The 56039-nt window shown below is 69.8% G+C and carries 49 protein-coding genes (2 of these 49 running past the window's edge); 21 read left to right on the plus strand and 28 right to left on the minus strand.

Going from position 1 to position 56039, the window contains the following annotated elements; all coding sequences use genetic code 11:
- Nucleotides 1-1615 carry the 3' portion of an ATP-binding cassette domain-containing protein gene (locus ACAM42_RS29575; RefSeq protein WP_062482495.1) on the plus strand. Its footprint begins 290 nt before the window's first position, so 1615 of the gene's 1905 nt are visible here — the last part of the coding sequence; its start codon lies off the left edge, out of view; the stop codon is at nt 1613-1615.
- Nucleotides 1616-1721: 106 nt separating this feature from the next.
- Entirely contained in the window at nt 1722-3452 is a 1731-nt protein-coding gene (locus ACAM42_RS29580) for a phospholipase D family protein (RefSeq protein ID WP_369630278.1), read from the plus strand.
- Between the two features lie 19 nt (nt 3453-3471).
- Here the strand turns inward: ACAM42_RS29580 and ACAM42_RS29585 are convergent, their stop codons facing one another.
- The 4 genes from ACAM42_RS29585 to ACAM42_RS29600 form a co-directional block, all read right to left on the minus strand.
- The gene (locus tag ACAM42_RS29585) at nt 3472-4401 is read right to left on the minus strand and encodes a copper chaperone PCu(A)C (RefSeq protein WP_369630279.1); all 930 of its coding nucleotides are present in this window, start codon (nt 4399-4401) and stop codon (nt 3472-3474) included.
- A 32-nt stretch (nt 4402-4433) separates the two neighbouring features.
- The gene (locus tag ACAM42_RS29590) at nt 4434-6773 is read right to left on the minus strand and encodes a TonB-dependent receptor (protein WP_369630280.1); all 2340 of its coding nucleotides are present in this window, start codon (nt 6771-6773) and stop codon (nt 4434-4436) included.
- 86 nt (nt 6774-6859) lie between these two features.
- Nucleotides 6860-7231, minus strand: coding sequence for a DUF2946 family protein (locus ACAM42_RS29595; RefSeq protein WP_369630281.1), 372 nt, complete (start codon nt 7229-7231; stop codon nt 6860-6862).
- Between the two features lie 11 nt (nt 7232-7242).
- Nucleotides 7243-8508, minus strand: coding sequence for a TraB/GumN family protein (locus ACAM42_RS29600; protein WP_369630282.1), 1266 nt, complete (start codon nt 8506-8508; stop codon nt 7243-7245).
- 65 nt (nt 8509-8573) lie between these two features.
- Here ACAM42_RS29600 and ACAM42_RS29605 point away from each other — a divergent pair, with 65 nt between their 5' ends.
- Both ACAM42_RS29605 and ACAM42_RS29610 read left to right on the plus strand, forming a co-directional pair.
- On the plus strand, nt 8574-8987 hold the full coding sequence (locus ACAM42_RS29605; protein WP_159274653.1) for a VOC family protein: 414 nt from the start codon (nt 8574-8576) through the stop codon (nt 8985-8987).
- A 74-nt stretch (nt 8988-9061) separates the two neighbouring features.
- Nucleotides 9062-10189 (plus strand): toxin-antitoxin system YwqK family antitoxin, encoded by a 1128-nt coding sequence (locus tag ACAM42_RS29610; RefSeq protein WP_369630283.1) that lies wholly within the window; start codon nt 9062-9064, stop codon nt 10187-10189.
- Nucleotides 10190-10210: 21 nt separating this feature from the next.
- On the opposite strand, the gene ACAM42_RS29615 is transcribed toward ACAM42_RS29610, so the two are convergent.
- Genes ACAM42_RS29615 through ACAM42_RS29625 form a run of 3 tightly spaced genes read right to left on the minus strand, consistent with a single transcriptional unit; the run spans nt 10211 to nt 13183 of the window.
- Entirely contained in the window at nt 10211-11185 is a 975-nt protein-coding gene (locus tag ACAM42_RS29615; RefSeq protein WP_159274654.1) for a tripartite tricarboxylate transporter substrate binding protein, read from the minus strand.
- Between the two features lie 4 nt (nt 11186-11189).
- On the minus strand, nt 11190-11426 hold the full coding sequence (locus ACAM42_RS29620; protein ID WP_369630284.1) for a hypothetical protein: 237 nt from the start codon (nt 11424-11426) through the stop codon (nt 11190-11192).
- Nucleotides 11423-13183: an FAD-dependent monooxygenase gene (locus ACAM42_RS29625; RefSeq protein WP_369630285.1), complete on the minus strand. Its 1761-nt coding sequence runs from the start codon at nt 13181-13183 to the stop codon at nt 11423-11425. Before ACAM42_RS29625 ends, ACAM42_RS29620 begins: the two co-directional genes overlap by 4 nt.
- An 84-nt stretch (nt 13184-13267) precedes the next feature.
- Here ACAM42_RS29625 and ACAM42_RS29630 point away from each other — a divergent pair, with 84 nt between their 5' ends.
- Nucleotides 13268-14065 (plus strand): LuxR C-terminal-related transcriptional regulator, encoded by a 798-nt coding sequence (locus ACAM42_RS29630; RefSeq protein ID WP_369630286.1) that lies wholly within the window; start codon nt 13268-13270, stop codon nt 14063-14065.
- Here the strand turns inward: ACAM42_RS29630 and ACAM42_RS29635 are convergent.
- The 3 genes from ACAM42_RS29635 to ACAM42_RS29645 all read right to left on the minus strand — a co-directional run bounded on the left by ACAM42_RS29635 (nt 14052) and on the right by ACAM42_RS29645 (nt 17658).
- Nucleotides 14052-15179, minus strand: a complete 1128-nt coding sequence (locus ACAM42_RS29635) for a zinc-dependent alcohol dehydrogenase family protein (RefSeq protein WP_070063846.1) — start codon at nt 15177-15179, stop codon at nt 14052-14054. The two genes, ACAM42_RS29630 and ACAM42_RS29635, sit on opposite strands and share 14 nt — an antisense overlap.
- Before the next feature lie 27 nt (nt 15180-15206).
- Entirely contained in the window at nt 15207-16439 is a 1233-nt protein-coding gene (locus ACAM42_RS29640; RefSeq protein ID WP_369630287.1) for an ABC transporter substrate-binding protein, read from the minus strand.
- 124 nt (nt 16440-16563) lie between these two features.
- Nucleotides 16564-17658, minus strand: a complete 1095-nt coding sequence (locus tag ACAM42_RS29645) for a fumarylacetoacetate hydrolase family protein (protein ID WP_139701322.1) — start codon at nt 17656-17658, stop codon at nt 16564-16566.
- Nucleotides 17659-17776: 118 nt separating this feature from the next.
- Here ACAM42_RS29645 and ACAM42_RS29650 point away from each other — a divergent pair, with 118 nt between their 5' ends.
- A complete protein-coding gene (locus ACAM42_RS29650) occupies nt 17777-18949 on the plus strand; it encodes a DUF3108 domain-containing protein (RefSeq protein ID WP_369630288.1) in 1173 nt (390 codons plus the stop codon).
- Between the two features lie 109 nt (nt 18950-19058).
- A complete protein-coding gene (locus ACAM42_RS29655) occupies nt 19059-19340 on the plus strand; it encodes a DUF3567 domain-containing protein (protein ID WP_062478455.1) in 282 nt (93 codons plus the stop codon).
- 69 nt (nt 19341-19409) lie between these two features.
- On the opposite strand, the gene ACAM42_RS29660 is transcribed toward ACAM42_RS29655, so the two are convergent.
- A complete protein-coding gene (locus ACAM42_RS29660; RefSeq protein WP_369630289.1) occupies nt 19410-20465 on the minus strand; it encodes an AbrB family transcriptional regulator in 1056 nt (351 codons plus the stop codon).
- A 64-nt stretch (nt 20466-20529) separates the two neighbouring features.
- Here ACAM42_RS29660 and ACAM42_RS29665 point away from each other — a divergent pair, with 64 nt between their 5' ends.
- Nucleotides 20530-21348 carry a ChaN family lipoprotein gene (locus ACAM42_RS29665; protein WP_369630290.1) on the plus strand — a complete coding sequence of 273 codons (819 nt, stop codon included), beginning with the start codon at nt 20530-20532 and terminating at the stop codon, nt 21346-21348.
- Here the strand turns inward: ACAM42_RS29665 and ACAM42_RS29670 are convergent.
- A complete protein-coding gene (locus ACAM42_RS29670; RefSeq protein ID WP_369630291.1) occupies nt 21332-22666 on the minus strand; it encodes an aminotransferase class III-fold pyridoxal phosphate-dependent enzyme in 1335 nt (444 codons plus the stop codon). The two genes, ACAM42_RS29665 and ACAM42_RS29670, sit on opposite strands and share 17 nt — an antisense overlap.
- Nucleotides 22667-22736: 70 nt before the next feature.
- Here ACAM42_RS29670 and purU point away from each other — a divergent pair, with 70 nt between their 5' ends.
- A complete protein-coding gene (gene purU / locus ACAM42_RS29675) occupies nt 22737-23594 on the plus strand; it encodes a formyltetrahydrofolate deformylase (RefSeq protein WP_062478396.1) in 858 nt (285 codons plus the stop codon).
- A gap of 22 nt (nt 23595-23616) precedes the next feature.
- Nucleotides 23617-24864, plus strand: a complete 1248-nt coding sequence (locus ACAM42_RS29680; protein ID WP_369630292.1) for a serine protease — start codon at nt 23617-23619, stop codon at nt 24862-24864.
- Nucleotides 24865-24895: 31 nt separating this feature from the next.
- Here ACAM42_RS29680 and ACAM42_RS29685 read toward each other — a convergent pair whose 3' ends face one another.
- From ACAM42_RS29685 to ACAM42_RS29700, 4 genes are all read right to left on the minus strand, one after another.
- Nucleotides 24896-25270, minus strand: a complete 375-nt coding sequence (locus tag ACAM42_RS29685; protein ID WP_159279682.1) for a YXWGXW repeat-containing protein — start codon at nt 25268-25270, stop codon at nt 24896-24898.
- Nucleotides 25271-25382: 112 nt separating this feature from the next.
- The gene (locus tag ACAM42_RS29690) at nt 25383-26717 is read right to left on the minus strand and encodes a GDSL-type esterase/lipase family protein (protein WP_369630293.1); all 1335 of its coding nucleotides are present in this window, start codon (nt 26715-26717) and stop codon (nt 25383-25385) included.
- Nucleotides 26718-26783: 66 nt separating this feature from the next.
- Nucleotides 26784-30080: a carboxyl transferase domain-containing protein gene (locus ACAM42_RS29695; RefSeq protein ID WP_369630294.1), complete on the minus strand. Its 3297-nt coding sequence runs from the start codon at nt 30078-30080 to the stop codon at nt 26784-26786.
- A gap of 13 nt (nt 30081-30093) precedes the next feature.
- Complete coding sequence (locus ACAM42_RS29700; RefSeq protein WP_369630295.1) at nt 30094-31737, minus strand: AMP-binding protein; 1644 nt, start codon at nt 31735-31737, stop codon at nt 30094-30096.
- Between the two features lie 85 nt (nt 31738-31822).
- On the opposite strand from ACAM42_RS29700, the gene ACAM42_RS29705 reads away from it, so the two are divergent.
- From ACAM42_RS29705 to ACAM42_RS29715, 3 genes are all read left to right on the plus strand, one after another.
- Nucleotides 31823-32512 (plus strand): TetR/AcrR family transcriptional regulator, encoded by a 690-nt coding sequence (locus tag ACAM42_RS29705; protein WP_369630296.1) that lies wholly within the window; start codon nt 31823-31825, stop codon nt 32510-32512.
- Between the two features lie 32 nt (nt 32513-32544).
- Nucleotides 32545-33810 (plus strand): branched-chain amino acid ABC transporter substrate-binding protein, encoded by a 1266-nt coding sequence (locus ACAM42_RS29710; protein WP_369630297.1) that lies wholly within the window; start codon nt 32545-32547, stop codon nt 33808-33810.
- Nucleotides 33811-34003: 193 nt separating this feature from the next.
- Nucleotides 34004-37222, plus strand: a complete 3219-nt coding sequence (locus ACAM42_RS29715; protein ID WP_369630298.1) for a bifunctional cytochrome P450/NADPH--P450 reductase — start codon at nt 34004-34006, stop codon at nt 37220-37222.
- A 39-nt stretch (nt 37223-37261) separates the two neighbouring features.
- Here the strand turns inward: ACAM42_RS29715 and ACAM42_RS29720 are convergent, their stop codons facing one another.
- The 5 genes from ACAM42_RS29720 to ACAM42_RS29740 all read right to left on the minus strand — a co-directional run bounded on the left by ACAM42_RS29720 (nt 37262) and on the right by ACAM42_RS29740 (nt 41744).
- Nucleotides 37262-38035: a triacylglycerol lipase gene (locus ACAM42_RS29720; protein WP_095746971.1), complete on the minus strand. Its 774-nt coding sequence runs from the start codon at nt 38033-38035 to the stop codon at nt 37262-37264.
- An 84-nt stretch (nt 38036-38119) separates the two neighbouring features.
- A complete protein-coding gene (locus ACAM42_RS29725; RefSeq protein WP_062478422.1) occupies nt 38120-38755 on the minus strand; it encodes a TetR/AcrR family transcriptional regulator in 636 nt (211 codons plus the stop codon).
- 30 nt (nt 38756-38785) lie between these two features.
- Nucleotides 38786-39253, minus strand: a complete 468-nt coding sequence (locus ACAM42_RS29730) for a phasin family protein (RefSeq protein WP_369630299.1) — start codon at nt 39251-39253, stop codon at nt 38786-38788.
- Nucleotides 39254-39339: 86 nt separating this feature from the next.
- Nucleotides 39340-39891 carry a hypothetical protein gene (locus tag ACAM42_RS29735; protein ID WP_369630300.1) on the minus strand — a complete coding sequence of 184 codons (552 nt, stop codon included), beginning with the start codon at nt 39889-39891 and terminating at the stop codon, nt 39340-39342.
- 146 nt (nt 39892-40037) lie between these two features.
- Nucleotides 40038-41744: a wax ester/triacylglycerol synthase family O-acyltransferase gene (locus ACAM42_RS29740; protein WP_070063828.1), complete on the minus strand. Its 1707-nt coding sequence runs from the start codon at nt 41742-41744 to the stop codon at nt 40038-40040.
- 235 nt (nt 41745-41979) lie between these two features.
- Between ACAM42_RS29740 and ACAM42_RS29745 the strand changes: the two genes are divergently transcribed.
- On the plus strand, nt 41980-44031 hold the full coding sequence (locus ACAM42_RS29745; protein WP_369630301.1) for a prolyl oligopeptidase family protein: 2052 nt from the start codon (nt 41980-41982) through the stop codon (nt 44029-44031).
- Complete coding sequence (gene rocF / locus ACAM42_RS29750; RefSeq protein ID WP_369630302.1) at nt 44028-44957, plus strand: arginase; 930 nt, start codon at nt 44028-44030, stop codon at nt 44955-44957. Before ACAM42_RS29745 ends, rocF begins: the two co-directional genes overlap by 4 nt.
- A 13-nt stretch (nt 44958-44970) precedes the next feature.
- Here rocF and ACAM42_RS29755 read toward each other — a convergent pair whose 3' ends face one another.
- Together ACAM42_RS29755 and ACAM42_RS29760 are read right to left on the minus strand one after the other, a co-directional pair.
- Nucleotides 44971-45657, minus strand: a complete 687-nt coding sequence (locus ACAM42_RS29755) for a DUF2242 domain-containing protein (protein ID WP_369630303.1) — start codon at nt 45655-45657, stop codon at nt 44971-44973.
- Between the two features lie 104 nt (nt 45658-45761).
- Nucleotides 45762-47036 carry a Glu/Leu/Phe/Val dehydrogenase gene (locus ACAM42_RS29760; RefSeq protein WP_062478443.1) on the minus strand — a complete coding sequence of 425 codons (1275 nt, stop codon included), beginning with the start codon at nt 47034-47036 and terminating at the stop codon, nt 45762-45764.
- A gap of 252 nt (nt 47037-47288) precedes the next feature.
- Here ACAM42_RS29760 and ACAM42_RS29765 point away from each other — a divergent pair, with 252 nt between their 5' ends.
- A complete protein-coding gene (locus ACAM42_RS29765; RefSeq protein WP_369630304.1) occupies nt 47289-47744 on the plus strand; it encodes a hypothetical protein in 456 nt (151 codons plus the stop codon).
- A 143-nt stretch (nt 47745-47887) separates the two neighbouring features.
- On the plus strand, nt 47888-48355 hold the full coding sequence (locus ACAM42_RS29770; protein WP_062478450.1) for an Lrp/AsnC ligand binding domain-containing protein: 468 nt from the start codon (nt 47888-47890) through the stop codon (nt 48353-48355).
- 7 nt (nt 48356-48362) lie between these two features.
- On the opposite strand, the gene ACAM42_RS29775 is transcribed toward ACAM42_RS29770, so the two are convergent.
- Nucleotides 48363-49064, minus strand: a complete 702-nt coding sequence (locus ACAM42_RS29775) for a YggS family pyridoxal phosphate-dependent enzyme (protein ID WP_369630305.1) — start codon at nt 49062-49064, stop codon at nt 48363-48365.
- 51 nt (nt 49065-49115) lie between these two features.
- Between ACAM42_RS29775 and ACAM42_RS29780 the strand changes: the two genes are divergently transcribed.
- The 3 genes from ACAM42_RS29780 to ACAM42_RS29790 all read left to right on the plus strand — a co-directional run bounded on the left by ACAM42_RS29780 (nt 49116) and on the right by ACAM42_RS29790 (nt 52405).
- Nucleotides 49116-50159, plus strand: coding sequence for a type IV pilus twitching motility protein PilT (locus ACAM42_RS29780; RefSeq protein WP_062482334.1), 1044 nt, complete (start codon nt 49116-49118; stop codon nt 50157-50159).
- A 134-nt stretch (nt 50160-50293) separates the two neighbouring features.
- Nucleotides 50294-51430 (plus strand): PilT/PilU family type 4a pilus ATPase, encoded by a 1137-nt coding sequence (locus ACAM42_RS29785; protein ID WP_062482331.1) that lies wholly within the window; start codon nt 50294-50296, stop codon nt 51428-51430.
- A gap of 66 nt (nt 51431-51496) precedes the next feature.
- Nucleotides 51497-52405: an NAD(P)-dependent oxidoreductase gene (locus tag ACAM42_RS29790; RefSeq protein WP_369630306.1), complete on the plus strand. Its 909-nt coding sequence runs from the start codon at nt 51497-51499 to the stop codon at nt 52403-52405.
- 30 nt (nt 52406-52435) lie between these two features.
- On the opposite strand, the gene ACAM42_RS29795 is transcribed toward ACAM42_RS29790, so the two are convergent.
- The 3 genes from ACAM42_RS29795 to ACAM42_RS29805 all read right to left on the minus strand — a co-directional run bounded on the left by ACAM42_RS29795 (nt 52436) and on the right by ACAM42_RS29805 (nt 54328).
- A complete protein-coding gene (locus ACAM42_RS29795) occupies nt 52436-53233 on the minus strand; it encodes a BON domain-containing protein (RefSeq protein ID WP_095950095.1) in 798 nt (265 codons plus the stop codon).
- Nucleotides 53230-53871, minus strand: a complete 642-nt coding sequence (locus tag ACAM42_RS29800) for an SIS domain-containing protein (RefSeq protein WP_062482322.1) — start codon at nt 53869-53871, stop codon at nt 53230-53232. Before ACAM42_RS29800 ends, ACAM42_RS29795 begins: the two co-directional genes overlap by 4 nt.
- An 85-nt stretch (nt 53872-53956) precedes the next feature.
- Nucleotides 53957-54328, minus strand: coding sequence for a YraN family protein (locus ACAM42_RS29805; RefSeq protein WP_139701305.1), 372 nt, complete (start codon nt 54326-54328; stop codon nt 53957-53959).
- A 46-nt stretch (nt 54329-54374) separates the two neighbouring features.
- On the opposite strand from ACAM42_RS29805, the gene rsmI reads away from it, so the two are divergent.
- Nucleotides 54375-55328, plus strand: coding sequence for a 16S rRNA (cytidine(1402)-2'-O)-methyltransferase (rsmI, locus tag ACAM42_RS29810; RefSeq protein ID WP_369630307.1), 954 nt, complete (start codon nt 54375-54377; stop codon nt 55326-55328).
- Between the two features lie 2 nt (nt 55329-55330).
- Here the strand turns inward: rsmI and ACAM42_RS29815 are convergent, their stop codons facing one another.
- Nucleotides 55331-56039, minus strand: partial view of a glutathione S-transferase gene (locus ACAM42_RS29815; RefSeq protein WP_369630308.1) — the 3' portion only. It continues 20 nt past the right edge of the window; the window shows 709 of its 729 coding nt (coding positions 21-729); its start codon lies off the right edge, out of view — the gene reads right to left on this strand; the stop codon is at nt 55331-55333.

A 56039-nucleotide genomic window follows, 5' to 3' on the forward strand; every position in this document is an offset into this window, starting at 1 on the left:
CCGCGACCTGTACCTCTCCGGCGCGGACGGGCTCGACCTGGACGCCCTGCAGTCCAAGATCGAAGCCTACGACGCCTGGAACTGGGAGCAGCGCGTCGAAGAAACGCTGCATCGCCTCCACCTCGACCGCAACGCGCGCGTCGGCTCGCTCTCGGGCGGCACGCGCAAGCGGGTCGCCCTGGCCCAGGCCCTGGTGGCCGCGCCGGATGTGCTCCTGTTAGATGAACCCACCAACCACCTGGACCTCGACTCCATCGAGTGGCTGGAACAGCTGCTGATCGACTTCAAGGGCAGCGTCGTCACCATCACCCACGACCGCAGCTTCCTGAACCGCGTCGCCACCCGCATCGTGGAGCTCGACCGGGGCAAGCTGGGTTCCTACCCGGGCAACTTCGAGCAGTACCTCGTCCAGAAGGAAGAGCAGCTCGCCCAGGAAGCGATCATCAGCGCCAAGGCCGACAAGCTGCTGGCGCAGGAAGAGATCTGGATCCGCAAGGGCGTCGAAGCACGCCGCACGCGCAGCCAGAGCCGCATCACCCGGCTGCAGGAGCTGCGCGCCAGCCGCGCCGCGCGCCGCGAGGTGCAGGGCAGCGTCAACATGGACGTGGCCTCGGGCCAGTCCAGCGGCAAGATCGTGGCCGAGCTCACCGACGCCACCAAGTCCTTCGGCGAGAAGACCGTGATCCGCGGTTTCAGCGGCACCATCCTGCGCGGCGACAAGATCGGCCTGCTGGGCCCGAACGGCGCCGGCAAGACGACGCTGCTCAAGCTGATCCTCGGCGAACTCGAGCCCGACAGCGGCAAGATCCGCCGCGGCACCAACCAGCAGGTGGCGTACTTCGACCAGATGCGCGACAAGCTCGACCTCGACGCCACACTGGAAGACTTCATCAGCCCCGGCAGCGAGTGGATCGAGATCGGCAGCCAGAAGAAGCACGTCAAGAGCTACCTGTCGGACTTCCTGTTCTCGCCCGCGCGCGCCAACTCCCCCGTGCGCTCGCTCAGCGGCGGCGAACGCAACCGCCTGCTGCTGGCGCGCCTGTTCGCGCGCCCGGCCAACGTGCTGGTGCTCGACGAACCGACCAACGACCTGGACATCGACACGCTCGAGCTGCTCGAAGGCCTGCTGCAGGACTACGACGGCACCGTGTTCCTCGTGAGCCACGACCGCACCTTCCTCGACAACGTGGTGACCAGCACGATCGCCTTCGAGGGCGACGGCCGCTGGCGCGAGTACGAGGGCAGCGTGGAAGACTGGCTGATCCAGTCGAAGCGCGCACGCGAGATCGCCGAGCAGCGCCTCGCATCGGCACCACCGCCGCCTCCAGCCGCCGCACCGGTCCCGGCCCCCGCGGCTGCACCCGCCGCCGCCACGGGCGGACCCCGCAAGAAGCTCTCTTACAAGGAGCAGCGCGAACTCGAAGCCCTGCCCGCGCAGATCGAAGCCCTCGAAACCGAGCAGAAGCGCATCAGCGAAATGCTCGAACTCGACGGCGGCGCCATCTATGCGAGCGACGCCTCGCGCGCGGTCGAGCTGAGCGAGCGCCACGCCAAGATCGACGACGAGCTGCTCGCCGCGCTGGAGCGCCAGGAAGAACTCGGCGCCGGGCGCTGAGCGCCGTCTTCCCTCACCGGTTGGCCATCCGTCCCACCCACGACGGGCGCCAACTCGGCTATACATGCGGCACCGCCTTCCCAAGCCCCCGGAAAGACCCCGCCGCATGCCTTCTTCTTCCTTCCACGCGTTGGTCCGCCGCAGCATCGCGCTGCTGGCCCTCTTGGTGCTCGGCGCCTGCGCGCAGCTTCCGAAGGACGTGGACCGCCCCGTCTCGACCGCGCTCGCCTCGCCCGACGGCACGGCGCTGGCCACGCTGCTGCGGGAGCGCCGCAACGCCGACAAGGCGCGCTTCGATTCCGGCTTCCTGCTGCTGGGCGGCCCGCAGGCGGCCTACGGCAGCCGGCTGGCGCTGATCGAGAACGCACAGAAGACGCTGGACCTGCAGTACTACGCCATCCACGCCGACGCCAGCACCGGCCGGCTGGTGCGCGGGCTGCGCGCGGCGGCCGAGCGCGGCGTGCGGGTGCGCATCCTGCTGGACGACTTCCACACCATCGGCCGCGACGCGCTGGTGCTCGGCCTGGCCTTCATCCCGAACATCGAGATGCGGCTGTTCAACCCGCTCGCGGGTTCGCGCGGCACCGGCTTCAACCGCATGCTCAACGCCATCGGCGAGGTCTCGCGCATCCAGCAGCGCATGCACAACAAGCTGTTCCTGGCCGACAACGTGATGGGCGTGACGGGCGGGCGCAACCTGGGCGACGCCTACTTCGGCAACGCCACCACCGGCAACTTCGTCGACGTCGACGTGCTGGCGGCCGGCCCGATCGTGCAGGACCTCTCGCGCAGCTTCGACAGCTACTGGAACAACGAGCGCGCCTACCCCGTGCAGTCGCTGGTCTCGCGCGAGGAGTTCCAGCGCATCCGCGACCGCGCGCGCCGGGTCGACCAGGAACTCAGCGACGAGGCGGCCGAAGCGCGCAACCAGCCCAAGCCCCCGGACGGCGAGCCGCGCCCCGGCGCCGGCCCCACGCCCGAGCAGCGGGCCCGCGCCTGGGACGAGAAGCCGCTCGATCTGCGCAGCGCCGCCTTCGTCTGGGCTCCGGCCCTGATGCTGGCCGACGCGCCCGGCAAGATCCCGGCCGACAGCGGCCCCGGCGCGGTGCGCAACCCCGACCTCGTGGTCAGTCGGCCCGAGCTGCCTTCGCGCAGCGCCACCGCGCTGGCCGACCTGGCCTCCAGCGGCGACACGGTGGTCGAAGGCCTGCTGCACCTGATCGGCCAGGCGCGCACCGACCTGCTGATCATCTCGCCCTACTTCGTGCCCGGCCCCGACATGCAGCAGGCCTTTGCCGCGGCGCGCGCGCGGGGCGTGCGCATCCGGGTGCTGACGAATTCACTGGCCTCGAACGACGCACCCATCGCCCACGTGGGCTATGCGCGCCACCGCAAGGCGCTGCTCGCCGCGGGCGTGGAGCTCTACGAGCTGCGCAGCGAGCAGGCCGACTTCGGCAATGTGTTCGGCTCCTCGGGCGGCAGCGGCGCGGGCAGCGTGAGCGGCGAATCGCGCGCGATGCTGCACTCCAAGGTGCTGGTGATGGACGGCCGGCTGCTGGTGGTCGGCTCCATGAACCTCGACCTGCGCTCGCAGCTGCAGAACACCGAGATCGCGCTGCTGATCCGCAGCGGCGAACTCTCGCGCATGGCGGCCGAGCAGATCGAGCGCGGCATGCGCGAGCGCGCCTGGCATGTCGAACTCGCGCAGGGCACGCTGGTGTGGCACGCGCCCGAGGGCAGCGGCCTGCAGGACACGGACACCGAACCCGACGCGAGCGCCACGCTGCGCTTTTTGCTGCGGCTGTTCGGGCCGCTGGCGCCGGACCAGCTGCTCTGACGGTCTGGGTTCGACCAGCTCAGTGCTTGTGCTGGTGCGCACCGCCCGCCGCGGGCGCAGCGGCAGCAGCAGCGCCTTCGGGCGCACCGACCGGCAGCTTCAGCTCCAGCGTCGTCTTCGCACCCTTGGCGTCCTCGAACTTCAGGGTCATGGGCACGGTCGCGCCCTTGGTCATCGCGCCCTTCAGGTCCATCAGCATCACGTGGTAGCCGCCGGGCTTGAGCTCGACGGTCTTGCCGGCCGGCAGCTCGAGGCCGCCCGCGAGTTCGCGCATGCGCATGGTGTCGCCTTCCATCTTCATCTCGTGCACCTCGGCCACGCCGGCGGCGGGCGTCGAGATGCCGACCAGCTTCGTGCCCGTGGGCGCGGTGAGCTTCATGAAGGCGCCCGTGCCGCTCTGGCCCGGCACCGACTGGCGCACCCAGGCGTCGCGCACGTCGACCGTGGCCACGCCCTGCGCCACCACGTCGAGCTTGGCCGCGGGCTTCTTCAGGCCAGCCGTGGTGCTTCCCGCGGCGGGCACTTCGGCCCAGTCGACGCTGCCGACGTCGCAGTCCTGGCGCACCTTGAACCACAGCGGGCCCGGCGTGGCGGGCACCTTGCCGCGCAGCACGAACTCGCCGCGCTCACTGCCGGGCAGCGCGTTCTGCGGGGTCTCGGCGGTCCAGCGCACTTCGCCTTCGGCGCTGCCGGCCTTGGGCGCGTCGAGCTTCCAGCCCTTGCGCGCCTGCGCGTCGGTGAGCACGAAGCCCTTGGGCAGGCGCACCGCGAGGCCGGTCGTGGCCTTGGCGCCTTCGCAGGCGTGGCCGACGCGGAAGGCGGCGTTGTACTCGCTGCCGACGGTGGCGCCGCCCGGGGGCAGGCTCACGTGGGCGCCGGCGACGCCGGCACCGGCCAGCAGGGCGCAGGCGGCGAGGGTGTGGAAGGTGGAGGTCGAAGGCTTCGTCATGGCGGGTGTCCTTGAATAGGAAAAAGTGAGGGTCAGAGGTCGAACTTGAGTTCGGCCACGAAGGTGCGTTGCGGGTACGGGTGGAAGGCCCAGTAGGTCCGGTTGTTCAGGTTGTCGATGCCGACGGCGGCGCTCCACTGGCGGTCGATGCGGTAGCGGATGCGCGCATCAACCACGAAGAACTTCGAGAAGCCCATGAAGGCCATGCCGTTCGGATCGCTGTTGTCGAGCGTGCCGTACTGGCGCCCGCTGTAGCGCGCGCCGACGGTATAGCTCCACTTCGCATCGGGCCGGTAGGTGGCGAGCAGCGAGGCGCGCACCTTGGGCACGCGCGGCTGGTCGCGCCCGACGCTGGCCGGGAAGCCGCGGTTGGCGGTGATCTTCGAATCGGTCAGCGTGAGGCTGCCGCCCAGGTCCAGCCCCTGGATGCCCGCGTCGACCGTGTTGACCGCCACCTCCAGCCCGCGCGTGCGGATGGCGTCGACGTTCTGCACGGTGCTCACGAGGTTGGTGAGCGCCTGGGTGTACAGCGCGTCCTTCGTGTGCTCGAAGAACAGCGTGGTGCGCAGCACGCCGTCGACGCCCCAGCGCTTGAGGTCGCGCTCGGCGCTCAGCTCGGCGGTCCACGAGCGCTCGGGGCGCAGCTCGGGGTTGGTGTTGACGATGCGGTTGCCCTCGATCGAGCCCTGGTAGAGCTCGCTCACGGTGGGCATGCGCACGGCGCGGCCGACCGAGGCCTTGAAGTGCCAGTCGGGCGTGGCCTGCCAGGCGAGCGCGGCCTTGGGCGAGACGAAGCTGTTCTTGCGCGGCGCGAAGTCGAGCAGCCGCGCCGCGTTGCCGAGCTGGCCGCCGTAGGCCTCCCAGCGCTCATGGCGCAGCCCCAGCGTGGTCTTCCAGTCCTTCGCGAAGCGCCAGGTGTCCTGCACGTAGAGCGAGCGCAGCCGCGTGTTGCCGTTGAAGGCGGAGAACGGCGACACGGCCGGCCCGCCGATCCAGTCGCGCGTGTTGCCGATGGCGCTGCGCAGCCGCGCGGTGTCCTGCTGGACGCCGAAGTCGACCACGTGCGCGCCCACGCCTTCGGCCGAGCCGGTGGGCCGCCAGGTGCCCGCGGCCTTGAAGGTGTGCCAGCCGGTGCCGCCCATGTCGGTGGTGCGGCCGGGGCCGCCGTAGAAGGCGCCCGGCAGCGCCGTGGTCGGCGTGCGCGAGGTGTCCTTCGCGTAGTCGAACAGGCTCGCCGCCACCTCCCAGTCGAACACGCCGCCCGTGTGACTCTTCACCGAGAGGCCGTGCATGTAGTGCGTGAGCGCCGTCTCGGTCGGCGCGAAGGCCGCCGCCGGTGCGTCGAGGTTGTAGGTGCGTCCGCCGAGGTTCACGCGCCCGCCGTACACCGGCTGGCCGAGCGCATCGCGCAGGTACGTGTCGGTGCTGCCGTGCGTGGTGTTGTGCCAGGCGCCCAGCGTGTAGGTGGCGCGCACCGTGGGCGAGAAGTCGTAGGCCAGCTTGAGCTTGGCCTGCTCCTGGGTCGTGTCGTAGGCGGTGATGCCGCCCAGCAGCCACCACGGCTGGTTCGACGGGTTCAGCCCGAGCACCGCGCCGGTGACGGGCGTGCCCGCGCTGCCCACCGTGCCGGCGCTCACGAGCCGGTTGGCGAACGACAGCGACTGCCCCTTGCTGTGGGTGCGCGAGGCGCCGAGCCACCACGACCAGTCGCCGCTGCGGCTGCCCAGCGACAGGTCGAGCTGCTGGCCGCCCGGCGACCAATGGCTGTTGTACAGGTCGAAGTTCGAGGTGAAGCCGCTGAGCTTGACGTGCGCCTCGAGCTGCGTGGGCATGCGCGTCACGTAGTCGACCACGGCGCCCACCGAGTTGCCCGGGTAGGCGGCCGAGAACGGACCGTAGAGCACATCGACACGCTCGATCTCATCGGGCGACACCATGCCCCAGCGCGGCGCGAAGGTGGCGCCGTTGCCCAGCGGGTTCGACAGCATGATGCCGTCGGCGTAGACCATCGCGCGCGCGCTGTTGCCCGTGCCCGAGGCGCGCGTGGCGAGCACCGCGTGGTTGAAGTCGCCGATGTAGCGCTTGCGCACCAGCAGGCTCGGCAGGTACTTGAGCGCGTCTTCGGCGTCGGTCGCGTTGACCGTCTCGGCGATCTGCTCGGCGGTCACGCCTTCGATGGTGGTGGGGATCTGCGTCGGCAGCGAGGTCGGCCGGCCGCCGCTGATGGTGACGGTACCCAGCGTGCGGCCCGGGGCGGCCGCAGCGCCGGCCTCCGGCGGATCAACGTCCGGCGGCGTTTGCTGCTGCGCCCACACCGGCGCGCTGAAGGGAAATGCCATGGCGATCGCCAGGGCGCGGGAGTGCTGCTTCATGGGGAACCGGCTCCACGAACTTCAAGCCAAAGGGACTGCCTGCGCGCACCCGGGGTGCACCGACAGACAGCGCTGTTGCTGATCGCTCAGGCGGAACGCGGAGGCCCACGGGCCGGAAGCGGCGCGGCCGTGGCCGCGGCATGGCGCGCGGCGGGAATGGGTTGAAGCACGCGCCCCAGCGGCAGGGGCGCATCGAACGCGGCCGCCAGCGTCGGCGGGGGCGGTGCGCCGGTCAGCACGCACAGCGGGCAGTCCATGTGCGTGGCGCCCATGTCCTGCACGCCATCTTCGGTGTGCACCACCACCTTGATGGTGCCGGCGCCGGAACACACCAGTTCCATCGCCTGCGGATGCACCACCGGCGACGCCACCGCCACGCCCAGCGACAGCACGAACCACAGCAGCACCCAGCGGCCGAGGCGGCCGATCAGACGGGGGTGGGGGCGCAACGTGTGCATGGCGGTCGCGATTATCGGCGCACTTTGCTGTTGGTGGCCTTGGGGGCGGCACGGGGTGCGGCCTTGCCCTTGGGCGCGGCAGCGGCCTTGGACGCCGGCTTGGCCCCGCCCTTCGCAGCGGCCTTCTGGCCCGTGCCCTTGGCCGCCTTCTGCCCCTTGACGTTCTTGCCACCGCGCACCGCCTTGCGCGCCGGCGGCTCGGGCGCGGCGAGCGCCGGCATCGGCAGCGCCTGCTGCGCCTGCGCCTCGGTGAGCACCGGCGTCACGCGAAAGCCGCGCGCCGCCATCAGCGTGGGCAGGCCCTGCGCGCCGACCATGTGCAGCGCGCCGACCGCGGCGAAGGCGCTGCGCCCGCCCGCATGCAGGCGCTCGATGCCGTCGGCCAGCCCGGGGTTGCGGTCGTCGAGCAGGCGCTTCATGAGGCGCTGCTCGGCCGGCGTGTTCAGGCACTCGCACCACTCGGCGTAGCGCGCCAGCCGGGCCGCGTCGCTGCGCGCCCAGACATCGGCCAGCGTCTTGAGCTGGCCGCGCAGCCGGCCCGACTCGAGCTCGTCGAGCATGGCGTCGATCTGCTCGGCCTCCTCGGCTTCGGAGCCGCCGGTGAGCCAGCGCAGCTGGTCGGCCGCGTTCTCGAGCGCGACGATCGGCTTGTTGCTGTTGCGGGCCGAGACGGCCAGCGTCTCGTCGACGCCGAACTCCGCATACAGCCCGTCGGCGCGCGCCGCCAGCGCGGTCAGCGCCGTCACCTGCAGGATGGGCGGCAGCCGGGCGGTCGAGCCCGGCGACACGCAGGCCTCGGCGTTCTGGCGCTCGAGCCGGCGGGCGCGTTCGCCGCTGAGCACGCGCGCCACCGCGGCCGGGTCGGCCGGCTGGCTCAGGGCGCGCACCGTGGCGTCGTCGCGCGAGTCGAGCTCCAGCGCGAGCGTGTCGCTCTGCGCCAGCGCCTTCTGCACGGTCGGGCCGGGACGCACCCATTCGCCGCGCCCCAGGTGCAGGGTGCCGTAGAGCCACGAGGTGCGGCCGTCGCGCTCGATGCGCCACAGCAGGCCGCGGTCGATGCCGTTGCGCAGGCCGATGCCGGGCTTCTCGAGGCTGGCGATGGCCGAGGGCGGGCAGGCGGCGGCGTGGGCCGTGGCCGTGAACACGGCGATGAAACAACCACCGACGGCCGCGAAGGCCTGGCGGGTCAGACGTGCAAGAAGGCGCTGGGGCGCCGGCCGGTCGGTGCCGCGCGACAGCAGGCGCAGCGGTGCGACGAGGGCTCGGAGTATCCGCAAGGCGAGCTCCATGATTGAAAGAAAGTCCGGCATTCTCACAGCACCGCTGCCCATAATCCAAAACCATGCAAAGCATCTTTCACCTTGCCTTCCACGTGCGCGACCTGGACGGCGCCCGCCGCTTCTACGGCGACGTGCTGGGCTGCGCCGAAGGCCGCAGCACCGACACCTGGGTCGACTTCGACTTCTTCGGCCACCAGATCTCGCTGCATCGGGGCGAGCCCTTCGCCACCACCCGCACCGGCCGCGTCGGCGACGCGATGGTGCCCATGCCGCACTTCGGCATCGTGCTCGCGCTGCCCGACTGGCAGGCGCTGGCCGGGCGCCTCGAAGCCGCCGGCACCGAGTTCGTGCTGAAGCCGCAGGTGCGCTTCGAAGGCCAGCCGGGCGAGCAGTGGACGATGTTCTTCTGCGACCCCTTCGGCAACCCGATCGAGGTCAAGGGTTTCCGTTCGCTCGACACGCTCTACGACAAGTGACCCTGCGCCCGCCCGTTCCCGCTCTTCGGGCGCCTCGGGCGGCCGCGTCCCTCCTCGGCCCGGCCGCGATCGCATTGGCCGCACTGCTGGGTACCCCGACGGTCCATGCGCAGCAGGAGTGCGAGCTCAACGGCCAGCGCGTGAGCCCCGCCGACGGCAACAGCACCGCCGGCAAGACCGGCCTGATGCGCTGCAAGGACCGCGGCACCGGCGAACTCCAGCGCGAGCAGCAGGTGCAGAACGGCGTCTTCATGGGCCTGGTGCGCTTCTATGAAAAGGGCAAGCTCGCGCGCGAGCACACCATCAACGCCAAGGGCAACATGCACGGCCGCGCGCGCGAGTTCGCGCCCGGCGGCCAGGTGCTGCGCGACGCCATGTACGACGACGGCCAGGAGCGCGGCCTGGTGCGCAGCTTCTACCCGGGCGGCCAACTGCGGCGTGCCACCTTCTACCCCGACCGCGGCACCGAGCGCGCCATGGTCGAGTTCACCGAACGCGGCCAGATGTCGATGCTGCGCTGCGCCGAAGCGCCGGTGCTGGCGCCGGTGGCCGACGATGCCAGGCTGTGCGGCTTCACGGGCGGACCCTCGAACGTCGACCTCTTCGACGCGCGCGGCACGCTGCGCTCGAAGCTCTCGTACCAGGCGGGCAAGCGCGTGCGCACGCAGGAGTTCTACGACAACGGCAAGCCCTCGGTGGTCGACGAGATCACCGGCAACCGGCGCGTGGAGCGCAGTTTTTCGTCCGAGGGCGTGAAGCGGCGCGAAACCGTGTGGCTGCTGGTCGGGCGCTCGTCGATCCGCCAGCGCGAGCAGGAGTTTTCCGACCGCGGCTCGCTGGTGCGCGACCAGCGCTGGAACGCGTCGGGCGAGCCCGTGAGCGACGACAGCTTTCACCTCAACGGCCAGCCGCGCAGCAAGGCCGTCTACAGCGGCGCCGGCAGCGAGCGCACGGTCGACGTGACCGAGTTCTACGACAGCGGCCAGCGCGCCGCGCAGGGCCGCTACCTCGCGCCGGGGCGCGGCCGGCAGGTGCCCGTGGGCACGCACCAGCGCTTCAGTGAAAAGGGCGAGCTGCTGGCCGAGTCGAGCTTCGACGACAAGGGCCGCGTGACGCGCGAACGCAGCTGGGACGAGAACGGCGAGCTGCAGCGCGACGACGAAGTCTTCGAAGACGGCTCGCGAAAAGCGTTCGCCCGCTAGGACGAACGCCCCTGGGCGGCATCAGTCCAGCTTGATGCCGGCCTGCTTGATGATCGGGCCCCAGCGCTTCGACTCCGCGCGCGACAGCGCCGCGAACTGCGCCGGCGTGCCGGGCATCGCTTCCATGCCGAAGTCGTCGAAGCGCTTTTGCACGGCCGGCGTGCTGAAGGCCTTGTTCAGGTCGGCGTTGAGCTTGTTCACCACGGCGGCGGGCAGGCCGGCCGGGCCCAGGATGCCCTGGAACGCGAACACCTCGGTGTTGGGCACGCCCACTTCGGCCAGCGTCGGCACGTCGGGCAGGCGCTTGCTGCGCGCGCCCGAGCCGATGGCCAGCACGCGCACCTTGTTGCCCTGCATGATCGGCAGGCCCGAGGCCAGGTCCAGGAACATGCACGGCACCTGGCCGCCCATCACGTCGGCCATGGCCGGCGCCGCGCCGCGGTACGGGATGTGGGTGATGAAGGTGCCGGTGCGCGCCTTGAACATTTCCATCGCCAGGTGGTGCGGCGAGCCGTTGCCGGGCGACGCGTAGTTGACCTTGCCGGGGTTGGCCTTCACGTAGGCCAGGAACTCCTTGAAGGTCTTGGCCGGGAAGTCCGGGTGCACGACCAGCGCGAGCGGGAACTTGCCGATGGCGCCGATGTAGGTGAAGTCTTTCTCGGGGTTGAACGGCAGCTTGCTGAACAGGTGCTCGTTGAAGGCCAGCACGGCGTTGTCGGCCGACAGCACCGTGTAGCCGTCGGGCTTGCTCTTGGCGACCAGGTCGGCGCCGATGTTGGTCGACGCGCCGGGGCGGTTGTCGACCACGATCTGCTGGCCCAGCGTCTGGCGCATGGCCTCGGCCAGCACGCGCGCGATCACGTCGGTGCCGCCGCCCGCGGGGTACGGCACGACCCACTTGATGAGCTGCGCGGGGTAGTCCTGTGCGTGGGCGAAGGGGGCTGCGGCCACGGCGGCGCCGGAGGCGAGCGTGGCGAGAAGGGTGCGGCGATCCATGAGATCAATCTCCATGTTGTTGTTCGGAAGCGGACAGCGATGGTACGGGCAGCGCGCGCAACGCGTCGGCCAGCGCGGCGCGGCAGCGCGCCTCGTCGCCGACCTGCTCGAACAGCAGCAGCGCGAGCCGTGCGAGGAACAGCGATTCGCGTTCGGCGCCGGCCTCGGTGATGGCGCGCGCGCACTCGGCGTACAGGCGGTCGCGGGCGTCGGGGTGGAGCGAGGGGGCGATGGTGGTCATGCGGGAATGTCCTGTGAAGTGGCGACGGCCGCCCGGGCCAGCGCGGCGGGCAGCGCACCGGCCGGCAGGCGGTGCCAGCGCGCGGCCACGTGGCCGTCGGGGCGCAGCAGGTAGACCGCGCCATCGCCGGCGCCGAGCGCGGCGAAGACGGCGGGGGACGCCTGCGCATCGGCGCCGTCGCTGTGGCCCAGGCTGGCGATGGTGCGCACCGCGAAAGGCAAGGCGCCTTGCCGGGCCTGCGCGATGTCTGCGTCGGGCAGCGGCTCCAGGTCCGGCCGCAACACCAGCAGCGTGAACACCGGGCCGATCCAGTCGGTCAGATGGCCTTGCGCAAGCGGCTGCTCGGGCATCGCCTCGCCCGGCAGCGGGCCGGCGGGCAGCGCATCGCCCGCACTCGACAGCGCCGAACCGTCATAGCGCACGGCCTGCGTCTGGCGCGGGTTGATGAGCTGCGCAATGCCGCGGTGCGCCTCCGACAGCGACAGCGCCGCCTCGCGCAGCAGGTCGAAGCCGCGCGAGGGCGGCGACATGAACTCGGTGCTGCGCATCGCGGCCTCGGCGTTGATGTGGAAGGCCGCGATGCGCTCCTGCGAGTACGAATCCAGCAGCGCCGGGCCCGACAGGCCCTGGGCCACGAAGGCCAGTTTCCAGGCCAGGTTGTCGGCGTCGTCGAAGCCCGAGTTGAGGCCGCGCACGCCGAAGATCGGCATCGCGTGCGCCGCGTTGCCCGCGAACACGACGCGGCCGTGGCGGTAGTTGTCGAGCGTCATCGCGCCGGCGCGGTAGACCGAGGTCCACACCGTCTTCCACGGCAGGTGGCCTTCGCCGATGGCGTCGAGATGGCGCTGCACGAACTCGGCCACCGCCGCGGGCTGCAGCGCGTCTTCGGTGCTCTGGCCGGCGCGCAGCTGGTAGTCGATGCGCCAGATGTCGTCGGGCTGGCGGTGCATCAGCACGGTCGAGCCGGGGTTCCAAGGCGGGTCGAACCAGGCGCGGCGCTCGGTCGGGTGGTCGCTGTGCAGCTCGATGTCGATGATCACGTAGCGGCCTTCGTAGCCCGTGCCTTCCAGCGCCAGCCCGAGCGACTTGCGCACGAAGCTCTGGCCGCCGTCGCAGGCCGCGAGCCACTGGCCGCGCAGGCGGTAGGCGCCTTCGGCGTTGCGCACGTCGAGCGTCACGCCCTCGCCGTCCTCGTCCTGCGCGAGCGCGGTGAGCTCGGTGCCCCAGCGGATGTCGATGAGCCCCGGCGTCGCGGCATTGCGGCGCTCGATCTCGTCCAGCAGGTACTGCTCGATGTAGTACTGCTCCAGGTTGATCATCGGCGGCAGCTTCTGCTGCGCGGCCTGCGGCATCTCGAAGCGGAACACCTCGGCCGTCTTGTAGAAGCTGCGCCCCACGCTCCACGGCAGGCCCTTGCCCATGAAGGCCGGCAGCGCGCCCAGGCGTTCGACGATCTCCAGGCTGCGGCGCGAGATGCAGGCCGCGCGGCTGCCCACACAGACCGTGTCGTCGGCCTCGAGCACCACGCAGCGCACGCCGTGGTTGGCGAGCCCCAGCGCCAGCGCCATGCCCACCGGACCGCCGCCCGCGATCACGACGGGATGGCGGCCGGGCTCCATGCCGTCGGCGTCGAGCGACGGCAGCCGGGGCGCGAAGCGCGTGTAGTGGAAGGCGCCGACCGAGGGCGGCAGCGCGGTCGCGCAGGCTGGCGGCGGCACGGGGCCGGTGGCGGCGTCGGCGGTACGGGTGGTGGTCATGGAACGGGATTGTCCCGATGCAGCACCCGCGCCAATGTCATAACTTCGTAGGAGGTATTTACCCTAGTCCTCCTTCAAAGCCCCATGAAACGCTGGCGCCTCCACCCCGCCGCCGACGCCCAGCTGTCAGCCGCCGTCGTCGGCGACGTGCTGGCGGGCATCGGCACGCCACACCTGGCGGCCAGTTGCCTGGCGGCGATGCACCGCGTGATGCCCGTCACCTTCTGCACCGTGTTCGGCGTCGACGCCACCGGCCGCATCGAGACCGTGTCGGCTGCCAGCAGCTACGGCCACACGGCCGAGCGCACCGCCGAGCGCTACGTGGCGCAGCGCTTCGACCGGCTCGACCCCCACATGGCCTGGCTGGCCGCGCGCAAGCTGCCGAAGCGCGCGCAGCTGTGGATGGGCCACCAGCACGGCGACGAGGTGGCCGACCCCGCCTACCGCGCCGCCTGCTACGGCGACGTGGGCATCCGCGAGCGCAGCTCGGTGCTGTTGCTGCGCCCGAGCGGCCAGCGCGTGGCCGTGAGCTTCTACCGCAGCCTGGCGCAGCCCGAGTTCGGCGACACCGACTTCGGCGTCATCGCCGCCCACGCCACCCTGCTGGCCGACGCCGCCAGCGCCCACAGCCGCAGCGCGGCCGCCGTGCACGAGGCGGCCGCGCCCACCCTCGCCTCGCGGCTGTTGACGCTGAGCCTGCGCGAGCGCGAGGTGATCGGCCACCTGATGGCGGGCCGCACGGCGAAGGAAACGGCGCGCGTGCTGGGCGTGGAGCTCAGCACGGTGCGCACGCATCAGTACCGGGCGTTCCGGCGGTTGGGGATTCGGACGCAGAAGGAGTTGCTGCGGGGCGCGATGCCTGCGGCCGTCACGGCATCGTGACGATCTGCCGGATGGCCTCGCCGCGCTGCAGGCGGTCGAAGCCCTCGTTGATCTCCTCGAGCTTCAGGCGCCCGGTGAGCAGCCGGTCCACGGGCAGCTTGCCCTGGCGGTACAGCGCGATGAAGCGCCCCAGGTCGCGCCGCGGCACGCAGCTGCCGAGGTAGCTGCCCTTGAGCGTGCGCTCCTCGGCCACGAGGTGCCATACCGGCGTGTTCAGCGTCTGGATGGCGGCGGGCAGGCCCACGGTCACGGTCGTGCCGCCGCGGCGCGTGACCTTGTAGGCGAACTCCAGCGCCTTGGCCGAGCCCACCATCTCGAGCGCATGGTCGACGCCGCCCTCGGTCATGTCGCGCAGCCGCTTGGCCGCATCGGGGTCGCTGGCGTTCACGCTGTCGGTGGCGCCCAGCGCGAGGGCGAAGTCGAGCTTGTCCTGCGCCAGGTCGACGGCGATCACGCGCGCGGCGCCCGCCGCCAGTGCGCCCATGAGCGCGGCCAGCCCCACGCCGCCGAGCCCCACCACGGCCACGGTCTGGCCCGGCCGCACCTGCGAGGTGTTGACCACGGCCCCGACGCCCGTCACCACCGCGCAGCCGAACATGGCAGCAATTTCCAGCGGCAGCTCGCGGTCGATCTTGTGCAGCGAGCGGCGCGACACCGTCGCGTACTCGGCAAAGGCCGACACGCCCACGAAGTGGTCCATCGGCTCGCCGCGGTACGACAGCCGCCGCGCGCCGCCCAGCAGCGTGCCCGCCACGTTGGCCGCGCCGCCTGGCTCGCACAGTGCGGGCCGCCCCTCGGCGCACGGCGCGCAATGGCCGCAGCTCGGGACGAACACCAGGATCACGTGATCGCCCGGCGCCAGGTCGGTCACGCCCTCGCCCAGCGCCTCGACCACGCCGGCCGCCTCGTGGCCCAGCACGATCGGCGTGCGGCGCGGCCGGTCGCCGTTGAGGATCGACAGGTCCGAGTGGCACAACCCCGCGGCCGCGATGCGCACCAGCACCTCGCCGGGGCCGGGCGGCGCCAGCTCGACCTCCTCGATCTCGAGCGGTCGGCTCTGGGCATAGGGCGCAGGGGCGCCGAGGCGCTGCAGGACGGCGGCACGGACTTTCATGGGGTCTCCTTGGGTTCGGTCAGGCGATCAGGACTTCGCTGCGGCAACCAGCGGGCACTTGCTCTTGGACAAGGGCTGGAAGGCCTTGTCGCCGGGGATCGTGGACAGCACCGTGTAGTAGTCCCACGGGTACTTCGACTCGGCGGGCTTCTTCACGCTCACCAGGTACATGTCGTGCACCATGCGGCCGTCGGCGCGGATCGTGCCGCCCTGCGCGAAGAAGTCGTTCACCGGCATCGCCTTCATCTTCGCGGCCACGGTGGCGCCGTCGTCGGTGCCCGCGGCCTGCACCGCCTTCAGGTAGTGCGTGACCGCCGAGTAGGCGCCGGCCTGGATCATCGAGGGCATCTTCTTCATGCGCTCGAAGTAGCGCCGCGCCCAGGCCCGCGACTCGGGCGTGCGGTCCCAGTAGAAGCCGGTGGCGAAGGTCATGCCCTGCGCCTGCGCCAGGCCCAGCGCATGCACGTCGTTGATGAACATCAGCATCGGCACCACGCGCTGCTTGGGCGACACGCCGAACTGCCGCGCGGCCTTGACGGCATTGACCGTGTCGCTGGTGGCGTTGGCCAGCGCGATGGTGTCGGCCCCCGAGGCCTGCGCCTGCAACACGTACGACGAGAAGTCGCTCGCGTTGAGCGGGTGGAACACGCTGCCGATCACCTTGCCCTGCAGCTCGCCGACGAACTCGGTCATGTTGCCGGCCATGGCCTTGCCGAAGGCGTAGTCCACGCCGATCAGGTACCAGGTCTTGCCGCCCTGGCGGCTCACGCCCTGCGCGGCGCCGTTGGCCAGCGCGTAGGTGTCGTAGGTGTAGTGGACCGAGGTCGGCGCGCAGGCTTCGTTGGTGAGCGCCACCGAGGCGCCGCCGGTGTTGATCGACAGCTTCTGCCGCTCGCGCGCCAGGTTGACCACCGACAGCGCGACGGCCGAGTTGTTCATGTCGAAGATGGCGTCGACGCCGTCGCGGTCGTACCAGGTGCGCGCCAGCGAGGCGCCGATGTCGGCCTTGTTCTGGTGGTCGCCCGAGACCAGTTCGATGGGCCGTCCGAGCACCTTCCCGCCGAAGTCCTCGATGGCCATGCGCGCGGCCTCGACCGAGCCGCGCCCCGCGGTGTCGGCGTACAGGCCCGACATGTCCGACAGCACGCCCACGCGCACCTTGTCGTCGCTGAGCTTCTGGGCGGCGGCCTGCCCGGCCAGCGCCATGCCCATCACCACCCACGCGCACAGCGCGCGCCCCGCCAGCTTCGGCATGCCCATGGACCTGTCTCCTTGCAGTGAACGGATCGCTGCATCCTAGGCAGCGCCCGCCGCGCAGGGTTGGGCTTTGCGGAACGGGGGCTTCCGGCCAGCCGAACGGGGAGAAACCCCGACAGGGCCCGCGTCAGCCTTCGGCGGCGGGTTCCGGCGCGGTGCCGGTGTCGGTTCCGGCCTGCGGCTTGGTGAGCGACACCGGCGCCTCCACCGGCCGCCCCGCCGTCGACACGATCTCCTGGTCGATTGCGCCGAACAGCGAGCGCCCGTCCAGGCCCTTCATCTCGATGCGGATGGTGTCGCCGAACTTCATGAAGTCGGTGGCCGGCGCGCCGTCCTGGATGGTCTCGATGCAGCGCTTCTCGGCGATGCACGAGTAGCCCTTGGGCCATTCCATGCGGCCGTTCTTCTCGACGCCCTTGTTGCTCACGGTGCCGCTGCCGACGATGCTGCCGGCGCGCACGTTGCGGGTCTTGGCGATGTGGGCGATGAGCTGGCCGAAGTGGAAGGTCATCTCGGGGCCGGCGTCGCACAGGCCGACCTTGCGGCCGTTCCAGCTGCTTTGCAGCGCCAGGTGCACGCGCCCGTCCTGCCAGGCCTCGCCGAGCTCGTCGAGCGTGACGGCCACGGGACTGAAGGCGGTGGCGGGCTTGCTCTGGAAGAAGCCGAAGCCCTTGGCCAGTTCGGCCGGGATGAGGTTGCGCAGGCTCACGTCGTTGGCCAGCATCACGAGGCGGATGCCGTCCAGCGCCTGCTCGGGGGTGGACCCCATCTTCACGTCGCCGGTGACGACGGCGATCTCGGCCTCGAAGTCGATGCCCATGGCCTCGCTGGGCACGATCACGTCGTCGACCGGGCCCAGGAAGTCGTCGCTGCCGCCCTGGTACATGAGGGGGTCGGTGTAGAAGCTCTCGGGCACCTCGGCGTTGCGCGCCTGGCGCACCAGCTCGACGTGGTTCAGGTAGGCCGAGCCGTCGGCCCACTGGTAGGCGCGCGGCAGCGGCGCCATGCACTGGGCGGGGTCGAAGGGAAAGGCGTGGCGCGCGCGGCCGTGGTTGAGGGCGTCGTACAGGTCCTGCAGCTGCGGGCTCATGAAGCCCCAGTCGTCCAGCACCTGCTGCAAGCGGCTCGCGATGCCGGTGGCGTAGTGGGCGAGCGTGAGGTCGCGCGAGACGACGACCAACTGGCCGTCGCGCGAGCCGTCCTTCAGGGTGGCGAGTTTCATGGTACGGGCGTGAGCAAGAAAAAGGGCGCGGCGCCGCGCCCACTAAACTGGTTGAACGGGCGGCAGTGTACCGAGTGGACTTCGTGAACCTCGGCGCCGCAACCCACTCCACACACCCATGTCGACGCACGTCGCGCCCCCACCGCTGTCCCTGGGCCTGCCCGGGCGCCCGTCCTGGCGCGCGCTCGCGGGGCTGACGCTGGCGGTGGCGCTGGCGCACCTGCTGCTGCTCGGGCTGGCACCGATGGCCATCGGGCCGGAGCCCTCGCCGCTGGCCAGCAAGTTCATCACGCGCACGATCGTGATCGCGCCGCCCGCAGCGGAAGCCCCCGCGGCACCGGCCGCCGCGCCGGTCGCGGCCAAGCCGCCGCCTCCGGCCAAGCCCCGGCGTCCGCGCGAGGCCTCGGTGCCCCGCCCCAAGCCGGCCCCGGCCCCCGTGCCGGACGCACCGGCCCAGACGCCGCCCCCCGAAACGCCCGACCAGACCGCGCAGGCCGCTACAGATTCAGGAGCAACCGCCCCCGAAGCGCCGGCCAGCGCCCCGGCCGCCGCCACCGGCAACGCGCCCGGTGGCACGCAGGGCGGCACGACCACGGCCGGCAGCGGCGCCTCGGGCACCATCGCCGGCACCCAGGCGCTGCGGATTCCGGGCTCGGTCACGCTCGATTTCGAGGCCACGGGCCAGAAAGGCGCCTCGCCACAGCGCGGCGTGTTCGGCGAACTGGTCTGGCTGCAGGACGGTAGCCGCTACGACGGGCGGCTCACGCTCAAGGCGGTGTTCTTCACCCTGCTGAACTGGCACAGCACCGGCAAGATCGGCCCCTCCGGCCTGGAGCCCGAGCGCTATTCGGAAAGCCGCAAGGCCGAGGTCGCCTCGCATTTCGCGCGCGACCAGGGGCAGATCATCTTCAGCAACAACGCGCCGTCGGTGCCCCTGCAGCCCGGCGCGCAGGACCGCATGAGCGTCATGATGCAGCTGGGCGGCCTGCTGGCGGCCAGCCCGACGCGGTACCCGGCCGGCACCCGGATCTCGGTGCAGACGGTGGGCGTGCGCGACGGCGACGTGTGGGTCTTCGAGGTCGGCGACGAGGAGCAGCTGAGCCTGCCGGCCGGCGAATTCACCACGCGCAAGCTCACCCGCACGCCGCGCAAGGATTTCGACCGGAAACTGGAGCTCTGGCTGGCGCCGCGCTATGGCTACCTGCCCGTGCGCATCCGCCAGACCGAGGCAAACGGCGACTTTGCTGACGCCCAATTGCGCAAACCCCTACCCGAAGCGCCCGCCAATTGAGGCAAAAAGGCTCACATATCAACGGCGCGAGGACAACTGTTCTTGAAACTGGCGCGTTGATTGCTATCTAACCCCCATGAACGCCATCGACATCCTCACAGGGCCCGCCATGAACATGCTTTACGACTCCGAGTCCTTCGTCGTCGTGCACGTGCAGCCGAACGACGGCGACGAGCCCAGCACGACGCCCAACGGCCCCGTGCTGGAACGCCACGGCTTCGAGATCGTGGACAAGCGATCGGGCAAAGAGGTGTACCTCGACGGCTCCTGGGCCGAACTGTTCCAGCAGCAGATCGCCGCCTGGCAGCTCAACACGCCCACGCAGGAAGAGGTCGAGGACACGCTCGAGGGCTACGCCGAGCTGGCGCACACACCGGTGCTGGTGCACTGAGCAGCCTGCCCCGCCCGAACGAAAAAAGCGCCCCGCGGGGCGCTTTTTCTTTGGCGGTGTACTGCGCCGTCAGCGCTCGGTCCAGCGGTACATCGGCCCCACGACCAGCAGCACCGCCACCAGCCGGCACACCTGGAAGGCCGTGACCACCGGCACGCCCAGCTGCAGCACCTTGGCCGTGATCGACATCTCGGCGATGCCGCCGGGCGAGGTGCCCAGGATCATCGTGGCCGGGTGCAGCCCGGTCGCCCCGGCCAGCAGCCAGGCCGCGCCGGCGCACAGCACCAGCATGCCGACCGTGCCCAGCGCCACCGAGCCGAGCCAGCGCGGCGCCGTGTGCAAAAACTCGCGGCTGAAGCGCACGCCCAGGCTCACGGCAATCACCAGCTGCGCGGTGTTCGACAGCCAGGTCGGCACCGCCGACAGCGACTGCCCCGCAACCGTGAAGCCCATCGCCACCAGCAGCGGCCCTATGAACCAGGGGTTGGTGCGGCCCAGCGCCCGCATCACGAGCCCGCCCACGCCGGTGGCCAGCGCCAGCAAGGCCAGCCCGGCCGGGTTCACCTCGCGCACGCCGGGCGGGTTGATTTCCAGGCCGTGCAGCCCGCTCCACTGCATCGCGAACGGGATCGTCACCGTCACCACCATCAGCCGCAGGCTGTGTGCGGCGGCCACCAGGTCGGTGCGCGCGCCGGCCGATTCGGCCAGCAGCGTCATCTCCGAAGCGCCGCCGATGGCGCCTGCGAAGTAAGTCGTGGCTCTCATGGATTTCGCCGGCACATGCGGCATGCGCGCCGCATGCACGCGGTGCAGCCAGCGGCCGAAACCCCAACCCAGCAGCAGCGCCCAGCCGATGGCCAGCAGGATCGCCCACCACACGCCGGCCACCAGCGTCACCACCTGCGGCGTGAAATACAGGCCCAGCGCGGTGCCGATGACCCACTGCCCCAGGTTGCGCAGCGGCGTGTGGCTCGCGGTCAGCTGGCCCGCGATCGAGGCCAGCGACACCGCGAACAGCGGGCCGATCATCCAGGGCAGCGGGGTGTGCAGCGCGACACAGGCGAGTGCGGCGGCCAGCGCCAGCAGCAGCGTGGCCAGCACGCGAAGGGGAAAACGAAAGGACACGGGCAGAGAAAGCAGCGGAAAAGGACGACAGCCCGGTGCGGGGCGCCGGGCATAGTATGGCGGGATGCCTCCTCGTCCTTCCCGTGCTTCCCGGTTCCTCGCGCCCCTGGTCGCCGCCGCCCTGCTCGCCGGCTGCGCCGCGCTGTCCGCCGAGGCGCCGGTCGCGCGCCGCGTGGCGGCTCTGCTGCCGGCCGATGCCCTGCTGCTCGGCGAGCAGCACGACGCCCCCGAACACCACGCGCTCGAGCGAGAGACCGTGCAGGCCTTGGCCGAGCGCGGCCAGCTCGCCGCGCTGGCGCTCGAGATGGCCGAGGAAGGCCGCAGCAGCGCCCGCCTGCTCGCCACTGCGACCGACGCGCAGGTGCAGGCCGCCCTCGGCTGGAACGACAAGGCCTGGCCCTGGACGCGCTACGGCCCCACGGTGATGACGGCCGTGCGCGCCGGTGTGCCGGTGGTCGGCGCCAACCTGCCGCGTGCGCGCATGAAGGACGCGATGGCCGACGTCTCGCTCGACGTGCAGCTCAACGGCGAGGCCTACGCCGCGCAGCAGGAGGCCGTGCGCGAGGGCCACTGCAAGCTGCTGCCCGAATCGCAGATCGGCCCCATGACCCGCATCCAGGTCGGGCGCGACCGCGCCATGGCGCAGGCGCTGGTGAAGGCCCGGCAGCCGGGCAAGACGGTGGTGTTGATCGCCGGCGCGGGCCACGTCACCAAGGTGCTGGGCGTGCCGCAGCACCTGCCGACCGACGTGTCGGTGAAGACGGTCCACCTGCAGGCCGGCGGCCCGGCCGAGGACGACACCGACGCCTACGACGCCACCTGGCGCACGCCGGCGCTGCCGCCGGTGGACTACTGCGCGGGCGTGCTCAGGCGAACTTCCTGATCGAATCCGCCAGCGTGTTGACCAGCGTGTCGATGTGCTGCTTCTCGACGATGTAGGGCGGCGCGATCACCAGCACATCGCCCGCGGGCCGCACCAGCGCGCCCTTGTGGAAGCAGTCGAGGAACACCTCGTAGGCGCGCTTGCCCGGCGACCCGGCGATGGGCGCGAGCTCCACGGCCGCCGCCAGGCCCAGGCTGCGGATGCCCACCACGTTCGGCAGGCCCTTGAAGGTGCTGTGGAAGGCATCGCCCAGCACCTTGCCCATTTCGCCGGCGCGCGCGAACAGGTTTTCTTCCTTGAACAGGTCGAGCGTGGCAATGGCGGCGGCGCAGGCCACCGGGTGGCCCGAGTAGGTGTAGCCGTGGAAGAACTCGACCACGTGCTCGGGCGCGTCGGTCTTCATCATCGCGTCATAGAGCTTGTCGCGGCAGATCACGCCGCCCAGCGGAATCACGCCGTTGGTCACGCACTTGGCGAAGTTCAGCATGTCGGGCACCACGCCGAAATAGTCCGACGCGAAGTTGGTACCCATGCGCCCGAAGCCGGTGATGACCTCGTCGAAGATCAGCAGGATGCCGTGCTTGTCGCAGATCTCGCGCAGGCGCTTCAGGTAGCCCTGGGGCGGCAGGTACCAGCCGGCCGAACCGGCCACCGGCTCCACGATGATCGCGGCCACGTTGCTCGGGTCGTGCAGCGGCAGGATGCGGGTTTCGAGTTCGACCAGCGGGTCTTCGGTCCACACCGGCTCCTGGTTGTGGATGTAGGCGTGGTTCGCCGGATCGTGGATGAAGCGCATGTGGTCCACGCGCGGCAGGAAGGCCGAGCCGAACACCTTGCGGTTGCCCGGGATGCCGCCCACCGACATGCCGCCGAAGCCCACGCCGTGGTAGCCCTTCTCGCGGCCGATGAACACGTTGCGGTGGCCTTCGCCGCGCGCGCGGTGGTAGGCCAGCGCCACCTTCATCGAGGTGTCGGCGGCCTCGGAGCCCGAGTTGCAGAACAGCACCTTGTTCAGGTCGCCCGGGGCCAGCGCGGCGATCATTTCGGCCGCCTTGAAGGCCTTGTCGTTGCTGACCTGGAAGGCGGTGGCGTAGTCCAGCGTGTCCAGCTGCTTCTTGATCGCCTCGTTGATCGGCTTGCGGTTGTGGCCCGCGCCCACGCACCACAGCGACGAAATGCCGTCGACCACCTTCTTTCCGTCGTGCGTGGTGAACGTCATGCCGTCGGCCGCCACGAACACCCGCGGGTCCTTCTTGAAATGGCGGTTGGGCGTGAAGGGCAACCACTGGTTGTCCGTGTTGAAGTCCTGGAAGGCCATGTCTCGCTCCTGCGGTTATGTGGGGAGGGAAAATCGCGATTCTGGCACCCCTGCCACAATCCTGCCCCTGATGACGACCACTACGCCTGCCTACATCCTGAACCTCTCCTGTCCCGACCGGACGGGCATCGTGCACGCCGTGTCGGGCTTCCTGCTCGAGCGCGGCGCCAACATCGAAGAGGCCGCCCAATACAACGACCACGGCACCGGCCTGTTCTTCATGCGCGTGCGCTTCGCCTGCGGCGACCACAGCGAAGCCGTGCTGCGCGAGGAGCTGAAGGCCTTCGCCACCGGTTTCGGCATGAGCCTGCAGCTGCACGCCGCCGCCGACCCGATGAAGACCGTGATCCTGGTCAGCAAGGAAGGCCACTGCCTGAACGACCTGCTGTTCCGCTGGAAGAGCGGCCTGCTGTCGATCGACGTGCGCGCCATCATCTCGAACCACCGCGACTTCTACCAGCTGGCTGCCAGCTACAACGTGCCCTTCCACCACATCCCGGTGACGGCCGCGACCAAGGCGCAGGCCGAGGCGAAGCAGCTGGAGATCATCGAGGCCGAAGGCGCCGAACTCGTGGTGCTCGCGCGCTACATGCAGATTTTGAGCAACGACCTGTGCAAGAGCCTGGCCGGCCGCGCGATCAACATCCACCACTCGTTCCTGCCCAGCTTCAAGGGCGCCAAGCCCTACTACCAGGCGCACGACCGCGGCGTGAAGCTGATCGGCGCCACCGCCCACTACGTGACGGCCGACCTCGACGAAGGCCCGATCATCGAGCAGGACGTGGCCCGCGCCGACCACACCGACACGGTCGAAGACCTCACGGCCCGTGGCCGCGACACCGAAAGCCAGGTGCTGGCCCGCGCCGTGAAGTGGCACAGCGAGCACCGCGTGCTGCTGAACGGCCACCGCACGGTCGTGTTCCGCTAACCCACTCCATCGCCGCTCCCAGATGCGCCTGCAGCTCCCGCTTTTCGCCCTTGCTGCCGCTCTGGCAGCGCCCGCCACTTTTGCCCAGGACGCCCGCGCCGGCAGTGCCCCGCTGGCGCCCGACGCGCTGTTCGCGCGCGTCTCGCCCAGCGTCTGGGTGGTGCAGGCCAGCGACGCCCAGGGCAAGGTCCTGGCCACCGGCAGCGCGGTCGCCACCGGCCCGGGCACGGCCGTCACCAGCTGCAAGCTGCTGGCCAAGGCCAGCGCCGTGGCGCTGCGCCGCGACAACGTGAGCTACGGCGCCGTGCTGGAGCACCCGGACGTCGAACGCGACCTGTGCCAGCTGCGCATCGCGAACCTCGTGTCGCCGACGCTGGGCGTCGTGCCCGCGGGAGCGTTGCAGGTCGGGATGCCGCTGTACGTCATCGGATCGCCGCGCGGGCGCGAACTCACGCTCGGCATCTCCATGCTCGGCGGCGTGCGCCGCAACGCCGCGGGCGCGCTCGAGTCGCTGCAACTGGCCACGCCGACCGAGGCGGGCCTGGCCGGTGCCGGCCTGTTCGATGCGCAGGGCCGCTTGGTGGGACTGGTCGCCGGATCGGCCCCGGCCACCCTCGCCATGCCGGCCGCGTGGATCGCGGAACTGCCGACGCGCGGCCAGCGGGCCATCGAGCGCCTCGCCGCGCAGCCCGCGCCGGCCAGCGTGTCGCTGCAGCGCCCGAGCCTCGTGGAGTACCAGCTGCACGACCGGCTCACCAACACCTACCGCAAGGTGATCTACCGCGCAGACACGGCCACCACCAGTGACGACCGCCTCAGCTTCAACAACGGGGGCTGGATCGAGAAGCCGGGCGGCGAGGTGATCGGCGTCACGACGGCCGTGGCCGGCGAGTTCGACAGCGTCATGCCGCCGCGCGGCTGGGCCCGGCCGACCCTGGAACAGGACGCCGCCTGGGCCACGGAATACGACGCCACCATGGGCGGCACGCGCATCAAGATGGACCTGCGCGCCCACGTGGTGGACGACGCCGCGATGCTGCCGGTCAACGGCCGCGAGATGAAGGTAGTGAAGATCGACTACCGCGGCCACACCCAGCGCTTCGCGAACGCGGGCGCCTGGAGTGGCAACCAGTACGGGACCTACCGCGCCAGCGTGTGGTTCTCGCCGGAGCTGGGCCGCGTCGTCCGCTTCGAAGTGCAGACGCGCGGCGGTGCGAGCGGCGGCGCGTTCCAGGTCAGCGAAGTGCTCGAGTTGGTGAGCATCCGCTAGCCCCGGGCGCGCGCCGCGCGCTCTCTATCGATCAATTGCGGTACGGGTTGTCCGGACGCCGATCCTGGCGGTTCGGCACGCCGTCGCCGTCGCGGTCCCAGCGGCCGCGGTTGTATTCCCAGCGGCCATTGTTCTCGCGCCATTCCGGCGCGCGGTAGGCATAGCCCGGGCGTGCGCGCACGTACATGCCGCGCACCCACACATGGCGACCGCCACGCCACTCATAGTGGCCCGGCGACCACACATAGCCGCGACGCGGCGGCGGCATGCGCTCGTAGCGCGGCGGGGGCGGCGGCCCCTGGATGGTGATCACCGCCTGCGCCTGCGCGGCCGTGGGAACGGCCAGGGCGCCCACCGACAGCAGCGAAGCGGCACCGATGGAAAGAGCGACTGCGAGTGTTTTCATGAGAAAGCCCCATGGTTGTTGGAGGAGCCTTCATGCTGCCGGGACCGTGTGAAGCGCCTGTAAGCGCTGCGCGAAATCTTGTGTAGAGCTGTTTCGCTGCCGCAGACGCGCTTTATTCCTGCAATTCGCGCAGGTCGATGGCCGCGGCCATGGCCGCGTGGCCGGCGCGGTTGGGATGCAGGTGATCGCCGCTGTCGAATGTCGGATTCAGCTGACGCGGCGCGGCTGGGTCGCGCAGCACCGCATCGAAGTCGATCACGCCGTCCACGTCCTGGCGGCTGCGCACCCAGCGGTTCACGGCCTCGCGCATGGCCTCGTTGGCGTCAGTGCCGTAGATCGTGTTGCCGAAGGGCGGCACGGTGCCCAGCAGCACCTTCACGCCCTTGGCGCGCGCCTGCTTGACGAGCTGCCCCAGGCCCTCGGTGACACGCTCGGCCGTGGGCACGTCGTGCGGCGGCACCTTCAGGCCGGGGATGCCCGCGAAGATGGCGCGGCCGATGTCGTTGGTGCCCAGCAGCACGATGACGTGCGTCACGCCGCTCTGGCCCAGCGCGTCGCGCGCAAAGCGCGACAGGCCGTCGGGGCCGATGCCGTTCACCAGCAGCCGGTTGCCGCCGATGCCTGCGTTGATCACCGACACCGCGTGCGCGGCCTGTGGGCTGTCACGCAACCGCGTGGCGAGCATGTCGGGGTACGAACCGTCGCCCGACTCGCCACCGCCCGCGGTGATCGAATCGCCGAACGCAACGACAGTGCGCACGGGTCGGGTGGTGAGCACGTCGAGCCCGGTCACGATGTGGCTCATCGGCAGCGCCACCGCCTTCGACAGCCGGGGCGCCGAGACGGCGTTGCCTTGCGCCAGCCAGCCCGTGTCGCTGGACAGCAGGTACATCGTGGCGAACGGTGTCGCGCGGTCGAGAAAAAGACTCACGGCCACGGCCTGGCCCGCCGCAACGTTCAGCGCCACGCCGTCGCTCCATGCTTCCGCGCCCGGCGCCACGGTGACGGTGGCGCGGCCGCCGAAACGCAGCGTGCGCAACGAGGCCGGCGAGATGGCGTCGCCGCCCGTGCCCAGTGCCACGGTGGCCGCGGCGATGCGCAGCGGCGTCTTGCCGAAGCGGTTCGACACCCGCACGCGGATGCGCTCGCCGTCGATCGTCGGGCGCATCATCTGGCGCAAGGTCTGGCCGCGGAACACATGGTCGCCCGGCCCGCCGATGGCGGCCGTGGCGGGGTTCGCGTCCAGCTCGGCGAAGTCGAGCACCGCCACGGCCCAGCTCGCCACCCAGCGCGCTTCGGCCGGCTGGCGTGCCGCCTGCTCGACCTTCTCCGCCCACACCGCCTGCACGCCCACGAGCAGCACCGCAAGGCCGAGAACGGCCATCCAGTGTGCAGGGGAAAAGGCAGCGTCGCGCAGACGGACGCGCCAGCGGGCAGGAAGCTTCATGCGTGCAAAAGCGGCCCAGTGTACGGAGCCGCCTTGCCCGCGCAGGTGACGAGGTCTAAGCCTGCGTTACCAAGTGTCGACGTAGGCCGAGACCGCCTCGGCCGGCCGCGTGGCCGAGGCCAGGCCGCGCACCAGCCAGGTGCGCGTGTCGGCCGGGTCGATCACCGCATCGATCTCCAGCGTCTGCGCCATGTGGATCGCTTCGCCGTTCGCGTACTGCTGCGCCACCAGCTGCTTGAACAGCGCGTCGCGCTCGGCGCCCTCGGGCACGGCCGCGAGCTCCTTGCGAAAGCCCAGCCGCACCGCGCCTTCGAGGCCCATCGCACCGAACTCGCCGGTGGGCCAAGCCACGGTGAACACGGGCGCGTCGAAGCCGCCCGCGGTCATGGCCTGCGCGCCCAGGCCGTAGCCCTTGCGCAGCACCACTGCGAAGAAAGGCACGCGCAAGTGCGAGGCCACCATGAACATGCGGCACACGTGGCGCACCTGCGCCTGCGCCTCGACCTCGGGCCCGACCATGAAGCCGGGCGTGTCGCACAACGACACGATCGGTAACCCGTGGGCATTGCACAGTTGCATGAAGCGTGCGGATTTGTCGGCCGCCTCCACGTCGATCGCGCCGCCCAGGTGGTGCGGGTTGTTCGCCATCAGGCCCACCGGCTTGCCCTCGATGCGCGCGAGCGCCGTGACGATGCCCGCGCCGAAGCCCGCGCGCAGTTCGAGCAACGAGCCGGTGTCGGCCACGCCGCGCATGGCGGCGCGCACGTCGTACACGCGCAGCCGGTTCTCGGGCACCACGTGGCGCAGCGTGCGCGGATCGGCGCACTGCCAGTCGCTCACCGGGCCCTGGAAGTACGACAGGTACTGCTTGGCCGCTGCGACTGCTGCCGCCTCGTCTTCCACCAGGATGTCGATCACGCCGTTGCGCGACTGCACGCTGCTCGGCCCGATCTGCTCGGGCGCGAAGGTGCCCAGGCCGCCGCCTTCGATCATCGCGGGGCCGCTCATGCCGATGTTGCTGCCCTTGGTGGCGATGATCACGTCGGCGCAGCCCAGCAGCGCCGCGTTGCCCGCGAAGCAGCGCCCGTGCACGATGCCGACCACCGGCACCTTGCCCGACAGCACCGCGAACTGGCTGAAAGTGTGGTTATTCAGGCCCGCGACGATCGGCATGTCGGTGTCGCCCGGCCGCCCGCCCCCGCCCTCGGCGAACAGCACCACCGGCAGCTTGAGCTGGTGCGCCACCGCGAGCAGCCGGTCGGTCTTGTGGTGGTTGCGCATGCCCTGCGTGCCGGCCAGCACGGTGTAGTCGTACGCGAGCACGGCGCAGCGCGATTTCTCGGGGCCGAACTGCTTCGCGTTGACGCTGCCCAGCCCGGTCACCATGCCGTCGGCCGGCGTGTTGGCGATGAGGTCTTCGAGCGTGCGGCGGCGCGTCTGCGCGGCGATGGCGAGCGCGCCGTACTCGATGAAGTTGCCCGGGTCGCCGGCCATGTCGCACAGGTCGGCGATGTTCTCGCGCGCGGTGCGACCGCCCTGCGCATGCCGCTTGTCGACGGCCGCCTTGCGGTTCGCGTCGAGCGTGGGCGCATGGCGGTCGATGACCTTCTGCAGGTCGGGGCGGATCACGTCGAGATCGTGCGCGACGCGTTCCTGCGCCTCGACGCCCTGCGCATCGACGGCCTCCAGCCGCACCAGCGACTGGCCTTCGACGAGGTAGTCGCCCGGCACGGCCAGCAGCGCCAGCACGCGGCCGGCCACGGGCGCGTGCAGCAGGTGCTCCATCTTCATGGCCTCGAGCACGCCGAGTTGCGCGCCGGCGGGCAGCACGTCGCCCACCGCGACCTCGAACTGCACCAGCTTCGCGGGCATCGGCGCCTTGACGGTGAGGCCGTCGTCGTCGGCCTCGTCCTGCACCGGCGCGCTCGCGGCGGCGGGCGCGGTGACCTTCTTCGTGTGCTTTTCAAATGCCTTCGCGTCGGCGAGCAGATCACCCAGGTGCGCTTCCACGAAGCGTGTGTGCACCGCCTGCGTCGCGAACTCGGGCCGCGCGGCAATGGCGCACAGCAGCGGCAGGTTGGTGGCGATGCCGTCGATGTGGCATTCGTCGAGCGCGCGCAGCGAGCGGCGCAGCGCGTCCGCGAAACGCGACGACGGTGAATGCACGATGAGCTTGGCCAGCAGCGTGTCGTAGTGCGGCGAAGGCGCCAGGCCCGCGTAGCCGTGCGTGTCGACGCGCACGCCGGGGCCGGCGGGCAGGTCGAAGCGCGCGAGCGTGCCGCCTGCGGGGCGCGCGTTGCCTTGCGCATCGAGCGTCTCGGCGTTGATGCGCCACTGCACCGCGAAGCCGCGCTGCAGCGCCGTGCGGCCGGCCTCCACGCCGAGCGCGTCCAGCGTGTCGCCCGAAGCGACGGCGATCTGCAGCTGCACGAGGTCCAGCCCCGTCACGGCTTCGGTCACCGTGTGCTCGACCTGCAGGCGCGGGTTCGCTTCGATGAAGACGAAAGGCAAAATGGTCGACGCGGCATCGACCAGGAATTCGAAGGTGCCGAGGCCGCGATAGCCCACGGCCTTGGCCATGCGCAGCGCGGCCTGCGTGACCTGTGCGCGCAGCGGCTCGGGCAGCGAGGGGCTGGGCGCGATTTCGACCAGCTTCTGGAAGCGGCGCTGCAGCGTGCACTCGCGCTCGCCGAGGCTGGCCACGGCGTGGCCGTCGCCGAGCACCTGCACCTCGATGTGCCGCGCGTTGCGCATCAGGCGCTCGACGTACACGCCCTCGATGCCGAACGCCGCCTTGGCCTCGGACATGCAGCGCGCATGCGCCTCGGGCAGCTCGTCAGCCGTGAGCACGGCGCGCATGCCGCGCCCGCCGCCGCCGCCGATGGCCTTGACCATCACGCCCGCGCCCTGCGCATGCTGCTCGGCGAAGAAGGCCTGCGCCTGCGCGAGCGTCACCGCGCCGGCGCTGCCGGGCATCACGGGCACGTCGCACTGCGCGGCCAGTTCGCGGGCGCGGGCCTTGTCGCCGAACAGGCCCAGTTGCTCGGGCGTCGGGCCGATGAAGACAGGGCCCGCGTCGGCGCAGGCCTGTGCGAAGTCGGCGCGCTCGCTGAGGAAGCCGTAGCCGGGATGCACCGCATCGCAGCCTTGCGCCTTCGCCACCGCGATCAACGCGGCCACGTCGAGGTAGGCCGAAGGGCCGGTCGCGTCGAGCGCCACCGCCACATCGGCCAGCTGCACATGCAGCGCAGCGGCATCGTCGCGCGCGTGCACCGCCACGCTGGCGATGCCCAGGTCGCGCAGCGCGCGCACCAGGCGCACGGCGATCTCGCCGCGGTTGGCAATCAGAACTTTGGAAAACACGCGAAGAAGCCTTTCAGGTCTTGTCTTTGAGCAGGCGGCGCAGCACCTTGCCTGCGCCCGTGGTGGGCAATGCATCGATGAAGCTCACGGCGCGCGGCGCCTTGTAGCTCGCCATGTTCTCGCGCGCCCAGGCCACGAGCGCGTCGGCCTCGAGCGCGGCGCCGGGCTTGCGCACGATGAAGGCCTTCACGACCTCGCCCTTCTCGGGATCGGGCTGCGCGATGACCGCCGCCTGCGCCACCGCAGGGTGCTTGATGAGGATGGTCTCGACCTCTTCGGGGAACACGCTGTAGCCCGAGACCTTGATCATTTCCTTGAAGCGGCCGATGAAGGTGAGGTAGCCGTCGGCGTCGAGCTTGCCCATGTCGCCCGTGTGCACCCAGCCGTTGCGCAAGGTGGCGGCGGTGGCCTCGGGCTTGTTCCAGTAGCCCTTGAACGAGCCGGCGCTGGTAAGCACGATCTCGCCGACTTCGCCCGTGGGCATGTCGGCCTGCGTGTCGGTGTCGATGATGCGGATGGTCACGCCCGGCACCGGCACGCCCTGCGTGCCCCAACGCGGCGCCACGTGCGGCGTGTAGGTGTCGCAGGTGTGGGTTTCGCTCAGGCCGTAGGCGGCCTCGAACGAGCTGCAGTGGTTGGCGTGCGAGCGCCACTGCGCGGCCAGCGGTTCGGTGAAGGCGATGCCGAAGCTGGTGACCGGGTTCATCTTCAGGCTCGACAGGTCGAAGCGGGCGATGTCGGGCACCTGCATGCAGGCCACGTTCATCGGCGCGATGCTGTACCACCAGCTCACCTTGTAGGCGGCAATGGCCTGCAGCACGGCGCGCGGGTCGAAGCGGTGCATCAGCACCGAGGCCGCGCCGCTGAGCACGGGCACGTTGACGCCCATGAGCATGCCGGCGATGTGATACAGCGGCGCGATCGACAGCAGCACGTCGTCCGGCCCCACGCCGTTGCAGTCGGCCGCGGCGCGCGTCTTGAAGAGCGCGTTGCCGTAGCTGAGCATCGCGCCCTTGGGCAGGCCGGTGGTGCCCGAGGTGTAGGTCATGAGCGCGATGTCGTCCATGTCGATGGCGACGGGCTGCGGCGTGGCGCCGCTGCGCATCACGGCGAGGAAGTCTTCGCAGCCTTCGGGCACGCTGCGTTCGGCGGTGCGCTCGGCGGCCAGTTCGGCCGGCAGGTCGAGCGTGGGCTCGGCGGGCAGCAGGTCGGCGTAGTGCACCACGAACACATGCGCGAGCGCGCTCTCGGCCTGCACCTTGCGCACCACCGGCACGAGCGGCGCGGCCGCGACGATCACGCGCGCCTTCAGGTCGTTGACCTGGTAGGCCAGCTCGTGCTCCTTGTTGAGCGGGCCGCTCGGGCAGACGATGGCGCCGATCTTCTGGATGCCGAAGTGCGCCACCAGGTACTGCGGGCAGTTGTTGAGGAACAGCACCACGGGTTCGCCCTTGGCCACGCCCAGGGCCTGCAGGCGCGCGGCGAAGGCGTCGCTCGCGCGGTCGAGCTCTGCCCAGTTCAGGGCCTGGCCGTACCAGAGGCAGGCGGTGGCGTCGCCGCGCGTGCGTGCGTGGTCGCGCAGGTAGGCGTGCAGGGGCTGCTGCACGCGCGGCGGCAGTTCCTTCAAGCGTTGCGGAATGGCGGGCGTTGTCTCCATGGCGTCACTTTCTCAGGGTTATCGATAGCCGCCTGCGCATGGCCGGCGCTTGCCAATGCGGCATGGTGCACGAACAATCCTACCCATGGGTATAACTTCCGCGACACCGAACAAACCCTCTGCCACGCACACGGCGCTGGCGGCGCAGCCGCACCTGCCGCAGGGCACGGGCCGCCAGCGCGCGGCCACGCAGGGCACCGACCTGCAGCGCGAGCGCATCCTGCAGGCGGCGGCGCAGCTGTTTGCCGCGCAGGGCTACGCCAACACGACCATGGCGCAGATCGTGCGCGAGCTGGGCGTGACCAAGCCCTTCGTGTACTACTACTTCCGCGACAAGCAGGAAATCTTCGAGACGCTGTCGTGGCGCCCCGCGGTCGACTGCTTCACCGCGCTCGACTTCGCCGCCGCCGACCCGCGCCGCGCGAGCGAGAAGGTGATGGAAGGCATCGAGCGGCTGATCCGCGCCACCATCTCGCACCACCCTGTGGCCTTCTTCGCCTACCGCGAGCCACAGGTGTACCGCCCCGAGTACCTCGAAGCGCAGAAGAAGCTTGCGCACCACTTCTACGACCTGCTGTGCCCGCTGCTCGAAGAAGCCCGGCGCGACGGCGACCTCAACTTCGACGAGACCAAGATCACCGCGCTCGCGGCCTGCAGCCTGCCGGGCTTTCTCTACAGCTGGTACCGCCCCAACGGGCGCCTCTCGCCCGACGAGGTGGTGGCGCAGCTCACGAAGCTGGCCAGCCGCGTGATCGGGCTGCGCGCGACGCACTGATTCCGTCTTTCACACACCCTCCGGAGACACCCATGAAGCTCACGCATGCGCCATTGGCGCGGATCGCCCTTGCCTCTTTGCTTGCCATCGCCGGCACCGCGGCGCAGGCGCAGGCCCCGCAGCCGACCTACAAGATCGCCTACATCGATCCGTTGTCGGGGCCGTTCGCCAACGTGGGCGAGTTGATGCTCATGCACACGCAGTACGCCATCGAGGACATCAACGCCAAGGGCGGCGTGCTCGGCGGCATGAAGCTGCAGCTGCTGCAGTTCGACAGCAAGCTCTCGGCGCAGGAAAGCCAGAGCGCGCTGCAGGCGGCGATCGACCAGGGCGCCAAGGCGATCGTCACGGGCGGCTCGGGCTCGTCGGTGGTGACGGCGCTGGTGCTCGCGGTGGCGCGCTGGAACCAGCGCAACCCGGGCAAGGAACTGATCGTGCTGAACCACTCCTCGATCGACCCCGAGATGACCGGCAAGGGCTGCAGCTTCTGGCACTTCCAGACCGAGGCCAACACGGCGATGAAGATGAAGGCGCTGGCCAACTACATCAAGAAGACGCCTGACGTGAAGAAGGTCTACCTGCTGAACCAGGACTATGCCCACGGCAAGCAGTGGGCCAGCTACGGCCGCCAGCTGGTGGGCCTGGCGCGTCCCGACATCCAGTTCGTCGGCGAGACGCTGCACCCCATCGGCCGCGTGAAGGACTTTGCACCCTACATCGCCAACATCAAGCAAAGCGGCGCCGACTCGGTCATCACCGGCAACTGGGGCCAGGACATGACGCTGCTGCAGAAGGCCGCGGGCGACGCGGGCTACAACCTGCGCTACTTCAACCACAGCGCGGGCTCGGTGCCGGGCACCGTCACCGCCGTGTCGCAGGCCAAGACCGGGCAGCTCACCTGGGTGGCCGAATGGCACCCGGGCCAGGCCGACACGCCGAAGGTCGATGCACTCGCCAAGGCCTACAAGGCCAAGACCGGCAAGGACTTCCTCGCACCGCGCATCGACCTGACGCCGCGCCTGCTGGCCGCCGCCATCACCAAGGCCGGCAGCGCCGACACGGTGAAGGTGGCGCGCGCCCTCGAGGACCTGAGCTTCGACTCGGTGGTGGGCCCGGTGCGCATGCGCGGCGAAGACCACCAGCTGCTGCTGCCGCAGGTGGTGAACACCATCGCGCCGGTGGACGGCAAGACCGTGAAGACGGGCTGGGAAGGCACCAACTACGGCTTCCGCACCGATGCGGTCTATACCGGGAACGAGCTGGCGCAAGGCACCGACTGCAAGATGGTCCGACCCTGACTGAGTTCTTTCGGGGGACCTGCCCAGGCCACTGTGAATAGCGATCACGCTGACGGCGTGATCGCCCCCTGCGCCGCGTCATTGTTTCCTAGGGAAACCCCGTCCTGCCCACCCCCTGTGCCATCGGGATACTCCGGATTCGCATCCCGGACATCCGAAGCGGGTCCATACCGAAGGCACAACAAGGTACACCATGGCAGGAAAGAACTCGCTCCATCCGATCCCCCATCCGGCGAAGAAACCCTTCGTCGGCAATCTGCTGTCCATCGGCTCCGACTCGCCGGTGCTCGACATGTGGAAGATCGCGCAGGACCTCGGCGGCATCTACTGGCTCGACATGCCGGGCATGCCGGTGATCGTGGTGTCGTCGCCCGCGCTGGTCGACGAGCTGTGCGAAGAGCCGCGCTTCGACAAGAGCACGCGCGGCGCACTGCGCCGGCTGCGCGCCGCGTCGCACGGCCTCTTCACGTCGGACACGCACGAAGAGACCTGGTCGAAGCCGCACAACATCCTGCTGGCCAACTTCAGCCAGCGCGCGATGCAGGCCTACCACCCGATGATGCTGGACATCGCGGGCCAGCTGGTCACCAAGTGGGAGCGCCTCAATTTCGACGAAGAGGTGGACGTGGTGCGCGACATGACGGCGCTCACGCTGGACACCATCGGCCTGTGCGGCTTCGGCTACCGCTTCAACTCGTTCTACCGCGAGGGCTTCCATCCTTTCGTCGATGCGATGGTGCGCACGCTGGAGACGGTGCAGAACCGGCGCGGCATTCCGCTCGAGGAGCTGATGCTCAAGAAGGAGCTGGCACAGCAGCGCAAGGACATCCGCTACATGCACAAGATGGTGGAAGACATCATCGAGGAGCGACGCGCCAGCGGTGCCGACATCGCCACCAAGCCCGACCTGCTGAGCTACATGATCGCGGGCGTGGACAAGAAGAGCGGCGAGAAACTCACCGACAAGATGATCCGCGACGAGTGCATCGAATTCCTCATCGCGGGCCACGAGACCACCAGCGGCCTGCTGTCGTTCGCCATCTACTTCCTGCTGAACAACCCCGAGGCGATGGCCAAGGCGCAGGCCGAGGTCGACAGCGTGTTCGGCGGCGACACCACGCAAAAGCCCACCTACGCGCAGGTCAACCGGCTGCAGTACGTGATGCAGGTGCTGAAGGAATCGCTGCGCCTGTACCCGACCGCGCCCGCGATCTCGATGCGCGCCAAGGAAGACACCAAGATCGGCGGCCAGTACACGATCAAGAAGAACAACATGGTCATCATGCATGCGCTGGCGCTGCACCGTGACAAGGGCATCTGGGGCGAGGACGCCGACCAGTTCAACCCCGACCACTTCAGCCGCGAGGCCGAGCGCGAGCGGCCCGTGAACGCCTTCAAGCCCTTCGGCAACGGCCAGCGCGCCTGCATCGGGCGGCAGTTCGCCCTGCAGGAGGCGGTGCTCACGCTGGGCATGATCCTGCAGCGCTTCAACCTGGTCGATCACACGGGCTACAAGCTCAAGATCAAGGAAGCGCTGACGATCAAGCCCGAGAACTTCAAGATCAAGGCGCTGCTGCGCGACCCGGCCTCGCGCCCGCGCGGCACCGCAGAGGCGACGGCCGCGCCCGCCACGCCGACGAAGCCCGCCGCGCGCAAGCCGCAGGCGGCGCGCCACGGCACCTCGCTGCTGGTGCTGCAGGGCTCCAACCTCGGCACGGCCGAAGACCTGGCGCGCCAGCTGGCCGAGGCCGGCGAGCTGCGCGGCTTCTCGACCCAGCTGGCCTCGCTCGACGACTACGCCGAGCGGCTGCCGGCCAGCGGCGCGGTGGCGATCGTCTGCGCCTCGTACAACGGCGTGGCGCCCGACAACGCAGCGGAGTTCCACCGCTGGCTCGACAAGGCCGACGACTCGCTCAACGGCGTGCGCTTCAGCGTCTTCGGCTGCGGCAACACCGACTGGGCCGCCACCTACCAGGCGGTGCCGCGCCGCATCGACGAACGGCTAGAAGCCTTGGGCGCCGACCGCGTGCACGAGCGCGGCGAAGGCGATGCGCGCGAGGACATGGACGGCGCCTTCCAGGACTGGAGCGACGCGCTGTGGCCCGCGCTGGTGAAGACCTTCGACATCAAGAACGGCGCCGACACGCCGGCCGAGGCCGAGCCGCTGTACACGCTCGAAGAGCTGCCGCCGCCGCAGAAGAACGCGCTGGTCGATGCGCTGGGCGCCGTCCCGCTGCGCGTGATCGAGAACCGCGAGCTGCAAAGCGCCGGCGCCAACGGCGAGGCCGGACGCTCCACGCGCCACGTCGAGCTGATGCTGCCCGAGGGCGTGAACTACGTGCCCGGCGACCACCTGAGCGTGGTGCCGCGCAACAGCCCCGCGCAGGTCGAGCGCGCAATGGCGCGCTTCGGCTTCGACCGTTCGGCGCACGTGCGCCTGTCGGCCGTGCCGGGGCGCAAGGCGGCGTTGCCGGTGGACCAGGTCATCGCGGTCGATCGCCTGCTGGGCGACTACGTCGAGCTGCAGGACGTGGCCACGCGCAAGCAGATCGCCACGCTGGCAGCGCACACCGAGTGCCCCTTCACCAAGCCCAAGCTGCAGGCGCTGTCGGGCAGCGACGAGGCCTCGCAGGCCGCGTACAAGGCCGAGGTGCTGCACAAGCGCAAGTCGCTGCTGGAGCTGCTCGAAGAGCACCGCGCCTGCCAGGTGCCGTTCGCGGTGTTCCTGGAAATGCTGTCGCCGCTGTCGCCGCGCTACTACTCGATCTCCTCGTCGCCGACGATGACGCCGGGGCGCTGCAGCGTGACGGTGGGCGTGGTGAGCGCGCCCGCGCTGTCGGGCAACGGCACCTTCGAGGGCGTGTGCTCCAACTTCCTGGCGCGCGCCGAGGCCGGCGACACGGTGCACGGCGTGATCCGCGAGACCACGGCCGAGGGCTTCCGCCTGCCGGAGGATGCCAACCGGCCGCTCATCATGATCGGCCCGGGCACCGGCCTCGCGCCGTTCCGCGGCTTCCTGCAGGCGCGCGCGTCGCAGGTCGAACGCGGCGAGGCGCTGGGCGAGGCGATGCTGTTCTTCGGCTGCCGCCATCCCGAGCAGGACTTCATCTACGCCGAAGAGCTGCAGGCCTGGTCGCACCGCGGCCTCATGAAGCTGCACACGGCCTTCTCGCGCGCCGGCGACCGCAAGGTCTACGTGCAGGACCTGATCCGCGAACAGGGCGCTGCCGTGTGGAAGCTGCTCGAAGCCGGTGCCGTGGTGTACGTGTGCGGCGACGGCTCGCGCATGGAACCCGACGTGCGACGCACGCTCAGCGACCTCGCGCGCGAGCACGGACAGGACAGCGCGGCGTGGATGGACAGGATGATTGCCGAGCAGCGCTATGTGCTCGACGTGTGGGCCGGGGCCTGAAGAACCAAGTCTGGAGCCCCAAAGAGTGTTCGCCTCGGATCAGACGTTGCGATCCGGGTCCGGGTACACCAGCGGCCCGAGCATGCCGCGGTTGAAGGGCTTCCATTCGCCCTCGGGCTGCGCCAGCCGGTCGGCCACCGCATAGAGCACGGCGGGGTGCGCGCCGAGCCCCAGGTGGCTCGCCACCACCTCGATGTTCTCGGACTGCGGGCCGGTCTTCTCGAGGCTGCAGCGCCATGCGACGACGCCGTCGGTGCGGCTGAAGATCGAGGTCGTGGGCACGGGCGGCGTGGGTTCGACGAACTTCATGCGGCGCGGGTCGTGCGAGCTCTGGCCGCTCACGCCTTCGTACACGCGCCAGGCGTTGGTGGCGCGCGGGCTGCCCGAGAACGGGCTGCCGAGCGTGATCACGTTGCGGATGAGGTCCTTCTGCGCCGAGGCCAAGAGCCGCGCGTAGACGCCGCCCAGGCTCCAGCCGATCACGCTGACCTTCTGGCCGCTCTTGTCGGCCAGGGTCTTGAGCAGGTCGACCATGCCGTCCTCGACGCCGGCGCGCGGGCCCAGGTTGCGGCCCTGGCCCCAGCCGTGCGCGTCGTAGCCGCGGCTGCACAGGTAGCGGCGCAGCAGCAGCGTGGACATGTCGCTGGCCACCAGGCCCGGCAGCACGAGCACGGGGTGCCCGTCGCCGCGCGGCGCGAGCTGCAGCAGCGGCCACATGGCGAGGCCGGCGCCGGTTTCCCAGAGGGCGCGCGCTTCGGCCAGCAAGAGCAGGCGCGACGGCGGAGCGATGGGTTCGTGGGTGGCGGTGGTCATGATGGCGGCTTCCTTTCTGTTCTTTCTTCTGTAGGACGACGATGGGGGTGCGAAGTTGCATGCCCCGTCGGACGACGACTTCATTTATCCGAGGTATTTGCCCCTCAGGTAATCAAGATAAGCCCTCGATTCGCTGGAAACATACGGAGAAACCAGCGTGAGTGTGTAGAAAGCCGCCAAACCGGGGTCGGCCTGCGCCAGCGCGTCGCGCCCCGGCACGAGCCGCTCGAACGAGAGCCAGCAGGTGGTGGTGAAGACCATCTGCAGCGCGAGGATGCGCGCCTGCTCGGCGCTGGTCTCGATCACGCCCGACGCCACCAGCCCTTCGCACAGCGTCTGGGCGGCGAGCAGGTTCTGCGCGGTCATGGCCTGGGCGCGCTGCCCCAGGGCCGGGTACTCGCTGGCCAGGAAGGCCATGTCGCGGTAGATGAAGCGGTACTCGTCGATGGCCTCGAAGCGCAGGTGCAGCGCGAGCCACAGGTCGTCGATGGCGGTGATGGAAGCCGACGAGCCGTTGAGCACCTCGAGCCGCTGCTCGAAGCGCCGGAACAGCCATTCGACGATCAGCTGCTTGGCCTTGAAGTGGTAGTGCAGGTTGCCCGGGCTCATGCCGAGCTCGGCCGCAATCTTGTGCGTGGACACGGCCGGAAGGCCTTCCGCGTTGAACAGCGCAAGGCTGGTCTGCAGGATGCGATCGCGCGTGGTGTTGGAGCTGGCCACAAGCGGCGTGTTGCGTGCGTTGCGTGCCGCTCAGCGCTTGCCGCCGGAGCCACTTGAACTGGACGGTTTCTCGAGTTTCGCGAGGCGTTCGCGCAACTGCGCCACCTCGTCGCGCAGGGCCTGCACCTCGTCGGCGCTCGGCATGCCCAGGCGTTGCAGGGCGGTGGCGACACGCTGGTCGAACACGTCCTCGAACTTGCGGATGCCGAAGGTGTCCAGGCTGGGGAAGCCGCGCGTCAGCGCCGCCTTGGCACCAACTGCGTCGGCCTTGCCGTGCCCGATGCCCAGCAGGCCTTCGATCACGTTGGCCTGGCGCTTGGCGACATCGTTGCGCACGTTGTCCAGCGCCTTGAGGCCGGCGCGCAGCAGCGCTTCGGCCTTGTTGGTGCCGGCCGCGGTGTCCGCGGGCGGTGCTTTTGCAGCCGGCGCCGCCTTGCGGGGCGCGGCTTTCTTCTTCGCCGCCGGAGCCTTCTTCGCAGGCGTCGTCCTCTTCTTCAACTTGGCTGTGTCATCGGGACGGGTCGCCATGCGGTGGGTGCTCCAGGGGCGTGAAAAATGAAAAGGGCGCGGTCAGCGCCCCGGAATCAGGCCGCCTTGCGGGCAGCGCGGCGAACCGGCTTCTTGGCCGCAGCGACCTTGGCCTTCACGGTGCGCACGGGGGCGGCTTCTTCGGTGCCGCTCACACGGGCTTCGATCTGCTTGGTGCCGGCGACGATGCGGTCAGCGATTTGCACCGACACGGTGGCGAAGGGCTGGTTCACGGCCGACAGGGCGTTCAGCACGGTGGTGGCAGCGGGCGATTCGATCTGGGCGACGCGGTTGGCGACGGTTTCAATGCCGCTGGTGGTGCCGGCGGCGACGCGGTCCATCACGTTCACGATGCGGCTGGTGTCGATGTCCAGGCGGTTGGACAGGAAACCATGCACCTTCTCTTGCGCGCCGATCAGGTTGGCCTTGATCTGCTCGCTCACCATCGGGATCTGGCGGTTGCCCAGGAATTCGCTGTAGCGCGAAGCGGCACCGCCCAGCAGGCGTTGCACGCCGGTGCGGTAGGCACCGACCAGGGTCTTGCCGGCGTCGTTGTACTGACCGACGACGTGGATGGCGGCGGAAGCGATGTTGGTTTGCGTGGACATGTGAGATTTCCTTGAAGTTGATTGGCTCGCGGGGAATCGCGATGGGCCAATCATCTTCCGCAGGGCCTAGGCCTGGAAAACTAGAACGGTCGGAAAACTAGTCCAACTGCCCCAATTTTTTGTCCAGGCCGGGCCGGCCCTGTCGATCATGCCGCAGCGGCGCGCGGCGATGCGGCGGCCTTGCGGGCCGCGGGCCGGGGTGCGGCCTTCTTCGCCGCCGCCTTCTTCGCAGGGGCTTTCTTCGCTGCCGCCTTGACCGGCGCGGCCTTGGCCGGGGCCTTCTGCGCCGTCTTCTTGGCTGCGACGGCCTTCACCGGCGCCTTCTTGCGCGCGGCCGGCTTGCGGGCGGGCGCAGCCGCCTGGGCCTCTTCGTCCGCTTCCGGCGCGGGGGCGGCCACGGGCTTGGGCGGTGTGGCCGGCGCGCCGGAGACGGCCGGGTGCTTCTGCGTCAGCTCCATCAGCAGCTTGTGCTCGGCCAGCAGGTAATCGCCGATCTCGGTGATGTCGGGCACGGCGCGGCGGCAGGCGATCAGGCCGTAGTCCATGCGGCCGTTGTAGCTTTGCACGGTGACGTTGAGCGCGGTGCCGTGGCTGGCGATCGACACCGGGTAGTAGCAGGTGACCAGCGCCCCCGCGAAGTACATCGGGAACGGCGCGCCCGCCACGTTCGAGACGGCCACGTTGGCCGCCGGCGGCAGCAGGTTGACGATGCCCGAGCGCCCCACCATCGACGCGATGCCCGACACCAGCCACGGCGCGGCGAAGGTCGGGAAGTCGTCCAGGATCACGGCCTTGAAGCGGTTCATCGTCGACTTGGAGGAGTTCGACGAGGCGTTGATCGCCTTCAGCCGCTGCAGCGGATCGGTGATGTCGGTGGCCAGGCTCACGAGGATCATGCTGGCCTGGTTGTTGGCCGTCTGGTCGCCCGCCTCGCGCAGGCTCACGGGCACGCCGGCCACCAGCGGCTTGGCCGGCAGCTCGTTGTTGTCGGCCAGGTAGTGGCGCAGCGCGCCGGCCACGGTGGCCAGCACCACGTCGTTGAGCGACACGCCGAAGTGCTTGGCGATGTACTTGGTCTCGGCCAGCGAGATGGTGCGCCCGGCGAAGGTGCGCTGGTTGGTGATCGACACGTTCAGCGAGGTGCGCGGCGCGAAGAGGTTGAACTTCTTCGGCGCGGTGGCGGCCGCCTTGTCGGCCGCCTTCTCGTCGGGCTGGGCCAGGCCGCCGATGGCGCGCGCGATGGCCGGCGCCATCTTGAACAGTTTCACGTACTGCTGCGCCGTGTTGCGCAGCGCCGCCGTGGCGAGCTCGGCCATGCCCAGCTGGTAGCCGTTGCTGCGCGGTCGCGCACGCGGCGGCTTGATCACGCGGCCCGTGGCCTCGAGGTCGAAGATGGCCTTGCCCAGCTCGACGCCGGCCTGCCCGTCGATGCCCGCGTGGTGCACCTTGGTGTATAGCGCCACCTGGCCGCTCTTGAGGCCGTCGATGATGAAGAACTCCCACATCGGCCGGCTGCGGTCCATCAGCGTGGAGTGCAGCCGTGCCACGTACTGCTGCAGCTGGCGGTTGGTGCCGGGCTTGGGCAGCGTGATGTGGCGCACGTGGTAGTCGAGGTCGATGTCGTCGTCCTCGACCCACACCGGATTGGTCATGTCGAAGGGCATCAGCGCGAGCTTGCGCGTGAACACGTCGGCCAGGTGGATGCGGCTGGCCATGAAGGCCTTGGCGTCTTCGTAGAAGTCGCCCTTGTAGCCCTTGGGCAGGTCCAGCACGTTGAGGGAGCCCACGTGCATCGGCATCTCGGGGGTTTCCAGGTGCAGGAAGGTGGCATCAAGACCGCTCAGGTGTTTCATGTGTGGTTCTCCTCGTTGGGGCATGCGCCGTCCGGCAGGATACCGTGGGCATCGCGTTCGTGGGCCTTCGCTTCTTCAGTGTTTCCACCGGGGGAAGGCACGCCCGGGACAGGGGTTTGCCCCAAGGATGGCCGGGGCGCGCATCCACATGTAATGAAAAAATCGACGCGCCTCGAATGCAGCAACAACTGCTCACAGGCCGCCGCATTCACGGGGGCTTCGTACACTGTGCCGCATGACCTCTGCGCACAACGAAGACCCCCATCTCTGGCTCGAAGACATCGACGGCGAAGCCGCTCTGGACTGGGCTCGCCAGCAGAATGCACATGCCGTTCACACCTATGCGCAGTCGCCGGCCTTCCAGTCGATCGAGCAGGGCCTGCTCGAGGTGCTCGACTCGGACGCGCGCATTCCGATGGTCAGCAAGATCGGTGCGCTGTACTACAACTTCTGGCGCGACAAGGCGCACCCCAAGGGCCTGTGGCGCCGCACCACGCTCGACCAGTACCGCACGCCCGAGCCCGCGTGGGAGACCGTGCTCGACCTCGACGCGCTGGCCGCGCAGGACGGCGAGAACTGGGTTTGGCACGGCGCCGACTGCCTGGAGCCCGCGTACGAACGCTGCCTGATCTCGCTGTCGCGCGGCGGCGCCGACGCCGACGTGGTGCGCGAGTTCGACCTGGTGAGCATGTCGTTCGTCGAAGGCGGCTTCACGCTGCCGGAGGCGAAGAACCACGTCACCTGGAAAGACATCGACCACCTGTACGTGGGCACCGATTTCGGCCCCGGCTCCATGACCAGCTCGAGCTACCCACGCCTGGTGAAGGAGTGGCAACGCGGCACGCCGCTGGCCGAGGCCGTCACCGTGTACGAAGGCGCGCACGAAGACATGTCGGTGAGCGCCTGGAGCGACCACACGCCCGGCTTCGAGCGCGACTTCGTCTCGCGCCAGATCGACTTCTACGACAGCGAGACCTGGCTGCGCGCGCCCGACGGCACGCTCGCCAAGATCGACGTGCCCGACGACGCCAACACCGGCGTCACGCGCGAGTGGCTGCTGATCGAGCCGCGCGAAGACTGGACCGTGGCCGGCCGCACCTACACCGCCGGCTCGCTGCTGGCCGCGCGCTTCGACGACTACATGGCCGGCGCGCGCGAACTCACGCTGCTGTTCGAGCCCGACGACACCACCGCGCTCGACGACTATTCGTGGACGCGCCACCACCTGATCCTCAACGTGATGCACGACGTGGTGAACCGGCTGGAGGTGCTCACGCCGCCGGCGGACGGCCTGGGCGACTGGGCCCGCGACAGCCTGGGCGGCGCGCCCGCGCTCTCGTGCGTGGCGGCCGGCGGCATCGACGAGACCGAGAGCGACGACTACTTTTTGACCGTGAGCGGCTTCCTGCAGCCGACCACGCTGTACATCGGCACCCTCGGCCAGGGCGAGCCGCAGCCGCTGAAGCACAGCCCCGGCTTCTTCGACGCCTCGCGCTTTCGCGTGAGCCAGCATTTCGCGACCTCGGCGGACGGCACGCGCGTGCCCTACTTCGAGATCGCTGCGAAAGACCTGGTGGCCGACGGCACGAACCCCACGCTGCAGTACGCCTACGGCGGCTTCGAGATCTCGCTGGAGCCGAGCTACAGCGGCGGCATCGGCCGTGCCTGGCTCGAACGCGGCGGCGTGTACGTGGTGGCGAACATCCGCGGCGGCGGCGAGTACGGCCCGCGCTGGCACCAGGCCGCGCTGCAGGAAAACCGCCTGCGCACCTGCGAAGACTTTGCGGCCGTGTCGCAGGACCTGTTTGCGCGCGGCATCACCTCGCCCGCGCACCTGGGCGCCATGGGCGGCAGCAACGGCGGCCTGCTCATGGGCAACATGCTCACGCTGTACCCGCAGCTGTACGGCGCCATCGTGAGCGAGGTGGCGCTGCTCGACATGAAGCGCTACACGCAGCTGTCGGCCGGCGCCTCGTGGATCGCGGAGTACGGCGACCCGGAACTGCCCGACGAGTGGGAGTTCATCCAGACCTTCTCGCCCTACGAGAACGCACAGGCCGGCACGCCCTACCCGCCCGCCCTTTTCACCACCTCCACGCGCGACGACCGCGTGGGGCCGGTGCATGCGCGCAAGATGCACGCGAAGCTGCTCGCGCAAGGGCACGACAGCAGCTTCTACGAGAACATGGAAGGCGGCCACAGCGCCGCCGCGGACAACAAGGCGTCCGCCTTCATGGATGCGCTCGGCTACGCCTACCTCTGGCACCACATCGGGAGACCGACATGAACAGCAGCAGCACCGCCGCTACCACCCTCGAACTGATCGGCGCGCCGACCGACATCGGCGCCAGCGTGCGCGGCGCGGGCATGGGCCCCGACGCGCTGCGCGTGGCCGGTCTGGCCGAGGCGCTGGCGGGCCAGGGCTTCACGGTGCTCGACCGCGGCAACCTCGCGGGCCCGGCCACGCCGTGGGCACCGCCGGCCAACGGGCTGCGCCACCTCACCGAGGTGATCGCGTGGAACCGTTCGGTCTACGCCGCTGTCGACACCGCGCTGGGCGCCGGCCACGTGCCGGTGATGCTGGGCGGCGACCACTGCCTGGCGATCGGCTCGATCAGCGCCGTGGCCTGGCATGCGCGCAAGCGCGGCAAGAAGCTGCGCGTGCTGTGGCTCGATGCGCACTCCGACGTCAACACCGAGACCACAAGCCCCAGCGGCAACCTGCACGGCATGCCGGTGTCGTGCCTGCTGGGCCACGGGCCGGCGGACCTCACGGGCTGGAGCGGCGAGCCCGCGGCGCTGGCGCACGACGCGATCCGCTTCATCGGCATCCGCAGCGTGGACGATGACGAGAAGCAAGCGATTCGCACGCTCGACCTGACCGTGTTCGACATGCGCCACATCGACGAGAACGGCATGCGCACCACCATGACCGAGGCGCTTCAAGATGTGGACGAAGACACCCACCTGCACGTGAGCTTCGACCTCGATTGCCTCGACCCGGCCGACGCGCCCGGCGTGGGCACGGGTGTGCGCGGCGGGCCGACCTACCGCGAGATGCAGCTGTGCATGGAAATGATCGCCGACACCGGCCGGCTCGGCTCGGTCGACGTGGTGGAGCTCAACCCCGCGCTCGACGTGCGCAACCAGACGGCCGAAGTGGCGGTGGAGCTGATCGAGAGCCTGTTCGGCAAGTCGACGCTGGTGCGCTGACTGCCGAGCCTGTTCAGCCGCGGTTGGGCGACGGCGCCACCGGGAAGGTGGTGGCGGCGGGGCGCGTGGCGGGCTTCGGCGCGTCGTCGGCCGGTGCCGCATCGGCCGGCATGTCGGGGCCGCCGCCCTGCAGGAAGCGCTCGACCAGCGTGAAGAAGCGGTCGTAGAAACGTTCGTCGGTGAGTGTCTGGCTCGCCACCTTGACCATCGCTTCGTTGCTGCCGCCGAAGGGCAGCGAGAGCGAGCCGATGGCGCCCACGCCCAGGCTGGCCGAGTTGCTGCCCTTCTTCAGGCCGTAGCGGTCCTGCAATGCGGTCGCGAAGGCCACGGTGCTGCGTCCGCCCGAGGCGCTGCCCGCGCCCCCTTCCCGCGCGCAGACCACGCGGAACTCGACCTCGACATGCGTCTCGGCCGCGGGCTGGAAGCTCTTGCGCGCGGTCACGAGGTCGGCGTTGGCGGCAGTGACCATGTAGCCCTGGCTCAGCAACGCGCGGCGCGCCGCCTCGCAGGTCTGGGCCTCGCTGGCGGCGTAGTTGCGCGTGTGGGTGGTGGTGGAGTCGAAATCTTCGGGCTCGTAGGCCTGCCCCGTGCCGAAGCTGCCGCAGCCGGCCAGCAGCAGGGCCGACAGCAGGCCCGGGAACAGAAACGCCGGCACGCGGGCCGGCGAAGAGAAGAAAGCAGCAGAAGAGGTGGGGGGCATGGCAGGGCGGGAAGGACACCGGATGCTAACCAACCGGCGGCTTCGCTTCGAGCCCCCGGCAAGCCGGGGGTTCCCGAAAGGCCCTGAAAGCCCCGGAGATCGCGTCAGGGGTACAGACCGCGTTCCTGGCGCGCCATCAGGATGCGCTCGCAGGCGACCGCGTAGGTGGCGGTGCGCAGCGGGATCTTGTGCTTGTCGGCCGTGTCCCAGATCTGGTTGAGCGCGTTCATCATGATGCGATCGAGGCGCACGTTGATCTCGTCCTCGTCCCAGAAGAAGGACGAGAAGTCCTGCACCCATTCGAAGTACGAGACCGTCACGCCGCCGGCGTTGCAGATCACGTCAGGCACGACCAGCACGCCGCGCTCGGCCAGGATGTCGTCCGCCTCGGGCACCGTCGGGCCGTTGGCGCCTTCGAGCACCAGCTTGGCGGTGGTCTTCTTGGCGCGCTCGGCCGTGAGCTGACCTTCGAGGGCGGCGGGAATCAGGATGTCGCAGGCCACGTCCCAGAAGTCTTCGTTCGGCACGATGTCGCCGCCGGCCTTGAAGCCGACCACGCCGTCGGTGCGCGAGATGGGCACCAGCTGGGTCAGATCGAGGCCGTTGGTGTTCACGATGGTGCCGGTGTGGTCCTGCACCGCGACGATCTTGGCGCCCGCCTCGACGAAGAGTTCGGCCGCGACCGAGCCCACGTTGCCGAAGCCCTGCACCGCGATGCGCGCACCGCGCAGGTCCATGCCCAGTCGGCGTGCGGCTTCGCGGCCGGTGACGAACACGCCGCGGCCGGTGGCCTTCACGCGCCCCAGCGAGCCGCCCAGGTGCAGCGGCTTGCCGGTGACCACGCCGGTGGCGGTGCCGCCGACGTTCATCGAGTAGGTGTCCATCATCCACGCCATGATCTGCGCGTTGGTGTTCACGTCGGGCGCGGGGATGTCGGTGTGCGGGCCGATGATGATGCCGATCTCGCTGGTGTAGCGGCGCGTGACCTTCTCCAGCTCCTGCAGCGACAGCTTCTTCGGGTCGACGCGGATGCCGCCCTTGGCACCGCCGTACGGCAGGTTCACGGCGGCGGTCTTGATGGTCATCCAGGCCGACAGCGCCATCACTTCTTCCAGCGTGACGTCGGGGTGGAAGCGCACGCCGCCCTTGCCCGGGCCGCGGCTCATGTTGTGCTGCACGCGGTAGCCCTCGAAGTGGGCGATGGTGCCGTTGTCCATCTCGATCGGCACGTCGACGATCAGCGCGCGCTTGGGGCGCTTGAGGGTTTCGACCCAGCGTGCCAGCGGGCCGAGGTACGGCACGACGCGATCGACCTGCGACAGGTAGGTGCCCCAGGGGCTGTTGGCCGTCGGATTGACGAAGGAGAGTTTCTCGTTCATGGAAGATTCCCTTGGTTGGAATGGATGGGCGCAACGATATTCCGACTGAGGGCCGCGCGCCATGGCTTATGCATGCCGCGATGGCGGTTATGCAAGAGAAGTTGGAAGGCCCCTTGCGGTCCCTCTCGGCGCGGCCCGATGCAGGTGGATACGCACATGACAAAACCGTCATCCAGACGTTATCGGTCGCGTGGATGCGCTTCGTACAGTCGTTCTCACCAACCAAGCAACCACCTCAAGGAGTGAACGAACATGAAGCTGTCTGCCACCACCCGCCTGCTGAACACCGCCGCCGTCGCCGCCCTGCTGGGCCTGGCCGCCGCGCCGAGCTTTGCCGGCAACTACGCCGAAGGCGACCCGCGTCCCGCGCCCTTCGCGTCGTCGACGACGCGCGCCGCCGTGACGGCCGATGCCCAGCAGTGGCTGAAGACCGCGCCCACCCAGGGCTACAACGAGAACATGGGCCAGGAGCCGGTCGCGGTCTCGGCCAACAGCCGCGCCGCCGTGGCCGCCGACACGCAGCTGTGGATCCGCTCGGGCCTGGCCGCCCAGCAGTCGGGCGAAGCCGGCGCCGACACGTCGCGCCCCGGCTACCGCGAAGCCCAGGCCGCCTACACCAAGCTGCGCGAAGGCCCGGCCTACGGCGCGCTGGTCGACCAGCTCTCGGGCCGCCAGGCCGCCGCACCCGGATCGACCACGGTGCGTTGAATGCGGTGACCCACGGCTTTCGGTAGTTCAAATGACTGCGAAAGGGTAGTCCAACGGCATTTCCTTGGTTCTATCTCCTATGGCCGTGGCAAATAGGCCGCATTTCTTGCAGTCGATCGATGTGTGCGCCGGATAATCCTCGAATGCTTGATCTGGACCGCATCGATCTGCGCCTGCTGAAGATCCTTCAGGAAGACGGCCGCATCACCAACCTCAAGCTGGCGGAGGCGGTCGCGCTGTCCCCCACCGCCGTGCTGGCGCGCGTGCAGCGCCTCACGCGCGACGGCTTCATCCTGGGCTACGAGGCCCGCCTCGACCCCTACAAGCTGGGGCGCGGCTTCACCGTGTTCGTCGAGGTCCTGCTCGACCGCACCACCGCCAACGTCTTCGACCAATTCAAGGCCGCCGTGCAGGTGCGCGACGAGATCATGGAATGCCACATGGTCGCCGGCGGCTTCGACTACCTCCTCAAGACCCGCATGGCCGACATGGCCGCCTACCGCGAGTTCGCCGGCACGGTGCTGTGGCAGCTGCCCGGCGTGCGCGAGACGCGAACCTATGCGGTGATGGAAGAGGTCAAGAGCAGCGCGCGCTTGCCGCTGGGGGTCTGAACCGACCCTAGGCGGGCTTGCGTGCCCGCCCGCCGAAGATTGCCGTACCGACCCGCACCATCGTGCTGCCGGCACCGACCGCCGCCTCGAGGTCGCCGCTCATGCCCAGCGACAGCGTGTCCAGCGCGATGCCCGCCGCCCGGATCGATTCGAACACCGCGTGCGCGCGCAGGCACAGTTCGCGCTGCGCCGCGAAATCGGGCGCGGGTTCGGGGATCGCCATGAGCCCGCGCAGCGTCAGTTGTGGCAAGGCCGCCACAGCGCGCGCGAGCGCCAAGGCCTCTTCCGGCGGCACGCCAGACTTGTTCGCGCCGCCGTCCACGTTGACCTGCAGGCACACCTGCAGCGGCGGCAGATGGGCCGGGCGCTGGGCCGACAGGCGCTCGGCGATCTTCAGGCGGTCGATGCTGTGGACCCAGTCGAACTGCTCGGCCACGGGCCGCGTCTTGTTGCTCTGCAGAGGGCCGATGCAGTGCCATTCGAGCCCCGCGCGCAGGTCGGCCAGCGCTGCGATCTTGTCCAGGCCCTCCTGCACGTAGTTCTCGCCGAACGCCGCCTGGCCGGCCGCGTGCGCCTCGCGCACCGCCTCCGGCCCGAAGGTCTTGGACACCGCCAGCAGGCGCACCGCCGCCGGGTCGCGCCCGGCCTGCGCACAGGCCCGGTCGATCCGGGCCCTTACTTGCTGGAGATCGTCGCCAATCATCGTCATAATCTTCCGAATTCGTATCAAAACGTCACTAAAGCCTGCCTGAGGAGCCCCGTGGACATCACCCAACTGCTGGCGTTCAGCGTCAAGAACAAAGCCTCCGACCTTCATCTGTCGGCCGGCCTGCCGCCGATGATCCGCGTGAACGGCGACGTGCGCCGCATCAACGTCGATGCGCTGGACCACAAGGCCGTGCATGCCATGGTGTACGACATCATGAGCGACACGCACCGCAAGCACTACGAAGAGTTCCTGGAGGTCGACTTCTCGTTCGAGATCGACGGCCTCGCGCGCTTTCGCGTGAACGCCTTCAACCAGGCGCGCGGCGCGGCCGCGGTGTTCCGGACCATTCCCTCGAAGATCCTCACGCTCGAGCAGCTCAACGCGCCGAAGATTTTCGGCGAACTCGCGCTCAAGCCGCGCGGCCTCGTGCTGGTGACGGGCCCCACGGGCTCGGGCAAGTCGACCACGCTGGCGGCGATGGTGAATTACCTCAACGAGAACGAGTACGGCCACATCCTCACGGTGGAAGACCCGATCGAGTTCGTGCACGAATCGAAGAAGTGCCTGATCAACCAGCGCGAAGTGGGGCCGATGACGCTGTCGTTCGCCAACGCATTGCGCTCCGCCCTGCGCGAAGACCCGGACGCCATTCTGGTGGGCGAGTTGCGCGACCTCGAAACCATTCGCCTCGCGATGACCGCGGCCGAAACGGGCCACCTGGTGTTCGGCACGCTGCACACCTCGTCGGCCGCCAAGACCATCGACCGGATCATCGACGTGTTCCCGGGCGAAGAAAAAGAAATGATCCGCGCGATGCTGTCGGAGTCTTTGCAGGCCGTGATCTCGCAGACGCTGTGCAAGACCAAGGACGGCCAGGGCCGCGTGGCGGCGCACGAGATCATGCTGGGCACGCCGGCCATCCGCAACCTGATCCGCGAGGCCAAGGTGGCGCAGATGTACTCCACCATCCAGACCGGCCAGGGCTCGGGCATGCAGACGCTCGACCAGAACCTGACGGAGCTGGTGCGCCGCAATACGATCTCTGCCGCCGAAGCGCGCGGCAAGGCCAAGATCCCAGAAAACTTCCCCGGCTAGTCATGAGGCCCCCCGGCTTTTCACTTCGCTGCGCTTCGTGTAACTCCACCCCCCAAGGGGGAGGCGCGGCCGCCTTGGGGCGGCCCGGCGGTCGGCCGCCTGCAGATTCAATCTAGACATCAAGGAGCGCTCTCATGGAACGCGATCAAGCCAGCCAGTTCATCAACGACCTGCTCAAGCTCATGGTGAGCCGCAACGGCAGCGACCTGTTCATCACCGCCGACTTCCCGCCGGCCATCAAGGTCGACGGCAAGGTCACCAAGGTGTCGCAGCAGGCGCTGGGCGCGCAGCACACGCTGGCGCTCACGCGCTCGATCATGAACGACCGCCAGACGGCCGAGTTCGAGCGCACCAAGGAGTGCAACTTCGCGATTTCGCCGACGGGCATCGGGCGCTTTCGCGTGAACGCGTTCGTGCAGCAGGGCAAGGTCGGCATGGTGCTGCGGACCATTCCCGCCAAGCTGCCGACCATCGACGGACTGGGCATGCCGCAGGTGCTCAAGGACGTGGCGATGACCAAGCGCGGCCTCACCATCCTCGTGGGCGCCACGGGCTCGGGCAAGTCGACCACGCTGGCCGCGATGATCGACTGGCGCAACGAGAACTCCTACGGCCACATCGTCACGGTGGAAGACCCGGTCGAGTTCGTGCACCCGCACAAGAACTGCGTGGTGACGCAACGCGAAGTGGGCATCGACACCGACAGCTGGGAAGCGGCGCTGAAGAACACGCTGCGCCAGGCGCCCGACGTGATCCTGATGGGCGAAATCCGCGACCGCGAAACCATGGAGCACGCCGTGGCCTTCGCCGAAACCGGCCACCTGTGCATGGCCACGCTGCACGCCAACAGCGCCAACCAGGCGCTGGACCGCATCATCAACTTCTTCCCCGAAGAGCGCCGCGCGCAGCTGCTGATGGACCTGTCGCTGAACCTGCGTTCGCTGGTGTCGCAGCGGCTGGTGCCTACCGAAGACGGCCAGGGCCGCGTGGCCGCCGTCGAGATCCTGCTGAACACGCCGCTGATCTCCGACCTGATCTTCAAGGGCGAGGTGGGCGAGATCAAGGAGATCATGAAGAAGAGCCGCAACCTGGGCATGCAGACCTTCGACCAGGCACTGTTCGACCTGTTCGAGGGCAACGCGATCAACTTCGAAGAGGCGATCCGCAACGCAGATTCGGCCAACGACCTGCGCCTGCAGATCAAGCTCAACAGCCAGCGCGCGCGCAGCACCGACCTGGCGGCCGGCACCGAGCACTTCGCGATCGTCTGAGGCCGCCCCGCCGGCGCCCCGCGGTGCGCCGGCCTTGTTTCTTTCTTTGGCTTTAAGCTGTCGGCCATGAGCAGCATCAACCCCCGCACCTACGAATCCGTTCCCGCCCAGACGGTGGCCTTTCTCGGCCTCGGCGTCATGGGCGGGCCCATGGCCGGGCACCTGGCCAAGGCCGGCCACACGGTCACGGTCTACAACCGCACGCCCGCCAAGTCGCAGGCCTGGGTCGCCGAGTTCGGCGCGCCCGGCCGCCACGCCCCCACCCCGCGCGAAGCGGCGGCCGGCGCGGACATCGTGTTCTGCTGCGTCGGCAACGACGACGACCTGCGCTCGGTGGTGCTGGGCGACGACGGCGCCCTGGCCGGCATGAAGCCCGGCGCCGTGCTCGTGGACCACACCACGGCCTCGGCCGACGTGGCGCGCGAGCTGTCGAAGGCGGCGCTGGCGCGCGGCCTGCACTTCATCGACGCGCCCGTGTCGGGCGGCCAGGCGGGCGCGCAGAACGGCGCACTCACCGTGATGTGCGGCGGCGACGCGGCGGTGTTCGAACGCATCAAGCCGGTGGCGATGGCCTTCTCCCGCGCGGTCACGCTGCTAGGCGAGAGCGGTGCGGGCCAGCTCGCCAAGATGGTGAACCAGATCGCCATCGCGGGGCTGGTGCAGGGCCTGTCGGAAGCCATCGCCTTCGGCCAGCGCGCCGGCCTGGACATGGAAGCCGTGCTCGGCGTCATCGGCAAGGGCGCGGCCCAGAGCTGGCAGATGGACAACCGCGGCAAGACCATGATCGAAGGCAAGTTCGACTTCGGCTTTGCCGTCGACTGGATGCGCAAGGACCTGGGCCTGGTGCTCGACGAAGCCAAGCGCAACGGCGCGCGCGTGCCGGTGACGGCGCTGGTCGACCAGTTCTATGCCGACGTGCAGCAAGCCGGCGGCAGGCGCTGGGACACCTCCAGTCTCATCATCCGACTCAAATGAAAAAAGCCCGCGGAAGCGGGCTTTTTGGTTTCAGCGGACCGGCGAGGTCGTTGCACCACCGGCCGGCGCGGGCAGCGGCTCCATCGGCGGCAGCGGCACGCGCGAACCCGAGGAGGAAGCACCCGGCGTCGATGGCGTCGCATTGCTCACCGGTGCGGGGCCCGTGCCGCCGCGCTGCGCGGCGGACTGGTTGGCCGCCTGGCTCGCGGCCAGGTCGGCCTCGCTCACCACCTCGACCACGCGCACGACCTTCGCCACGCCCGTCACGCCGCGCGTGATCTCGGTGGCGCGGTCGGTCTCGCGGCGCGTGGCGATGCCCATCAGGTAGACCGTGCTGCGCTCGGTCACGACCTTGAAGGAGTTGGCGAAGATGTCCTTGGCGTCGAGCAGCGAGGCCTTCACCTTGCCGGTGATGTACAGGTCGTTCGAGCGGTCCTGGAAGGTGCTCGGGGCGCCGATGGTGAGTTCGTTGACCACCGAGCGCACGTTGACCACGCGGCTCACCTCGTCCTCGACGCGGCGGCGGTCGGCGTCGTTGCCGACGGCGCCGGTCAGCAGCACCTGGCGGTTGAAGCTGGTGACGCTCACGTACATGTTGTCGTTGGCGATGTCGCGCACGCGGGCCGCGGCGCGCAGCTCGATGCCCTGGTCGTCGAGCTGGGCGCCCGAACTGCGGCGGTCGGTCGCCACCATGCCCACGCCCACCACCGCGGCGCCGCCCACGACGAGCGGCACGCAGGCGGACAGTCCGGCCACCAGGGCGGCGCCCAGGGTGAGCGCCAGAGCGAAACGTTGGGTCGAGGCCTTGGTCAGGGTCGTCATGGTCATGAGGAAACTTCCTGTTCTCCGAGTAACTGGGCATCCACGCCGTCGCACAGACAATGCAGCGCGAGCAGGTGGATTTCGTGAATGCGCGCCGCACGCTCGTGCGGCACGCTGATCTGTACATCGGTCTCGCGCAGCGCGCGGCCGATGGCGCCGCCCGTGCCGCCGACGCCGGGCGCCGCGGTGGCCAGCCCCGTGGCGGCGTTGCCGAGCAGCGCCACCACCGTCATGTCGCGCTCATGCGCGGAAAGCACGGCGGCCAGCACCGCGGACGACTGCCCGCTGGCGCTGAGCACCAGCAGCACGTCGCCGGCCTGCCCAAGCGCGCGCACCTGGCGCGCGAAGCGGTCGGCATCGGCGGCCTGCGGGCTGTCGGCCGCCGGGTCGGTGGTGTCGCCGGGCAGCGCAATGGCGCCCAGCTCGGGGCGCTCGCGTTCGAAGCGGCCCACGAAGTTCGATGCGAACTGTGCGGCCAGCAAGCCCGACACGCCGGCGCCACAGGCCAGCACCTTGCCGCCGCTGGTCACACAGGCCAGCAGGGCCTGCATCGCTTGAGAGATGGGTTTGCTGAGGACCGGGCCGGTCTGGTATTTGAGGTCGGCACTGTCGATGAAGTGCTGCTGAATCCGTTGCTCGAGCATGGGGCGCGATGATAACTGGGGGTCGTGAAACAAGAAGTTTGAGTGGTGGAGCCTTCAGCAAGGCTTCAGTTCCCTGGCGGGTGCGTCAGCCGGCGTCGAAGGCGGCTTTCAGCCAGGTGATTTTCTCCTCGATCAGCACCACATCGAAACGGCACGGCGGCAATGCGCGCAACCGGCCCAGATAGTGCCGCGCGGCCAGCACGATGCGCCGCTGCTTGCCCGCCGTGATGCTGCCGCCCGCGCCGCCGTGCGAGCCCGCGCTGCGCTGTCGCACCTCGACGAACACCAGCGTGCCATCGCGCGGATCGCGCATGATCAGGTCGACCTCGCCGCCGCCGCGCCCCGGCGTCCGATAATTGCGCGCGACCGGCACGAGGCCGGCCTGGCGCAGGTGGTCGAGCGCGGCGTCTTCCGCCGCATCGCCGCGATGCTTCGTCGTCGTGGTGCTTGTCGTCATGGCTCCCTGCCCTGTTCTTGTTTTCGCTGCCCTACGGAGAAACCTCTTGGCTTCACTCGCCCCTGCTTCCTTCGGCGCGGCCCTGCCGGCCGCGCTCGACGCCGCGGGCGCGCAGCATTATCCGCAGGGCACGCTGTATGTCGTCGCCACGCCGATCGGCAACCTGGCCGACATCACGCTGCGCGCGCTGCATGTGCTGCAGCTGGTGGACGCCGTGGCCTGCGAGGACACGCGCCACACGCAGAGCCTGCTGCGCGCCTACGGCATCGACCGCCCCGGCGCGCAACTGCTCGCGGTGCACCAGCACAACGAGGCCGAGGCCGCGCAGGCCGTGGTCGCGCGGCTCGCGCAGGGCGAGCGCATCGCCTACGTGAGCGACGCCGGCACGCCCGGCGTGAGCGACCCCGGCGCGCGCCTGGCCGCCGCCGTGCGCGCGGCCGGCCAGCGCGTGCTGCCGCTGCCGGGCGCCAGCAGCGTCGTCACGCTCGTGAGCGCGGCCGGGCTCGTGGCCGACGGCGGCGAGAGCAACGCGCACAACAGCAGCGCCTTCGTGTTCGCGGGTTTCCTGCCGAGCAAGGCCGGCGAGCGCGACACCGCCGTGCAGGCCCTCGCGCAGGAGCCGCGCGCTGTGGTGCTGCTGGAAGCGCCGCACCGCATCGACAGCCTGGCCCGCGCGCTGGCCGTGCTGGGCGAGCGCCGCATCACCGTGGGCCGCGAGCTCACCAAGCAGTTCGAAGAGATCGCCACCGTGGCCGCCCGCGCGCTGCCCGACTGGTTCGGCGCCGACCGCGACCGCACCCGCGGCGAGTTCGCGCTGGTGCTGCACCCCGTGGCGGTGAGCGGCGACGGCGGCGCGGAAGGCGAGCGCGTGCTGCGCCTGCTGCTGGCGGAACTGCCGGTGAAGACCGCCGTGAAGCTGGCCGCCGAGATCAGCGGCGCGCCGCGCAACACGCTGTACGAGCTGGCGCTGCGCATCCGCAACGAAGCTGGCGACGACTAGCCTCAGCCGTCCAGCTCGGCATAGCGCCGAAAGATCCCATCCTCATTGAACGCGATGCGTCGGGGACTTTGCAGGTAGTCGTGCACGCGCTGGCGTCGCCGGATGTTCGCGTGCAGCTTCACGACCGCGGGCGTGGCGTCGAGCGCCCGCGCAGCGGCCTTCGGAAAGGCGTACTGCAGGCCGTCCACCAGCTGGAACAGCGACAGGTCGGCATAGGTCAACACGTCGCCGACCAGGTGCAGGTCGCCCGAAGGGTTGCGCTGCAGCACCTGCTCGAACCAGTTCAGGAACTTCGGGATGCGCGCTTCGCGGAAGGCGCGCGCACGCTGCAGGGCCGCGTCGCGCTGCTCTTCGTAGTAGTCGCCGGTCGAGATCGGGTGGTGGGTGTCGTGCGCCTCGGCCACCGCGTCGGCGATGGTGAGCTGCAGCTGGTGGGTCCACAGGCCGTCGGATTCGCCGATGCCGGCCAGCCCGAGCTTGGGGCCGAGGTACAGCAGGATCGCGGCGGTCTGTCCCACCACGATGTCGCCGTCGACGAGGAACGGCGGTGCGAACGCGGCGCGCGGGTTGCCGGGGTCGCTGAGCCGGCGGCCCAGCGCGGACTCGCCGCCGCCTTGCGAGGCGGGCAGCCGCGCGACATCGACGTAGTCGGCGCCCGCCGCTTCGAGTGCGAGCCGCACGAATTCGCCACGGCCCTGGATCGTGGGCCAG

It is taken from the genome of Variovorax sp. V35 (assembly GCF_041154465.1).
In the GTDB taxonomy this organism is placed as follows: Bacteria; Pseudomonadota; Gammaproteobacteria; order Burkholderiales; family Burkholderiaceae_C; genus Variovorax; species Variovorax boronicumulans.

Bases quoted from the DNA above. Each gene is read 5' to 3' on its own strand.
- ACAM42_RS29580 (WP_369630278.1), top strand. From the start codon at position 1,722: ATGCCTTCTTCTTCCTTCCACGCGTTGGTCCGCCGCAGCATCGCGCTG.
- ACAM42_RS29585 (WP_369630279.1), bottom strand. From the start codon at position 4,401: ATGACGAAGCCTTCGACCTCCACCTTCCACACCCTCGCCGCCTGCGCC.
- ACAM42_RS29590 (WP_369630280.1), bottom strand. From the start codon at position 6,773: ATGAAGCAGCACTCCCGCGCCCTGGCGATCGCCATGGCATTTCCCTTC.
- ACAM42_RS29595 (WP_369630281.1), bottom strand. From the start codon at position 7,231: ATGCACACGTTGCGCCCCCACCCCCGTCTGATCGGCCGCCTCGGCCGC.
- ACAM42_RS29605 (WP_159274653.1), top strand. From the start codon at position 8,574: ATGCAAAGCATCTTTCACCTTGCCTTCCACGTGCGCGACCTGGACGGC.
- ACAM42_RS29615 (WP_159274654.1), bottom strand. From the start codon at position 11,185: ATGGATCGCCGCACCCTTCTCGCCACGCTCGCCTCCGGCGCCGCCGTG.
- ACAM42_RS29620 (WP_369630284.1), bottom strand. From the start codon at position 11,426: ATGACCACCATCGCCCCCTCGCTCCACCCCGACGCCCGCGACCGCCTG.
- ACAM42_RS29625 (WP_369630285.1), bottom strand. From the start codon at position 13,183: ATGACCACCACCCGTACCGCCGACGCCGCCACCGGCCCCGTGCCGCCG.
- ACAM42_RS29630 (WP_369630286.1), top strand. From the start codon at position 13,268: ATGAAACGCTGGCGCCTCCACCCCGCCGCCGACGCCCAGCTGTCAGCC.
- ACAM42_RS29635 (WP_070063846.1), bottom strand. From the start codon at position 15,179: ATGAAAGTCCGTGCCGCCGTCCTGCAGCGCCTCGGCGCCCCTGCGCCC.
- ACAM42_RS29640 (WP_369630287.1), bottom strand. From the start codon at position 16,439: ATGGGCATGCCGAAGCTGGCGGGGCGCGCGCTGTGCGCGTGGGTGGTG.
- ACAM42_RS29645 (WP_139701322.1), bottom strand. From the start codon at position 17,658: ATGAAACTCGCCACCCTGAAGGACGGCTCGCGCGACGGCCAGTTGGTC.
- ACAM42_RS29650 (WP_369630288.1), top strand. From the start codon at position 17,777: ATGTCGACGCACGTCGCGCCCCCACCGCTGTCCCTGGGCCTGCCCGGG.
- ACAM42_RS29655 (WP_062478455.1), top strand. From the start codon at position 19,059: ATGAACATGCTTTACGACTCCGAGTCCTTCGTCGTCGTGCACGTGCAG.
- ACAM42_RS29665 (WP_369630290.1), top strand. From the start codon at position 20,530: ATGCCTCCTCGTCCTTCCCGTGCTTCCCGGTTCCTCGCGCCCCTGGTC.
- ACAM42_RS29670 (WP_369630291.1), bottom strand. From the start codon at position 22,666: ATGGCCTTCCAGGACTTCAACACGGACAACCAGTGGTTGCCCTTCACG.
- purU (WP_062478396.1), top strand. From the start codon at position 22,737: ATGACGACCACTACGCCTGCCTACATCCTGAACCTCTCCTGTCCCGAC.
- ACAM42_RS29680 (WP_369630292.1), top strand. From the start codon at position 23,617: ATGCGCCTGCAGCTCCCGCTTTTCGCCCTTGCTGCCGCTCTGGCAGCG.
- ACAM42_RS29685 (WP_159279682.1), bottom strand. From the start codon at position 25,270: ATGAAAACACTCGCAGTCGCTCTTTCCATCGGTGCCGCTTCGCTGCTG.
- ACAM42_RS29690 (WP_369630293.1), bottom strand. From the start codon at position 26,717: ATGAAGCTTCCTGCCCGCTGGCGCGTCCGTCTGCGCGACGCTGCCTTT.
- ACAM42_RS29700 (WP_369630295.1), bottom strand. From the start codon at position 31,737: ATGGAGACAACGCCCGCCATTCCGCAACGCTTGAAGGAACTGCCGCCG.
- ACAM42_RS29705 (WP_369630296.1), top strand. From the start codon at position 31,823: ATGGGTATAACTTCCGCGACACCGAACAAACCCTCTGCCACGCACACG.
- ACAM42_RS29710 (WP_369630297.1), top strand. From the start codon at position 32,545: ATGAAGCTCACGCATGCGCCATTGGCGCGGATCGCCCTTGCCTCTTTG.
- ACAM42_RS29715 (WP_369630298.1), top strand. From the start codon at position 34,004: ATGGCAGGAAAGAACTCGCTCCATCCGATCCCCCATCCGGCGAAGAAA.
- ACAM42_RS29720 (WP_095746971.1), bottom strand. From the start codon at position 38,035: ATGACCACCGCCACCCACGAACCCATCGCTCCGCCGTCGCGCCTGCTC.
- ACAM42_RS29735 (WP_369630300.1), bottom strand. From the start codon at position 39,891: ATGTCCACGCAAACCAACATCGCTTCCGCCGCCATCCACGTCGTCGGT.
- ACAM42_RS29740 (WP_070063828.1), bottom strand. From the start codon at position 41,744: ATGAAACACCTGAGCGGTCTTGATGCCACCTTCCTGCACCTGGAAACC.
- ACAM42_RS29745 (WP_369630301.1), top strand. From the start codon at position 41,980: ATGACCTCTGCGCACAACGAAGACCCCCATCTCTGGCTCGAAGACATC.
- rocF (WP_369630302.1), top strand. From the start codon at position 44,028: ATGAACAGCAGCAGCACCGCCGCTACCACCCTCGAACTGATCGGCGCG.
- ACAM42_RS29755 (WP_369630303.1), bottom strand. From the start codon at position 45,657: ATGCCCCCCACCTCTTCTGCTGCTTTCTTCTCTTCGCCGGCCCGCGTG.
- ACAM42_RS29760 (WP_062478443.1), bottom strand. From the start codon at position 47,036: ATGAACGAGAAACTCTCCTTCGTCAATCCGACGGCCAACAGCCCCTGG.
- ACAM42_RS29765 (WP_369630304.1), top strand. From the start codon at position 47,289: ATGAAGCTGTCTGCCACCACCCGCCTGCTGAACACCGCCGCCGTCGCC.
- ACAM42_RS29770 (WP_062478450.1), top strand. From the start codon at position 47,888: ATGCTTGATCTGGACCGCATCGATCTGCGCCTGCTGAAGATCCTTCAG.
- ACAM42_RS29775 (WP_369630305.1), bottom strand. From the start codon at position 49,064: ATGACGATGATTGGCGACGATCTCCAGCAAGTAAGGGCCCGGATCGAC.
- ACAM42_RS29785 (WP_062482331.1), top strand. From the start codon at position 50,294: ATGGAACGCGATCAAGCCAGCCAGTTCATCAACGACCTGCTCAAGCTC.
- ACAM42_RS29790 (WP_369630306.1), top strand. From the start codon at position 51,497: ATGAGCAGCATCAACCCCCGCACCTACGAATCCGTTCCCGCCCAGACG.
- ACAM42_RS29795 (WP_095950095.1), bottom strand. From the start codon at position 53,233: ATGACCATGACGACCCTGACCAAGGCCTCGACCCAACGTTTCGCTCTG.
- ACAM42_RS29800 (WP_062482322.1), bottom strand. From the start codon at position 53,871: ATGCTCGAGCAACGGATTCAGCAGCACTTCATCGACAGTGCCGACCTC.
- ACAM42_RS29805 (WP_139701305.1), bottom strand. From the start codon at position 54,328: ATGACGACAAGCACCACGACGACGAAGCATCGCGGCGATGCGGCGGAA.